Genomic DNA, 57671 nt, shown 5'->3' with positions numbered 1-57671 from the left:
AGGACCTGGAGACGAAGAAGGCGTACGGACAAGAGGTGGAACCGCCGGAGCCGTTCCACCTCTTTCGCACCGAGTTGACGGAGGTCGTACGGACCTACGTCGAGGACGACACGTATCTGGTCGTCCAGGTCTGGAAGCCCGGAGAGCCGGTGCGCACGCTCAAGCGGACCTGACGGGAGTGACTACTCCCACTCGATGGTGCCCGGGGGCTTGCTGGTCACGTCGAGGACGACGCGGTTGACGTCCCGCACCTCGTTGGTGATCCGGGTCGAGATCTTCGCGAGCACGTCGTACGGCAGCCGCGACCAGTCGGCCGTCATGGCGTCCTCGGAGGAGACCGGACGCAGGACGATCGGGTGGCCGTAGGTGCGGCCGTCGCCCTGGACGCCGACGGAGCGGACGTCCGCGAGCAGGACCACCGGGCACTGCCAGATGTCCCGGTCCAGGCCGGCCGCGGTGAGCTCCTCGCGTGCGATGGCGTCGGCCTCGCGCAGCAGGTCCAGGCGGTCCTTGGTGACCTCGCCGACGATACGGATGCCGAGCCCCGGGCCCGGGAACGGCTGGCGCTGGACGATCTCCTCCGGCAGGCCGAGTTCCTGGCCGACCATCCGGACCTCGTCCTTGAACAGCTTGCGCAGCGGCTCGATCAGCTTGAACTCGAGGTCCTCGGGCAGGCCGCCCACGTTGTGGTGGGACTTGATGTTGGCCGTGCCGGTGCCGCCGCCGGACTCGACGACGTCCGGGTACAGGGTGCCCTGGACGAGGAACTCGACGGCCGGACCCTCGTCCGCGATGATCTCGGCCTGGGCCTGCTCGAAGACCCGGATGAACTCACGGCCGATGATCTTCCGCTTCTCCTCGGGGTCGGAGACCCCGGCGAGCGCCTTGAGGAACCGCTCCTCGGCGTCCACGACCTTCAGCTGCACGCCGGTCGCGGCCACGAAGTCCTTCTCGACCTGCTCGGTCTCGCCCTTGCGCATCAGGCCGTGGTCGACGTACACGCAGGTCAGCTGGGAGCCGATGGCCTTCTGGACGAGGGCGGCGGCGACGGCGGAGTCCACGCCGCCGGACAGGCCGCAGATGGCGCGCTTGTCGCCGACCTGCTCGCGGATGGCCGCGACCTGCTCCTCGATGACGTTGCCGGTCGTCCAGTCCGGGGTGAGCCCCGCGCCCCGGTACAGGAAGTGCTCCAGCACCTGCTGCCCGTGCGTGGAGTGCATCACCTCGGGGTGGTACTGGACGCCGTACAGCTTCTTCTCGTCGTTCTCGAAGGCGGCGACCGGGACGACGTCCGTGGAGGCCGTCACGGAGAAGCCTTCGGGGGCGGCGGAGCAGGCGTCACCGTGGGACATCCACACGTGCTGCTCGGCCGGCGTGCCCTCGAAGAGGGTGGAGGACGACTTCGACACGTGCAGATCCGTACGGCCGTATTCACGGGCGCCGGTGTTGTCGACCGTCCCGCCGAGGCTCTGCGCCATCAGCTGGAAGCCGTAGCACATACCGAAGACGGGGACGCCGGCCTCGAAGATCGCGCGGTCGAGGCGGGGGGCGCCCTCCTCGTACACGGACGAGGGGCCGCCGGAGAGGATGATCGCCGCCGGGTTCTTGGCGAGCATCTCGGCGACCGGCATGGTGCTGGGCACGATCTCGCTGTAGACCCGGGCCTCGCGGACGCGACGGGCGATGAGCTGGGCGTACTGCGCACCGAAGTCGACGACCAGGACGGTGTCGGGGGCGGCGGCGGCAGCGGGGGTCGCTGGTGACACGGGAGCCTTCCGGCGGTGGGGCGGGGTCTCTGTGCTGGCCAATTCTACCGGGGCGCTCCGCCGGGTCGGGCGGGCGCGTTTCCCGGGGCCGGGAAGCGGGCCGGCGGGAAGCCGTTGCCGGCCCGTCTCAGGATGCGAACCGGGTTGGACGTCACCGAACGACCCGGCATACTGACCGCATGCTCACGCACCCGACCTTCGTCTTTACCTATGGCATCCGGCCCGCCGGCTGCCATGGTCGTGCTGCTTGAGCAACTGACAAGCGACTTCCCAGGCGCCCCGGGCCGACAATGCCCGGGGCGTCTGCCGTTCTCCGGGTCCTGTCGCTCCGGGGCACCTCCCCATCCACGAGGAGCCCCGAAATGACCGCCATCGACGTGACCGGCGCCCGTACCACCGAGGCCGCGGACGTGATCACCGGTGCCCGTGAACGCATCGACGCCCTGGACGACCGGATCATCGGGCTGATCCAGGAACGCATGGCTGTCTCAGCCGTCATCCAGGAGGCCCGGATCACCTCCGGCGGGCGGCGCGTGAACCTCTCCCGGGAGATGGAGGTCCTCAACCACTACAGCGAGGCGCTGGGCAAGCCCGGCACGACCCTCGCCATGACGCTGCTCGAACTGTGCCGCGGTCGCATCTGAGTTCGGGGCTCCCCTCACCCGTACGGCGCGTGACGCCTCCCGGCCGCCTTCGTTGGTACCGGTGTCCGTGCCAGCCAGGGGCGGGCCCGAAAGAACCACGCGTGGCTCACTGGAGCGATGAGGCGTACGGATCACCCGTGCGCCGTGGGACCTCGCTCCAGGCAAGTGACCGGACGGCAGGGGACAGCAGCCCGGTCACTCAAGAGAAGGTCGGCTCCGGGGACGCCCGGGGCCGACCGGCGGAACGGTAAGAAGACGTGCATAGTGCAAGAAGACGTACAAGGCTGGGTCAAGCGGTTGCGGTGACCGCGGCCATCGAGCACGATGCGTAGAAAGCCCCGGGTCCCGCCGGGCAAGTCCCGCCACAGACAACTGCATTGCCTTCCGCCCCGCGGTGCGCCGCCGCACTGCCAGAGGTCGAGACCGCTCGTGCGCGCCGAGTGCGCCGGGGCGCCGACCCGGGGCACGGAGGGCTCGAAGGCCAGCGGCGCAACCCCCCGGCGCCGCATCCCAGGCACCGACGCTGCCCTGACGTCGGTGCTGACGAAAAGAAGGGCCCCGCGGCCTCCGCCTGCGGGGCCCTTCTCATGTCCGGGCGGCTCACCCGGCGGCTCGGACGCGTGTGTGTGCGGGGTTCCGGACGGCCGGGCGCGAGCGGTGCGGGGCCGGTCGGGTTACGGCCGTCCGGGCGACGTCGGCACGTGCCCCGCGTCAGGTGCGCGTGAGGGTGCCGCAGTCCGGCCCGGTCCCGTCCAGCCCTCTGCTGCGGTCGTACGGATCGACCTCGTCACCGGAAGGCCGGGGGTCGGCGGCCAGGTCGGCCCGGAACCTCGGATGGATGAAGCCGTCACCCGTCCTGCAGGCGTCGTTGCCGATCTCGCTGCTGAGGTCGAACACCCGGATGCGCCCCTCGGTCGCCTGGTACTCGGCGGGGTCGACGGCGTACACCTCGACGGCCCGTCGGACGATCGTGCGGGTGACCTCCTCGCCGCCACCGGCCTTCGCCACCGGGTAGACGAAGGTGTAGTCACCTCGCACGAGGACCCGTCCCCGCTCGTCGCCGTCGGGTTCGACCGTCATGCGGCCGCGCACCTTCACCTCACCCACGAGTTCGACCTCGTCCGGGTCGAAACGGGTGAAGTACCACTTGGGGTCGTTCTCGGCGGAGGGGCGGCGCAGGCCGGACCGCAGCCGGGCGAGGTAGTCCTCCGCCAGCGGGTCGAGGAGTCCCAGCGCGGTCTTCGGTTCGGCGCCGTACAGGACCTCGCGGTCGAGGTTGGAGGCGACGAGGAACCGCTTGGTGAGCCGCAGCGCCGTCCCGATCCGTGCGGCGGAGACCCCGCGGAGAGCCTTGGCCCTGGGCACCTCGATGGCGTCGGCGCCGCCGGCCCAGCGTTCGGCAGGGGAGCCCGCGAAGGGCCGGGCGCGGGTGGGGGTGCCCGGCCCCGCGGAGGGCGGGGCGGTGGGGGCGGCGGTCTCCGCGGCGAGCGGTGACGCGGCCGGGGCCTGCGCTCCGTCCGCGGCGCCGAAGGGGTCGCCTGGGACCAGGGAAGGCCGCACCGCCACCACGGCGACCGCGACGGCGACGGTCACGGCGAGGGCCGCCCACAGTTGCCGGTGCCGGGCGGACCGCCGGCTCGTCTCTCGCCGGTCGGGGCCGGTACGCCACCCGGACGGAAGTTCCCCGCGGGCGTCCTGCCGGCGAAGCCGCTCGGTCACCATCCGCGCTCGCGCGGACGGCTCCTTCGGCGCCGAGGCGCGGATGTCCCGCTCGCTGTCCCGGACGAACTTCTCCCAGACGTCGTCGGGTATCGACGACGCGGACGGCCCCGCCCCTTCCTCGGAAGCGGGCCCGGAGCCTTCTGGCGATCTGTCGGCCACGGTTGTGTACGCCCTCTCTCGGTCTGCTGCAGGGCAGCTGAGCGTACGTCAGGCCTCTGACAGGGCTCCGGCATCCGTAGGGCGCTTTGTGACGTAGGACACATAAGAATTCTGTTAGGCGAGGCACAACCTTTCACAGCGGTCACTGATCAAACCCTGCGAACCAAGGGCCACACCCGCGCCCCACACGCGGAGGCCTCCCTTACGCGTGTTGCGAGTCGCAGCACTCCGGACTTTCTGAGGTCTTCATGAAGCTTCGCCGTGCACTGGCCGCCGCAGCCACGACGGCCGTCATAGCGCCGCTCGCGCTGCTGTCCGCGCCGGCCGCGTTCGCCACGGACGACGAGACGACGGCGCCGACGACGGTGGAAACCACGCCGGCCGACCAGGAGCCGACGGCTCCGGCCGAGGACGAGACCACCGCCCCGGCCGACGAAGAGACGACCACCGCTCCCACCGACGAGGAGACCGTTCCGGGCGACGACACCCCCGGCGACGACGAGACCACTCCCGGGGACGACGAGACCACCGCCCCGGCCGACGACGAGACGACCCCGTCCGAGGAGGAGAGCAGCCCCGCCGCGACGCCGTCGCCGAGCGCGAGCGAGAGCGCCCCCGAGGAGGTCGACTTCTGCGAGGACGCGGACGAGGACTCGGTCGGTCTCAGCGAGGACCTGCGCAGCGGCCTGTCGGGCCTGCCCGAGACGATCGTCGCCGGCAGCGGCTGGACCGGCTTCTCGTTCGACGTCTCCAACTCCGGCGACCAGGACATCAAGGGCATCAAGCCGCTGATCGGCGTCGCCGCCGTCGGCTGGGACGAGAACGACTACTCCGGCCAGATCACGGTCCAGGTCTTCGACAAGGCGTCCGGCTCCTGGCAGACGCTCGCCGACGCCGCCGGTGAGGGCGCGACCTTCACCGCGTTCTCGCTCGACGCCGGTCAGTCGACCTCGTTCAAGCTGCGGCTGAGCGTCAGCGGCAAGGTGCCCGACGCCATCGGCATCACCGGTGGCTTCGCGCAGTACTCGGACGCCGACGGCTGCTGGATGGCCGACGACCCGAACGGCTGGATCTACTTCTTCGACATCCTCGCCGCGGGTTCGGACCCGGGCAACCCGGACGACGCCAAGCCGCAGACCGGTGGCAGCAAGCCGATCTCCGACGTCAACGAGGTCGACGTGGACGGCGAGCTCGCCCACACCGGTTCGGACTCCAACCTGCCGATCATCGCCACCGTCGGCGGGGTCGCCATCGTCGCCGGTGCCGGCGTGATGTTCGCGATGAAGCGTCGTCGCAGCGGTGCCGAGGCGTAAAGCCTCGCCGAAGCTCGACGCGAGACGGAGAAGGACCTGCGCTCGGAGGGGGGCGCAGGTCCTTTTTCCGTGGGTCGTCAGGGCGACAGGGACGCCGCCTACTGCTTCGCCTCCTTCTTCGGTGGCATCGCCGGCATCCCCAGGAACGGCAGCCTGAGCGCGCCGAACGCCTCCGCCGGGACCGCCGGGGACTTCGGCTCGACCGGCTTGAGGCGCTCGTACGCCGCTCCCTGCGCCGGACGCGGATCCGCCTCGCCCTTGTTGGGCCAGTACGCCATGGCCCGCTCGGCCTGCGCGGTGATCGTCAGGGAGGGGTTCACGCCCAGGTTGGCGGAGACCGCCGCCCCGTCGACGACCGAGATGCCGGGGTGGCCGTACAGGCGGTGGTACGGGTCGATGACGCCGGTCTCGGGGGAGGAGCCGATCGGGCAGCCGCCCAGGAAGTGGGCGGTGAGCGGGGTGCCCATCAGCTCACCGACGTTGGAGCCGGCGAAGCCGTTGATCGACTCTGCGATCGCCGACGCGCCCTGCGAGGCCGCCTTGATCTGCTTGGGGTTGGGGGAGCCGTGACCCTGGCGGGCCGTCAGCAAACCCTTGCCGACCCCGTCCGGCTTCAGGTACGTCGTCAGCGAGTTGTCCAGGGACTGCATCACCAGGCCGATGATGGTCCGCTCCGACCAGCGGCGGTTGGACAGGGAGCGCAGGACCAGCAGGGGGTGGCGGGCGGCGTTCGCCAGCCAGGCCCCGGCCCGCGAGCGGCCCTCGGCGTAAGGGACCTGGAGGATCGACAGGCCGCCCATCGAGTTGGAGCCCTTGCCGTAGCGGACCGGCTCGATGTGGGTGTTCTCGTCCGGGTGGATCGAGGACGTGATCGCCACTCCGCGCGTGAAGTCCACCTTCGCCTCGCCGGTCGCCTTGCGGTAACGCCGGTTGTCGGTCTGGGCGCCGACCAGCGCCTCGGAGTTGGTGCGGGTCAGCTCACCCAGCCTCGGCGAGATGTACGGCAGCTGACCGCCCGCCTTCATCCGGTGCAGGAGCGTCTGCGTGCCGTACGTGCCCGCCGCCAGCACCACCCGGCGGGCCTTGAACAGCCGGCCCCTGCCCTTCTTCCCGCGGCCGGTCGGCAGGGTCGCCACGGCGTACCCGCCCTGCGAGTCGTCCGTGACGGAGACGACCGTCGTCAGCGGGTGGACGACCGCACCCGCCTTCTCGGCCAGGTAGAGGTAGTTCTCGTTCAGCGTGTTCTTCGCACCGTGCCGGCAGCCCGTCATGCACTCGCCGCACTCGGAGCACGCCTTGCGCGACGGGCCCGCCCCGCCGAAGTAGGGGTCGGCCACCTCCTCCCCCGGTCTGGCCCTCACCGTCCCCTCGGCGTCCTTTCCGTCGCCGAAGAACACGCCGACCGGCGCCATGTGGAAGGTGTCGCCGACGCCCATCTTCTCGGCGGCCGCCTTCAGGTGGACGTCGGACGGGGTCATCGTCGGGTTGAGCCGTACGCCGAGCATGCGCTGGGCCTGGTCGTAGTACGGCTTCAGCTCCTCCTGCCAGTCGGTGATGTCACGCCACTGCGGGTCCTCGAAGAAGGGCTTCGGCGGTACGTAGAGGGTGTTGGCGTAGTTGAGGGAGCCGCCGCCGACGCCCGCTCCGGCCAGCACCATGACGTTGCCCAGCAGGTGGATGCGCTGGATGCCGTACATGCCGAGCCTGGGGGCCCAGAGGTAGTTCTTCAGGTCCCAGGAGTTCTTCGGGAGGGTCTCGCGGGTCCAGCGGCGGCCGGCTTCCAGGACGCCTACGCGGTAGCCCTTCTCGGACAGGCGGAGTGCGGTGACCGACCCGCCGAACCCCGACCCGACGACGATGACGTCATAGTCGTACCCGGAACCGTCGTCCTGTTCGTGGGCAGAGTTCTCCTGTGACACGTGCTCTCCTCGTCGAAAGCGGTGGTACGGCGGGCTCGGCGGCCGGGCCCTAGCGGAAACGGAACGCCTTCATCACCCGCAGGCTCCGGCTCATGAACTGCGCGTACTTCTCGTCGTCCATGCCCAGCGACGGCGCCATCGGCAGCAGCCTCTGCTGGGCGATCGTCTGGGCCTCCGTGTACTTGAGGATGCCCTCGGAGCCGTGGCGGCGGCCGAGCCCGGAATCCCTCATGCCGCCCATGGGTGACTGGACACTGCCGTACGCCGAGGCGTAGCCCTCGTTGACGTTCACCGTGCCGGTGCGCAGGCGGGCGGCGACCTCGCGGCCACGGCGGCCGTCCTTGGTCCACACGGACGAGTTGAGGCCGTACGGCGTGGAGTTGGCGAGTTCTATCGCCTCGTCATCGGTCTTGAAGCGGTAGAGGGAGACGACGGGACCGAAGGTCTCCTCGGAGCAGACGGCCATCGGCGCCTCGACGCCGTCGAGGATGGTCGGCTCGAAGAAGTACGGGCCGATGTCGGGCCGTGCCGCACCGCCCGCGACGAGCTTGGCGCCCTTCGCCACCGCCTCCTCCACGTGCCGGGTCACGGTCTGCAGTTGGCGTTCGCCCACCAGGGAGCCCATGTCGGCCCCGTAGGCCAGGGACTTGCCCAGCCGCATCGCCTTGGTGCGGGCGGCGAAGCGCTCGACGAAGGCGTCGGCGACGGACTCGTGGACGTACAGCCGCTCTATGGAGATGCACAGCTGGCCCGCGGAGGAGAAGCAGGCGCGGACGGCGCCCGCGGCGGCCTTCTCGATGTCAGCGTCCTCCAGCACCAGCATGGCGTTCTTGCCGCCGAGTTCGAGGGAGACGCCGACCAGGCGGGCGGCGGCGCCCTGGGCGACCTCGCGGCCGGTGCGGGTGGAGCCGGTGAAGGAGACGTAGTCGGCGTGCCGGACGACCTCGGGGCCGATGACCGGGCCCTCGCCGAGGACGACCTGGAAGACGTCGGCGGGCAGACCGGCCTCGATCAGCAGGTCACGGGCCCACAGGGCGGTGAGGCAGGTCTCGGTGTCGGGCTTCATCACGACCGCGTTGCCCGCGACGAACGCCGGGAGCGCGTCGCCGACGGACAGCTCCAGGGGGTAGTTCCAGGGGGCGATCTGGCCGACGACGCCGCGCGGGTGGCGCAGTTCGGTGACGCGGGTGAGCGTGGGCATGGCGCCCGCGTGCCGCTTCGGCCTGAGGTAGGCGGGGGCCTTGCGGCCGTAGTGGCGGGCCGCGACGGCGACGGCCTGCACCTCCTCGTGGGCGTGCAGTCGGGCCTTGCCGGTCTCCAACTGGATGAGGTCGAGGACCTCGGCCTGGCGTTCGAGCACCAGGTCGTGGAAGCGGAGCAGGACCGCGGCACGCTGCCGCACGGGCACCTGCGCCCAGACCGCCTGGGCCGCGCGGGCCGTGTCGAACGCCTTCTGCACGTCCTCCGGCGTGGATTCGGGCAGGTCGGCCAGCTTCTCGCCGGTGAACGGCGTGTGGTTGGCGGTGCGACCGGAGCCGGCCACGTCCTTGGTGAGCTGGGCCACCAGTTCGGGAGTGACCACGTCGGCGGCGGTACGGGCGCCCTCCGGGGCGGGGGCGAGGGGGTTGGTGCCGGTCTTGGCCGGGGCCTGCGCGTCCGTCATGAGGCGCAGGGTATGCCGGAGCGAGGGCTTTGTGTACCCGTCGGTAATAGGGATTCACCGACTGCACACATGCCGCCAGTGTTCACTGGCAACAAACGCGCTGATCAGGGCCTCGCCGAGTCATTCGATCTCGAGTCGGTCACGAGCGCCCTTGAAGACCGCGGTGCCCTTCTGCTCCGAGGGCGTGCCCTTGGGCATGTCGACACGCAGTTCGTACATGCGGTCGTCACCGGTGACCACGAACAACTGCATGACCCGGGTCGGGGACTCCTCCTTGTCGTAGGTGGTGTCCGACAGGACGGCGTCGTAGCCCTTGAAGACGGTGCGGGTGGCCTGGCTGCTGGCGTCGTGGTTGTACTTGTTCCAGGTCTCGTGCGCGTACTGCGCCTGGTCGAGCAGCGGGCGGGGCGACCTGTCCCACTGGGTGAGGCGGACCTGGACGAGGCCGATGTCGTAGACGACGAGCCGGGGCCGGCCGCTCGCGCCGCCCTCCCGTGCGGCCTCCTTGTACTCGGCGGGGAGAGAGAGGACGGCGGCCATGTCCTTGTGCCGGTGCGCGATCCAGGTGCCGGGGGCGGGGGTCGCGGTCCGCTCCGGGGTCGTCGGGGACGAACTGCGGGCGGTCACCGTCTGCTTGGGGGCGTCGCCCTCGCCGAAGGGGAAGCAGGACGCGGTGAACCAGGTGGCGACGGCGAGGAGGACGCCCAGCGCCGCGACGGGAACCGGACGGAGCAGGCGGCGGCCCCCGCGCTCGCGGATCGAGGAGGTGGGGTCGGACGTCGCCCCCCGCGCCGACGCGGACGTCACCTCGGCCTCCGGCTCCGGCTCGCCCTCCCCCTCGGGCGCCGCCGTACCCCGCAGCCGTACCGTCCCCGGATCCTGCGCCGCCTCCCGCGGCTCCGTCGCCTCCGGTGCCCCCGCCCCGGCCGCGCCGCTCACGGGATCCGGCACCGGCCGTCCCTGCGCCACCGGTTCCGGCACCGGCCGTCCCTGCGCCACGGCCTCCAGAACCGCCCCGGTCTCCTCCGGGCCGGGCCGCTCCTGCGGTTCCTTCGCCAGCAGCCGCACGATCAGCGGCCCCAGCGGCCCCGCCTGCTTCGGCTCGGGCGGATGCGCCCCCAGGATCGCGGCGAGCGTGGACTCCAGGGTCGTACGGCGGAACGGGGACCAGCCCTCCACGGCTGCATAGAGCAGCACGCCGAGCGACCACAGGTCGGAGGCGGGGCCGGCGCCGCTGCCGGACATCCGCTCGGGGGCGATGAACTCCAGGGAGCCGACGAACTCGCCGCTGACGGTGAGGGATTCCTCGCCCTGGATGTGCGCGATGCCGAAGTCGGTGAGGACCACGCGGCGGTGGGGGCCGAGCAGGACGTTGGCGGGCTTGACGTCCCGGTGGACGATGCCGACGGCGTGCGCGGCGCGCAGGGCACCGAGGACGGCGAGGCCGATGCGGGCGGCCTCGGTCGCCTCGACCGGGCCGCGCCGCAGGACCTCGTGCAGGGACTCACCGCGGACCAACTCCATGACGATCCACGGCAGTCCGTCCTCGGCGACGACGTCGTGGATGGAGACGGCGGCCGGATGGTCGACGCGGGCGGCGGCGCGGGCCTCGCGGTAGAGCCGGTGGGCGGCCCGCTGATGGGCCTCGTCCTCCGGGTCGCCGGGCAGCCTCGGCTGCTTGACTGCGACCTCGCGCTCCACCAGCTCGTCGATCGCCCGCCAGACGGTGCCCATCCCGCCGGAGCCGATGCGCTCGACCAGCCGGTAACGCCCGCCGATCACCCGGCCGTTGGGGCTGGTGCCGCCACCGTCGTTGCTCATCCCCCATGACTACCTTGCGAGGCCGACCGTTGGCCAGTTCAGAGCTTGTCGATGTCCAGGTTCGCGATGGCTGTCCGCGCCACCTCGCGTCCGCGGTCCGTGAAGTCACCCTCGCCCGGGTAGCTGACGGTGAGCTTGTACATGTCGCCGGCGGAGGTCCTGTAGTAGAACATCCGCATCTCGCGCGGGCGCGGGTCCTGGATGTCGGTCGTCGTGTAGCGGATCAGGTTCTCGGCGGCCTTCCTGCCCTGGTACGTGGTCCCCTCGGGCTCCGTCTTCGGGTTCGCCGGCATGCCGACCTCGGACCTGCCGCTCTGCTTGAAGTCGCCGTCGTCGTCGTACATCTCGGCGGCCGCGGAACCGGCGATGGCGTTGGTGGAGTCCTCGGCCTTCTTCTCCAACTCCAGGTCGAGCCAGATGACGCCGCTCGCGTCGCTGTACCTGACCCAGTGGCCGTCGTCCGTCTCCTCGGGCCGGGTCGGCTTGTAGCCCGCGGGAACCGCGAGCGTCGCACCGAGGGCCTTCTCGTGATGCGTGTCCCAGCCGTCCGGCAGCGGCCCGGCGAACGGGTCGACGATCACCAGGTACGCCGCCACCGCGGCCGCCACGACCGCCGCGCCGAGCCCGAGCAGCGCCTTGCGCCCCAGCCGGACGCCTGCCCTGGCGGCTTCGGGGAGCCGTACGGCCTGGGTGACGGCCGGCGCCGGCGGGTCGGCCGCCTGCTCCAGCAGCGCGCGCGTCCGGGCGGCGTTCGGGCGGCGGGCCGGGTCCTTCTGCAGGAGGCCGTTGATGGCCTCGGCGAGCGGGCCCTGCGCGGAGGCGGGTGGCGCGGGCGTGGCGTTGAGGACGGACTGGAGGGTCGCGGGGGTGTTGCTGCGGCGGAACGGCGAGACGCCCTCCGACGCCGCGTACAGCACGACGCCCAGGGACCACAGGTCGCTCGCCGGGCCGGGCCGCTGGCCCAGGACGCGCTCGGGCGCGATGTACTCGGGCGAGCCGACGAAGCCGCCGGTGTCGGTGAGGTTGGTCTCGCCCTCGATCTGGGCGATGCCGAAGTCGGTGAGGACGACCCGGTCGTGACGGCCGAGGAGGACGTTGTCCGGCTTGACGTCGCGGTGCAGGATGCCGGCCGCGTGGGCGGCCTCCAGGGCGCCCAGCACCTCCAGGCCGATTCTCGCCGCCTCCCGGGCGTCGAGCGTGCCCTCCTGGAGCAGGGCCCCCAGTGAACGGCCCTGCACCAGCTCCATCACGATCCACGGCCGGTCGTCCACGACGGCGACGTCATGCACGTTCACGACCGCCGGATGGTCGAGGCGGGCCGCGGCACGGGCCTCGCGGCGCATCCGCTCGTAGGCGTTGGCACGTTCACGTTCGGGAAGGTGGTCGGGTACGCGGGGCTCCTTGACGGCGACCTCGCGGTCCACCGTCTCGTCCTTGGCCCGCCAGACCGTGCCCATGCCGCCGTGCCCCAGCTTGGCGAGGAGCCGGTAGCGGCCGGCTATCAGGCGTCCGGTGCCGGGGGCCGGGTCGGTGGGACGGGCGGGGGGCATGGCGGGGGGCGCGGAAGGAGGAGCGGAAGGCGCCACCTGCTGCGGTACCGCCCCGGCGGGAGCCGCATACGGGTTGTCCGGATGGGGCACGGGCGGGGACGGGTTCGGCCGCGGCGGTCGCAGTTCAAAACTCGTGGGCTCGTCGGACCGGTAAGGGGCTCCCCCGTTGCTGCTCATGGCTCCATCCATATCGCGGCAAGCGGTCACGCATCCAGCGTGCACGCTTTCCGGTCACAGAGCCGTGACCCCCGTCGCCACTTATTTCCCCTTCATCCAGGGTTGCCGCCGGACGCGGGCGGCGCCGGGCGGGCGGTGCCGGACGGCGGGGAGGCGCCGGGTGTACGGGTCCGACTCGCCGTTGCGGTGGGACCCTTCGTGGCCGTGGGTGTCACGGTGACCGTCGGCCGCACCGTGACCGTGGGCCGCACCGTGACCGTCGGTTTCACCGTGACCGTCGGCTTCACCGTGACCGTGGGCCTCCCTGTGGACGTCGGCCCGCCGGAGGTCCCCGGCGCCGGACCGGTGGGCACCACACCCCCGTCGCCGCCCCCGTTCACCAGCAGCGCCGCCGCCGACACCCCGGCCACGGCCATCGCGGCGACCAGCACCGCGGTGGCCAGCTTGGTGCGCGCGGGGTAGCGCGGCTCCACCCTGCCGAACCGTTTCGGCACCCTGGTGAGTCCCGTCTCCAGGAACTCCCGCAGCATTCGCTCCGCCCCCTCCGCGTCCAACCGCCGCCCGGGGTCCCGCTGCAGCAGCCCGTGGACGACGGGCAGGATCGGCTCCGCCTGCGCGGGCGGACGTATCTCGGCGGACACGACGGCGAGCACGGTGCCGCTCAACGAGTCCCGCCGGAAGGGCGATTCACCGCTCAGCGCCGCGCACAGCAGCGCCCCCACCGACCACAGGTCGGATGCCGGCCCCGTTCTGGCCCCGGACATCCGCTCGGGCGCGGTGTACTCGGGCGAGCCGACGAACGAGCCGGACTCGGTGAGGGTGCTGGTGCCGCGCACCTGGGCGACACCGAAGTCGGTGAGCACGACGCGGTCGGTGCCGTTCTCGATGAGCACGTTGGCCGGTTTGATGTCCCGGTGCAGCACCCCGGCGGCATGTGCCGTGCGCAGCGCGTTCAGCAGATCGGCTCCGATCCGCGCGGCCTCCGGCGCGTCGACGGGCCCGTACGTCGCGATCCGGTCGGCGAGGGAGTCGCCGTCGATCAACTCCATGACGATGTACGGTCGTTCGTCGTCCTCGATGACGTCATGGACGACGATCACATGCGGATGGCTCAGCTGCGCCACCGCCTGGGCCTCGCGCAAGGTGCGCTCACGCTGCCGCCTGGCCTCGGCCGCGGAGAGCGTCTCGTCGAGGGGGAGCTCCTTGACGGCGACTCCCCGTCCCAGCAACTGGTCGGTCGCCCGCCAAACGACGCCCATGCCGCCGCGACCGAGTCGCTCCTCCAGGCGGTAACGCCCCGCGATCACACGGAAGTTGGCCCCCTCGGTCCCCATGCGCCCCATCATGCCGCACCGGACGGATCGACTCCGGGATGCCGATCGGCCAACTATGCAAAGCAGCAAAGGCTGTCAAATACCGCCCGGCCGCCACAAAACTCAGGGGCTGCTCGCCTGCCAGCCCTTCAGCACCGCCGAGAACTGCTCGAGCGTGGCGTCCCAGTCCTCCTCGGGCGAGGACATGTAGATCGCGTACTCCGTCCCGTCCCGGTCGATGTACGCCTGGTCGATGGCCCGGCGAGGCCCGGGGAAGGGGTCGTCCTTCGGCTGCGCGGTCCAGGTGTACTCCCACAGGGAGCCGTCGCGGTCGCGGTACACGTTCCGTTCCAGCGACACCGTCTTGTAGTCGACCAGCCTCTTCAGCTCTTCCGCCAAGTCGCGCATGTGGTCGTAGGCGTTCGCGAAGTCGGGCGAGGTGTCGACGGCGATGCGCACGAAGTGCTCGCCGCCGTCGGGCGAGTAGTCGACCTGCTGGAGGCCCTGGAACTCCTTGCCGACCACCTTCCGCTTCCATCCCTCGGGCAGGTAGAGCCTGAACCCCAGCGGGTCGTCGACGGGCTTCCAGGACGCGGGCACTCCGGCCCCCGGCCCCGGCTCGCCGCTTTCCGTGGGGTCGGGCGAGGACGAGACCGACGTGCCGCCGCCCTCCCGGAGCCCCCACTCGTGCAGCACCACCGCGGTGCCCCCGCCGACGATCGCGGCGAGCGCGACGACGAGCGCGAGCGTACGCAGCCGCCGGCGTCTCGGGGGCCGGGCGGCGGACGGGCCGCGGGTGCCATGGGTGCCGTGGGTGCCGTGGGCAGTGCCGGTGCCCGTGGTGTCGTACGGCGGGCCGGCGGCCGTCGACGCGCTCGGACCGGCCATCGGGGGGTACGGCGTGCCGATCGGGGTCTGTGTGCCGGTGCGCGCGGCGGGCCCCGCGTACGCCGGCCCGGAGCGCGCCGCGGTCCCGGTCTGCGTGGGTCCCGTGCGCCCCTCCGGCTCGTACCGCGTGTGCTGCGTCGGCACGTACGCCTGCGCCGCGTTCGGCTGCCTGCCCTCCGCCGCCTCGGCCAGCATCTGCTCGGCCTCGGCGGCGTCCGGCCGGGTGGCCGGATCCTTGCGCAGCAGGGCGCTGATCACGGGCGTGAGCGGGCCGGCATGCCGGGGCTCGGCGGCTTCCTCCTCGACCACCGCCTGCATGGTGCCCAGCGGCGAGGTACGACGGAAGGGCGAACGGCCCTCCACGGCCGTGTAGAGCGTCGCGCCGAGCGCCCACAGGTCGGAGGCGGGGCCGGGGTCATGGCCCCGGACGCGCTCGGGGGCGAGGTAGTCGACCGAGCCGACGACCTCTCCGGTGCGGGTGATGGTGGTGTCGCCCTCGATCTGGGCGATGCCGAAGTCGGTCAGCAGGACCCGGCCGTCGTCCTCGGAGAGCAGGACGTTGCCGGGCTTGACGTCGCGGTGCAGGACGCCGGCGGTGTGCGCGGCGCGCAGGGCCCGCAGCACCCACAGGCCGATGCGCGCGGCCTCGGTCGGCTCGACGCGACCGCGCTCCTTGACCGCGTCGGCCAGTGAGTGGCCCTCGACCAGCTCCATCACGATCCAGGGCCGGCCGTCGTGCTCCAGCACGTCGTGCACGGTGACGACGGCGGAGTGGTTGATACGCGCCGCGGCCCGCGCCTCGGCACGGGTGCGCGCGAGCAGCCGGTCCAGGTCGCTCTCGGAGACGTAGAGCGCGGCGGTCAGTTCCTTGATCGCCACGGCCCGGTGCAGAACCTCGTCATGCGCACGCCATACACGGCCCATACCGCCGCTGCCGATCGCGTCGGCGAGCCGATAGCGCCCCGACACGAGCTGGCCCTGCATCTGATTCACGTCGCCCCGCAATGTTCTTGACACAGTCAGATTAGGGACCGGCCGACGTGACCGGAACCACGGGGGTGCCAAGGAGACCGCACTGTGATGGTTGTCGCTTTCGCTGCCGCGAAGCAACCATCACGCAGGGTTCGCAGGGAAAACCACTCGGTGACCCGCACTACCGTCGGTAGCCCGTCGGTGACGTCGGTAGGCCGCCGGTGGCGTCGGTGGGCGCTCGACAGTGTCGGTATGCCCTCGGCGGCCTTGGTTTGGAGCGTCAGCCGGTGAACTTGTAGGTCGCCGACGCCTGATCGAACAACCGTGTCACCTCGTCCCGCTCGGCCTCCGGGCCGCGCAGCTGCACGACGTGGTACCGCCCCTCGATCAGGATCGCGAGATTGCGCACGTACAGTTCGCGCCCCTGGTCGTCGGTCCAGGTGAACTGCCCCTCGGCCATGGACCGCTCGCCGACCTTGATGCTCTTCAGCCCGCTGGAGGAGGCCCAACTGGAGTCCCGGTACGGCTGGAGTTCCCGCTCGTGCTCCCGCTGGTAGACCATGGGGTCGCTGCCGTACTGGTCCGCGGTGTCCCGGCCGGGTACGACGATGAGGTCGAAGTCGCCGTGCGCGTACACGACCTGCCCGCGGCCGTTCTGCGCTGTGCGGTTCCATCCGTTGGCCACGGCGACCTGGAAACCGGCCGCGTCGTCGCGCACGGTGAAGCCGTTCGGCACATCGGGGCCGGTGGTCTGCGTCTCCTCCGAACCGGCTTCGTCCGAAGGGCTGTTGCCCGAGCCCGGGGACGTCTGGTCGGGCCGCGGCTCGCTGCTGGCCTCGGGGGTCCGCTCGGGCGCCGTCTGCTCGGGCCGGCCCGCGGCACCGGTGCGGTCGGCGTCGGCCGTGGCGCCGGCGCCCCGGTCGGCCTTGGGCATGAACAGCATGGCGTACGCGATCGCCGCGGCCATGCCGAGCAGGACGAGCAACAGCAGCGTGCGGCCGAGCCGCCTGGGTGAACGCGGCGCCGGCCTGGCCCGCTTGTGCCGTCCGTGGTGCGCGGGCAGCCCGGCCCGGCGGCGGCGCACCAGCTCGCCGCGACGCCTCACGATCGGCAGCCGCTGCGGGTCGGCCGGCGGGACGGCGACCACGTGCGCACCGGCCTCCGGCTCGGGCGCCGACCGCACGAGTGAGCGCAGCCAGCCCCTGAGCTCCTCGAAGTCGGAACGTTCGGTGGGGTCCTGACGCAGCAACGACTCCACCACCGGCCGCAGCGGCCCGCACTCCTCGGCGAACGCGGGCGGCTCCGCGCACACCATCTGCACCAGCTCGGCCGTCGACTCCTCCGGATACGGCGCATGCCCCTGCACGGCCCGGAAGAGCAACGCCCCCAACGCCCACAGGTCGGTCGCGGGCCCGATCGGCGCCGCCAACCGCCAGTTCTCGTGCACCGGACCGGCCTGCTCCGGCGCCCAGCGCTCGGTCACGGGTCCCACCACGGCCATCCGCGCCTGCCGGGCCCGCTCCGCGGCGAGCGCGGTGGTGGGGCCGCGGTGGGCGGGGGTGCCGGCCACGAGGTCGTTCCAGCGGGTCGGGGGGTGGGAGGTGTCGGGGGGAGGAGGCGCGGCGGCGCCCTGCGCCGGGACACCGGCGGTGCCGGGGAACGCGCCGAAGGCGGGCGGCTGCGGGCGCGGCTGCGCCGGGGGCAGTGCCGTGCGGTCACGGTGCTCGTCCCTCGGCGCACCGCCGCGGGGTGCGGCGCCGTGCCAGGACGCGGCCCGCACGCCGTACGGGTCGGCTATCTGGCCGGGGGGCGCGATGCTGCCGCTGCCCGAGGGGTACGGCTGCTGCGCCGAACCGTTGGCCAGGGCGGCCGGGCCGCCTTCCGGCGCCGAGCGGGCCCCGGGCAGTGCCGCCCGTCCGCTCTGCTGCGCCTCCTGCACCCTGGCCGCGGCACGTGCCCCCGCCCGGTACGCGGCGATCGCTCCGGCCCGCGCGGCCCTGATGTCCCCACCGGTTTCCAGCACACCGTTCGCTGCGGCACCGGGCGGCCCGGCCTCACCGTCCGCGTCACCCCCGGGCGCCGGAAGCCCGCCGGTGGCACGCGCCTCGATGGCGGCACGCCTCGCGGCCTCGGGGTCCACGCCCGCGGGTTCGGGACCGCCGATCCCGCCGCCCGCGGCCGGCCCGCCGCCGAACGCCCCGGCCTCATCACCGCCTTCACCGTCCTCGACCGGCACCGGGTCGTACCCGCACAGCGCCTCTTCGGCCGCGCCGACCGCGAGCCCGGTCAGCATCACCCTGCCGTCGTCGCAGACGAGCACCGTGCGTGCCGTGATGTTGCGGTGGACCCAGCCGTGGGCGTGCAGCACCCGCAGCGCCGTGAGGACGTCGGAGGCGACCTCGGCCGCCCGGTACGGCGTCAGCGGCTTCTCGGCGAGCAGCGCGGCCAGCGGACGTGCTGCCACCAACTCGCTCACTATCCACAGCGAACCGCCCTCGGCGAACACGTCGAAGACCTGGTCCAGCCGAGGATGGTCGGGGATCCGCGCCGCGGCCTGCGCGGCCTCGACCGCCCGCCGCACGGCGGGATCGCCGGGCCGGCGGTTACTCGAACGCGCCGAGCCCCGGTGCCCCGCCCCAGGGTCCCGGCCGTCCCGCACGTCCCGGGCGGTGAAACCGTCCGGCAGGCCCTCCGCGTCGAGCACCTCCGCCTCGACGACCTCCGGCAACGGCACCTGCCGGACCAGCACTTCCTGCCCGCTGTAGGTGTCGAAGGCCCGGCTCTCGGTGAGTTCGTACTCGTCCGAGGGCGGCAGCGGCAGGCGGTAGCGGTCGGCCAGCACCCGACCCGCATAGTCGTCCACGTTGCCTCCCCCGGCCGCCCGGTTGGTCAATTCCGCTCGCCTAGCGTCCCGTTCCGGACGCACGACTGAATGCGCACGGTCCGCAAACACTCACGATACGTGCCGGAGGCAACCTGCAAAGAGCGGTTGCCGTATCTCACGGCCCAAACCGTGCCGTCGCGCCCCCGCCCCTGGGCGGACGCTCACTTCACGACTTCGGCTGGAACGATTCCGTCAGCGTCCGCCAGGTGTCCTTGCGCAGGTCGCTGTCCCAGTCGGCGGCCTTCGCCGTGTACATCAGCGCGTAGGCGAGATGGTCGTTCACGACGAAGCCACGGTCGATCGTCCGGTACTTCGTCCCGCCCTCGACATAGGTGAACTCCCAGTCGGCGGCCTTCCAGTCCCGGTAGTCCACCGCCTCTATCCGGATCTTCTTGTACTGCGAGCGCACCATGAACCGCTCCTGGTTCTTCCAGTCCGCCACCGGGTCGCTCTTCGGCGTGGACGTCCAGGGCAGGAGCAGCTTCTGACCGTCGGGCCCCGTGAAACGGTCCCCTGCAGACCCCGAGGACTGGAACTTCCAGCCCTTGGGCAGCCCGATCGAGTACCCCTGGCTGCCCTTGTACGTCGACACGGCCCCGCTGTCACTTCCGGACCCAGCCCCGGCACCGCTCTCGCCGGTCGCGCTCGCCCCGGCACTCGGCTCCTTCCCGGCCTCGCCGGAGCCGGACCCGGCGCCGGCCTTCCCGGACCCGGACTCGGCGCCGTCCGTGTGCGTGCCGCCCTTCTCCTTCTGCTTGGTCTCGGCACTCCCGCTCGCACTGGCGGCAACCTTGCTCCCGCCGTCCTTCCCCGACGCCTGCGAGTCGCCGAAGCCGTTGATGACGAGGGCCAGCACCACACCGATCACGGCGAGCGCCACGACCACCGCGATGATCACCAGCGTCCGCTTCGGCACCACGTCGGTGAGCGGCGCCCTCGGCACGGGCCGCTGCGGCAGGTCCGGCGGCGGCATCACGGGCCACCCCGAACTGCGCGCCGCACCGTCACCGTCGGCCACCGTCTTCGCGTCCCCCTCGCCGGAGCCCGCACCGGCACCAGAACCGACAGCGGCACCGGAGCCGGCAGCCGCATCGCTCTCGGAGGACCGGCCGGAACCGGCGACGCCGGGAGACACCACGGACCCGCCGGTGCCCGTGGACGGTTCACCGGCCGATCCACCGGACGCTCCGTCACGGCCCCGCTCCGCGGCTCCCGGAACAGCCGTCGCGTCCTCGGCCCCGGTACGGCCCGCCGCCGCCCCGGCGGCCCCCGCGCTCACCGCGGCCTTCCGCACGGAACGCAGCGCCCCGCGCAACCGCTCGGCGGCCTCCTCGCCCCGCTTGCTCCCGGCGCCGGCGCCCGAACGGCCCTTGCCTCCCGCCCGGTCGGGCTGCGGCGGCAACGGCACGACCCTCGTCGCGTCCATCGCCGACTCCGGCTCGTCCTTGGGGGCGGGCGCGTGGATGACGGCGTTGAGCATCGCCCGCGCACCGGCGTCGTCGAGCCGCTTGGCAGGATCCTTGGTCAGCAGGCCGTAGATGACGTCCCTCAGCGGCCCCGCGTTCTTCGGCTCCTCCAGCGGCTCGGTCATCACCGCCGTGAGTGTGGCGATCGCGGAACCCTTGTCGTACGGCGGCACTCCCTCGACCGACGCGTACAACAGCCCGCCCAGCGACCACAGGTCGGCCGCCGGGCCCGGCTTGTGGCCGCGGGCCCGCTCGGGGGAGATGTAGGAGGGGGCACCGACGAGCATGCCGGTCGAGGTGATGGACGGGTCGCCCTCGACCTGGGCGATGCCGAAGTCGGTGAGCACGACCCGGTCGGTGTCGGACTCCAGCAGGACGTTCGACGGCTTCACGTCGCGGTGCAGGATGCCCTCGCGATGGGCGGACCGCAGCACGTCGAGGATGGCCAGACCGACCTGGGCCGCCCGCTTGGGCTCCAGCAGGCCGTCCTCCCGGATGACCTCGGCGAGCGACTTGCCCTCGACGAGCTCCATCACGATCCACGGCCGGTCGTCCTCCTCGACCACGTCGTAGACCGTGACGGCGCTGTTGTTGCGGATCCGCGCGATCGCCTTGGCCTCCCGCAGGGTGCGCGTGATCAGCCGCCGCTTCTCCTCCTCGTCGATGTTCGACGGGAACCGCAGCTCCTTGACGGCGACCGTCCGCCCAAGGGTCTCGTCCTCGGCCCGCCACACCGTGCCCATGCCGCCCCGGCCGAGCACACCGCCCAGCCGGTACCGATCCGCGAGGAGACGCTCACGGTCGTCCTGACGAGTGTCCTGACGAGATGTCCCCGCCCGCTCCGCCTCCGACATGCGTCCCCTCATACAACCCGCCCTGACAGAGCCTCCATTGTCTCTCACCCGACAAGTGCCCGACGCCCAGGGTGCCCGACGCCCCACCACACCACCGCACGGCCCGGGCCTCCCGGCCGCGACACGCCCGAACCCCGCTGAATCATCGATTCCGGTACCGGGCATGATGAGCGCGGCCAAGGAAGGGACGCGCATGGCACGACCGGCGACGCCGCTGTTTCGCACGCTCCTGGGCATACCTGTGTCTGTGTCCCTTCTCGGTCTGCTCTCGGTGGCGCTCCTCGTCGTGGCCCCGGCGGCCTCGCCGCTGCCGCCGGCACGACCGACGGGTGCGCTGGTTCCGCTGCTCGTCACCCGGGGCAAGGCCCCCGCCGCGGCCCTGCTGGCCCGTGACGAGTCCGGCACCCGCTATGCCCAGGACGGCCAGGGCCTCGCGGCTGACCACCACTTCCGGGCCGGCAGCATGACGAAGACCTTCATAGCGACGGTCGTTCTGCAACTGGCCGCCGAACGACGGCTCTCCCTCTCCGACACGGTGGAGCACCATCTGCCGGGCCTGGTACGCGGGGCGGGCAACGACGGGCGCGCGCTGACCCTTCGTTCCCTGCTGACCCACACCAGCGGGCTGTACGACTTCACCGCCCGGACCCGGGGCACCGTCCCCTTGACGCCGATTCAGGCCCTGCGCATCTCACTCACCCACCCCCCTGCCGCCCCGGGCGACTATTCCTACTCGAACACCAACTACGTCCTGCTCGGGCTGATCGTCGAACGGGTCACCGGCCGTTCCTACGCCGCCGAGGCCGAGCGCCGCGTCATCGCTCCACTGGGGCTGACCGGGACCTCCTTTCCCGGCTCCCGCACTTCGCTCCCCCTCCCGCACGGCCGTGCCTACGCCACCGACGGGACCGACGTCACCGAACTCGACCCGCGAGTGGCCGGCGCGGCCGGTGAACTGGTGACCACGCTCGCCGACCTCGACCGCTTCTACGCCGCACTGCTCGGCGGCCGGCTGCTGCCCCCGCGCTGGCAGCGCGAGATGCTCGACACCCGTGCCGCGCATGGCTCGTACGGCATGGGAGTCTTCCCCTCGAAGTTGCCGTGCGGCACCGTCGTATGGGGGCACAACGGGCGCATCTCCGGCAGCTACGTGCGCTCCGCGGCCACCGTCGGCGGTCGCCATGTCCTTACTTTCCGGGTGAACACGACGGCGATCGCAGATCCCGGCCTCGAACCCCGGCTGCTCGCCGCCGAGTTCTGCCCTCGCACCTCGTAGAACGGTCGAGGTCCGAGAGGTGCTCCCGTCACCCGCCACTCGTTCGGGTGACGTTCCCGCCGGGCCGGGGCCGCTGCTGCCCCACCGACGCGGCACGCCCGGCGCACGACGGCACCGCCTACAACGGAACGATGTCCGGCGCTCCCAGCCGCGCCGCGTCCGCCGTCAGGTCGTCGGGCTGTCGCTGCGACTCCCGCTCGGCCTCCACCCGCTTCTGGTAGTGCTCGACCTCGCGCTCGATGTGGTCCGTGTCCCAGCCCAGCACCGGCGCCATCAGTTCGGCCGCCTCGCGGGCGCACCGGGTGCCCCGGTCGAAGGTCTCGATGGAGATGCGGGTCCGCCGTGTCAGCACGTCGTCCAGGTGCCGCGCCCCCTCGTGCGAGGCGGCGTAGACGATCTCGGCACGCAGGTAGTCGTCGGCGGACTGCACGGGCTCGCCGAGCGCGGGATGCGCGGCGATGAGTTCGAGCACCTCCTCCGCCAGCGATCCGTACCGGTTCAACAGGTGCTCCACGCGGACCACATGAAGACCCGTCCGCGCCGCGATCCGCGCCCGCGCGTTCCACAACGCCCGGTACCCCTCCGCGCCCAGCAGCGGGATGTCCTCCGTCACGCACTCGGCGACCCGCATGTCGAGACCGTGCACGGCCGCGTCCACCGCGTCCTTGGCCATCACCCGGTACGTCGTGTACTTGCCGCCGGCCACGACGACGAGCCCGGGCACGGGGTGGGCCACGGTGTGCTCGCGCGAGAGCTTGCTGGTGGCGTCCGACTCGCCGGCCAGCAGGGGCCGCAGTCCCGCGTACACACCCTCCACGTCGTCCCTGGTGAGCGGTACCGCGAGCACCGAGTTCACGTGCTCCAGCAGGTAGTCGATGTCCGCGCTGGACGCGGCCGGGTGGGCCTTGTCGAGGTCCCAGTCGGTGTCGGTGGTGCCGACGATCCAGTGCCGACCCCAGGGGATGACGAACAGCACGGACTTCTCGGTGCGCAGGATGAGCCCGGTCGTGGAGTGGATGCGGTCCTTGGGCACGACCAGGTGGATGCCCTTGGAGGCGCGTACGTGGAACTGCCCGCGCTCCCCCACCATCGACTGGGTGTCGTCGGTCCACACACCCGTGGCGTTGACGATCTGCTGGGCGCGGATCTCGTACTCCCCGCCCCCCTCGACGTCCTGCACCCGCGCCCCGACGACCCGCTCGCCCTCGCGCAGGAACCCGGTCACGCGCGCGCGGTTGGCGACCTTCGCGCCGTAGGCCGCCGCGGTGCGCACGAGGGTGGCCACATAGCGGGCGTCGTCCATCTGCGCGTCGTAGTACTGCAACGCGCCGACCAGGGCGTCCTTCTTCAGGGCAGGGGCCACGCGCAGGGCGCGACCGCGGCTCAGGTGGCGGTGCATGGGCAGGCCGCGGCCGTGGCCCCGGGCCATCGACATGGCGTCGTAGAGCGCGACACCCGAACCGGCGTACCAGCGCTCCCAGCCCTTGTGCTGCAACGGGTAGAGGAACGGCACCGGCTTCACCAGGTGCGGGGCGAGCCGCTCCAGCAGCAGACCGCGCTCCTTCAGCGCCTCGCGGACGAGGGCGAAGTCGAGCATCTCCAGATAGCGCAGGCCGCCGTGGATCAGTTTGCTGGACCTGCTGGACGTGCCCGACGCCCAGTCACGGGCCTCGACCAGGCCGGTGGACAGTCCGCGGGTCACCGCGTCGAGGGCGGTGCCCGCACCCACGACACCGCCGCCCACGACCAACAGGTCCAGCTCGCGCTCGGCCATTGCTGCGAGTGACTCGGCGCGTTCCGCCGGTCCCAGTGTCGCTGTCCTCACGCTGCCTCCCGCTCATCGGTCGCGTAGGCCGCACCCGTCGGGCGAAGCCCGGTTCCTACCTCCCCTGCCCAGAATTCTGACCGGGTTGCCCGACTTCAGCCACTACTCGCCCTCAGCCTGTGGACAACACTCCGGGAAACGCGATCATCCAATCCCGCAAATCGGTCATATTTACTCCTAGTCTGACATTGCGCTCCCTCGTTCTGTCCACAGGGCTTGCGCACCTGCTCCACTTCGGTTACTGGGAAGGACGGCCCACGCCATGCCCGCAGATCTCGCCGTCATCGGACTGGGCCCGTACGGCCTGCCCCTGGCCAAGGCCGCCGTCGCCGCCGGCATCCCCACGCTCGGTTACCGGACGGGACCCGAGGTGGGCTCCCTCAGCCCGGCCGAACTGCGCCGCATGCATTCGGGGGGCTTCCGGCACGCCACCAGCCCCGCGGAACTCGGCCGGGTCCGCACCGCCGTCATCTGCCCGCCGACCCCGCGCGGCGCCGACGGCGGACTCGACCTCGGCCAGGTCGAGGCGGCCGCCCACGCCCTGGCCGGGCGGCTGCGCCCGCACACCACCGTCATCCTGGAGTCCCCGGTGCCTCCGGGCACCACCGAGAACGTCCTGCTCCCGCTCCTCGAAGAGGGCTCGGGCCTGCGCGCCGGACGCGACTTCCACCTCGCCTACTCCCCCAGCCGCGTCGACCCCGGCAACCGCGACTTCAGCCCCACGAACACCCCCAAGGTGATCGGCGGTCTCACCCCGGCCTGCACCGAGTCCGCCGCCGCCTTCTACGGACGGCTCACCGACAAGGTGGTACGCGCGCGTGGCCTGCGCGAGGCGGAGACCGTGCAGGTGCTGGAGACCAACTTCCGGCACGTCAACATCGCCCTCGTCAACGAAATGGCCGTCCTCTGCCATGACTTGGGCGTCGACCTGTGGGACGTCATCCGCTGCGCGGAGACCAAGCCCTTCGGCTTCCACGCCTTCCGCCCCGGACCCGGCGTCGGCGGCCACGCCGTCCCCCAGGACCTCACCGGCCCCGCCGGCCGCACCCTGCGCATGGTGGAGCTGGCCCAACAGGTCAACAACCAGATGCCCCGCTACGTCATCCAGCGCGCCGCCGCCCTCCTCAACGAGCACGGCAAGTCCGCGCGCGGCGCCCGCGTCCTCCTTCTCGGCGTCACCTACAAACCCGATCTCGCCGACCAGCAGTCCACGCCCGCCGAGGAGGTCGCCGTACGCCTGTTGCAGCTGGGCGCGTCCATCAGCTACCACGACCCCTACGTCCCCTCCTGGAGCGTCCTGGACCGGCCGGTACCGCGCGCGGACGCCCTGTACGAGGCGGTCGCGGACGCCGACCTGACGATCCTGCTCCAGCAGCACCGGACGTACGACCTGCAAGGGCTGTCGGTGAAGGCCCAGCTGTTGCTGGACACGCGGGGGGCCGCGCCCACGGGGGCGGCGCATCGGTTGTGAAGAGGGGCGCGTGGGCGGACGGGCACCCGGGGCTGGTGGCACGCGGGTCGCGGCGCGGGTACCTTACGGAGACAGGTGGAGCCCACCGCAGAGGGCACTGCGGCAGGCTCCTGGATGGATCACGGAGTGTCCGCCCCTAGTTGCTCTGGGGGCGGACACTCACCATCCGAAGAGACGCAAGACCCACCTCCTGCGGCACTTCACCATCCGCAGACGGATCCGGTCCCAGCGGGTGGGCTTGCGGTGGCGGCCCATCGGCGCCCCCCTCCACGGCACCGCCCAGTAGCCCGGTGGACGGTCCGTCGGAATCGGGCCGGGCCCCGAGGAGCGGGGTCCGGACCAGGTCCTTGGAAGGGGGCGCTCCAGCAACCTGGGCCGCCGATACGGACGTTATCGCCGCCGGCCCGGCTGACCAGGCCGTATCCGTGTCGAACGCAACCACGCGCCCCCGCGCCGCGCCACACGCCCCGCGGGGCGCCCACGGCATGCGAAAGGGCCGGTCGCCTCACCGGCGACCGGCCCTCGGCACGTCGTACGGACTACCGCTGGTGCTGCGAGTCCGCCACCGTCACCTCGACCCGCTGGAACTCCTTCAGCTCGCTGTAGCCGGTCGTGGCCATGGCCCGGCGCAGGGCACCGAAGAAGTTCATCGAACCGTCGGGGGTGTGCGACGGGCCCGTCAGCACCTCCTCGATCGTGCCGACCGTGCCGAGGTCGACCTTCTTGCCGCGCGGCAGCTCCTCGTTCACGGCCTCCATGCCCCAGTGGTTGCCCTGGCCCGGCGCGTCGGTGGCGCGCGCGAGCGGGGAGCCCATCATCACCGCGTCGGCGCCGCACGCGATGGCCTTGGGCAGGTCGCCGGACCAGCCGACACCGCCGTCCGCGATCACGTGCACGTACCGGCCGCCGGACTCGTCCATGTAGTCCCGGCGGGCCGCCGCCACGTCCGCGACCGCCGTGGCCATCGGAACGCGGATGCCGAGGACGTTGCGCGTGGTGTGCGCGGCGCCGCCGCCGAAGCCGACCAGGACGCCCGCCGCGCCGGTGCGCATCAGGTGCAGGGCCGCGGTGTAGGTGGCGCAGCCGCCGACGATCACCGGGACGTCGAGCTCGTAGATGAACTGCTTCAGGTTCAGCGGCTCGTGCGAGGACGAGACGTGCTCCGCGGAGACCGTCGTGCCGCGGATGACGAAGATGTCCACGCCCGCGTCGACGACGGCCTTGGAGAACTGGGCCGTGCGCTGCGGGGAGAGCGCCGCGGCGGTGACCACGCCCGAGTCGCGCACCTCCTTGATGCGCTGCCCGATCAGCTCCTCCTTGATGGGAGCGGCGTAGATCTCCTGGAGGCGACGGGTCGCCGTCTCGGCGTCCAGGCCGACGATCTCGTCGAGGAGCGGCTGCGGGTCCTCGTAGCGCGTCCATAGACCCTCGAGGTTCAGCACGCCCAGACCGCCGAGCTCGCCGATGCGGATGGCGGTGGCCGGGGAGACGACCGAGTCCATGGGGGCCGCCAGGAAGGGCAGCTCGAAGCGGTAGGCGTCGATCTGCCAGGCGATCGAGACCTCCTTCGGGTCCCGCGTACGACGGCTCGGGACGACGGCGATGTCGTCGAAGGCGTACGCCCGGCGGCCGCGCTTGCCGCGCCCGATCTCGATCTCAGTCACGTCTGTGGCCTTTCCCTGATGCGTTTCAGCGTCTTCCAGTATCGCCGACGGGCACGACAAGGGCGGCCCCGGAGGTTCCGGGGCCGCCCTCGGGAAGCCTGGCGACTACTTACGGCTGTAGTTCGGCGCCTCGACCGTCATCTGGATGTCGTGCGGGTGGCTCTCCTTGAGGCCCGCGGAGGTGATCCGCACGAAGCGGCCCTTGGTCTCCATCTCCCCGATGGTCGCCGCGCCCACATAGCCCATGGTCTGGCGCAGACCGCCGACGAGCTGGTGCAGCACGTTGGCCAGCGGACCGCGGTAGGGCACCTGGCCCTCGATGCCCTCGGGCACGAGCTTGTCGTCGGCGGCGACCTCGGCCTGGAAGTAGCGGTCCTTCGAGTACGACCGGCCCTGGCCACGGGACTGCATGGCGCCCAGCGAGCCCATGCCGCGGTACGACTTGAACTGCTTGCCGTTGATGAACTGCAGCTCGCCCGGGGATTCCTCGCAGCCCGCGAGGAGGCTGCCCAGCATCACGGTGTCGGCGCCGGCGGCCAGCGCCTTGCCGATGTCGCCGGAGTACTGCAGGCCGCCGTCGCCGATCAGCGGGACACCCGCCGGACGGGCCGCGAGGGACGCCTCGTAGATGGCCGTGACCTGCGGGACGCCGATACCGGCGACGACCCGGGTGGTGCAGATCGAGCCGGGGCCGACGCCCACCTTGATGCCGTCGACACCGGCGTCGATCAGCGCCTGGGCGCCGTCGCGGGTGGCGACGTTGCCGCCGATCACGTCGACGCCGACAGCCGACTTGATCTTCGACATCCAGCTGAGGGCGTTGCTGTTGTGGCCGTGCGAGGTGTCGACGACCAGGAAGTCCACCCCGGCCTCGGCGAGCGCCTGGGCCCGCTCCAGGGCCTCGGGGCTGGCGCCCACGGCGGCACCGACGATCAGGCGGCCCTCCGCGTCCTTGGCGGCGTTGGGGTACTGCTCGGCCTTGACGAAGTCCTTGACGGTGATGAGGCCCTTGAGGATGCCCGCGTCGTCGACCAGAGGAAGCTTCTCGATCTTGTGGCGGCGCAGCAGCTCCATGGCTTCGACACCGGAGATCCCGACGCGCCCGGTGACCAGCGGCATCGGGGTCATGACCTCGCGCACCCGGCGGGTCCGGTCGTTCTCGAAGGCCATGTCGCGGTTGGTGACGATGCCGAGCAGCTTCTTGTCGCCGTCGGTGACCGGTACACCGCTGATGCGGAACTTGGCGCACAGCGCGTCGGCCTCGGCCAGGGTGGCGTCCGGGTTCACGGTGATCGGGTCGGTGACCATGCCGGACTCGGAGCGCTTGACCAGGTCGACCTGGTTGACCTGGTCCTCGACGGAGAGGTTGCGGTGCAGCACGCCGACGCCGCCCTGACGGGCCATGGCGATCGCCATGCGGGACTCGGTCACCTTGTCCATCGCGGCCGAGAGCAGGGGGATGTTCACCCGGACGTTGCGGGAGATGCGGGACGAGGTGTCGACCGCGTTGGGGAGCACCTCGGATGCGCCCGGCAGCAGCAGCACGTCGTCGTAGGTCAGCCCGAGTGTCGCGAATTTCTCGGGCACTCCGTCGACGTTGGCAGTCATGACACCTTCCCCAAATGGCCTTGATCGGTGCGGATGTCCATGCTAACGGGAAGCACGGCTGTCTCATTCCACGGTTCTGGGTCGCTCCAGGCTTCGTATGTTCGTACGGAACCCGGGGTGCGCCTGTTCAGATGAGACCGGCGGACGGGGAGCCGTGGCGGATGCCCGGACCCCCCCGTGGCGCCGGTGTACACCGCCTTGACGGCCTGTCGCCGTCGCGTTCCACGGAGAGCTCCGTCGCGACGGAAAGATCGTCTTCTACTGCTCGGCCAGGGCGCGCAGGCGGCTGAGCGCCCTGTGCTGTGCAACCCGGACCGCACCGGGTGACATTCCCAACATCTGGCCCGTCTCTTCGGCGGTCAGTCCCACCGCGATCCTCAGCAGGAGCAGCTCCCGCTGGTTCTCAGGCAGGTTGGCCAGCAGTTTCTTGGCCCATTCGGCGTCGCTGCTCAGCAGCGCGCGCTCCTCCGGGCCCAGGGAGTCGTCCGGCCGCTCGGGCATCTCGTCCGAGGGGACCGCCGTGGAACCCGGGTGCCGCATCGCCGCCCGCTGCAGGTCCGCGACCTTGTGCGCGGCGATGGCGAAGACGAACGCCTCGAAGGGGCGGCCGGTGTCCTTGTAGCGCGGCAGCGCGAGCAGGACGGCGACACAGACCTCCTGGGCGAGGTCCTCGACGAAGTGGCGGGCGTCACCCGGGAGGCGCGACAGCCGGGTACGGCAGTACCGCAGCGCCAGAGGGTGGACATGCGCGAGCAGATCGTGCGTGGCCTGCTCGTCCCCGTCCACGGCGCGGTGGACGAGTGCACCGATCGCTCCTGCGGCTTGGGCCGCCTCGTCGTCGCGCATCGGTCCATGGTGCCTTGCGGCCGTACGGTCCGTGGCATCGCGCCCGATGTTGTGCACCGAAGCGTTATGAGCAGGTGCGCCGGAACTCATCCCCTGCGCCCTCCCCTTCCGCTCGACCGACTCGTCCCCGAGAGACTCCACATCTCAAGGATGCGGCATCGGCGCCGAAACGAGCAGCGGGCACCCGGCGGGCCGCTCCGTCGCCCCCGCCCACCTCGCGGTGAACGCGCCGGACCGCCCCGCGAAAAGCAGCCCCGCCCACCACACGGCGGGCGGGGATCCCCGTGCCCCCGCTGAGGCCCACCTACCGGACCAGGCCCCACCGGAAGCCGAGCGCCACCGCGTGCGCGCGGTCCGAGGCGCCGAGCTTCTTGAACAGGCGTCGGGCGTGCGTCTTGACGGTGTCCTCGGAGAGGAACAGCTCGCGGCCGATCTCGGCGTTGGAGCGTCCGTGGCTCATGCCCTCCAGCACCTGGATCTCACGTGCCGTGAGCGTCGGCGCGGCACCCATCTCGGCGGACCGCAGCCGGCGCGGGGCGAGCCGCCAGGTGGGGTCGGCGAGGGCCTGCGTGACGGTGGCGCGCAGCTCGGCGCGCGAGGCGTCCTTGTGCAGATAGCCGCGGGCACCGGCGGCGACCGCGAGGGCCACGCCGTCCAGGTCCTCGGCGACGGTGAGCATGATGATGCGCGCACCGGGGTCGGCGGACAGCAGCCGCCGTACGGTCTCGACGCCGCCCAGACCGGGCATGCGTACGTCCATCAGAATCAGGTCCGAGCGGTCGGCGCCCCAGCGGCGGAGGACTTCCTCGCCGTTGGCCGCCGTCGTCACGCGCTCGACGCCGGGCACGGTCGCGACCGCGCGGCGGAGCGCCTCTCGGGCAAGCGGGGAGTCGTCGCAGACGAGGACGGATGTCATGGCCGCCCTCCGCAGCTGATGCACGTCACCTTGAGCCTCCAGGCTGGTACGAAATCGTCACCTGTGCGGTCGACCGTCTCGGACGCCTGCCCGAGCGCTTGTTGCTTCAACCGCCTCGCCCTCTCAACGACGGTCACTCGAAAGAGTTACGGGGCCGTGTGCCATCTTCGGCACTCTACGTGAGGGGGCGGATACGGGGCAGACATGCGCGGCGGACCCACAACGTTTCATCACAACCCATGCCCCATTCAGCCCTTTTTCTTCCCGTTTGTTGGCGTTTGGAGCTAGATTCGCAATGAGTCATATTTTCATCTCCTTAGATCGTAGATGTACGGTCGTGAACACCGTATCCGCCCAGAACGGCTACAAGGGGTCACGCAATGGCAGATTTCTCCCGCCTTCCCGGACCGAACGCGGACCTGTGGGACTGGCAGTTGCTCGCCGCCTGTCGCGGGGTGGACAGCTCGCTCTTCTTCCATCCGGAGGGCGAGCGCGGGGCGGCTCGGAGCGCTCGTGAGAACTCGGCCAAAGAGGTCTGCATGAGGTGCCCGGTACGCGCGCAGTGCGCGGCGCATGCGCTGGCGGTACGCGAGCCGTACGGCGTCTGGGGCGGCTTGACCGAGGACGAGCGCGAGGAGCTCATGGGACGGGCCCGCAACCGGCTGGTCTCGGCGTCGACGACCAGCGGAGAGACCGCCTCGCACAATTGAAGGAACGTTTCTGCAACAGGGGCACGCACACGCGTGCCCTTTCTTGTCGCTACCGGGCCGCGGCGTGCGCCAGCTGCTCGAGCGTCGCCGTCACCGCGGGCACCTGCGCCAGATCGGGCAGGGTGAGGGCGACGATCTCCCGCCGCACCGCCGGCTCCAGCGTCACCGTGCGTGCACCTCGGGGCCGTACCGACTCGACCGCGAGCTGGGGCAGGACGGCCACCCCCAGTTCGGCGCCGACCAGGCCGACGACCGCCGGGTAGTCGTCGGTGGCGAAGTCGATGCGGGGCGTGAAGCCGGCGCCCTCGCACACCTCGATCAACTGGCCGCGGCAGCGGGGGCACCCGGCGATCCAAGGCTCGGCCGCGAGGTCCTCGATGGCGACGGCACGCGCGCGTGCCAGCCGGTGCCGCTCGGGCACGAGGGCGACGAGCCGGTCGGTCAGCAGCGGGCGTACGACGAGGTCGTCCCACTCACCTGCCGGTGCGCCCGCGGCACCTTCGTAGCGGAAGGCGAGGGCCACGTCGCAGTCACCCTCGCGCAGCATCTCGACGGACTTCGGCGGCTCGGCCTCCTCCAGGGAGACGCGGGTGCCCGGGTGCGCGGCACGCAGGGCGGCGAGGGCGGTCGGGACGAGGGTGGAGCTGCCGCTGGGGAAGGAGACGAGGCGCACGCGGCCCGCCCGCAGGCCCGCGATGGCGGCGACCTCCTCCTCGGCCGCGGTGAGCCCCGCAAGGATCCCGGCGGCGTGCCGCACCAGCGCCTCGCCGGCCTGGGTCAGCCGCATCTCACGCCCGCTGCGGACCAGCAGCGGCGTACCCACGGACGCCTCCAGGGCCTTCATCTGCTGACTGACCGCGGGCTGGGTGCAGCCCAGTTCGCGCCCCGCCGCGGAGAAGGAACCGGTGGCGGCGACGGCGCGCAGCACACGGAGATGACGAGCCTCGATCACCCGCCAAGCATAAGTGAGCCTTGGGCGTCGCAGCGAATAACGCATGGACGCTTTGACTACGGGTCGCCTACCGTGCCGCCATGAAGCTTCTGTCTGTGAACCTCGGCCGCCGGACGCACGTGCCGTACACCGATCACCCGGAGGGCCTGACCGGCATCGACAAGCGGCCGGCGCAGGGGCCGGTACGGGTGGCGGCGCCCGGCCCCAAGGGGGTCGGGGCCAGCGGAGTGGCCGGGGACGACGTGTGCAGCACGCGCTACCACGGCGGCGACGACCAAGCCGTGTACGCGGTCGCGCGCGAGGACCTCGACGACTGGGAGCGCGAGCTGGGGCGGCCTTTGGCCAACGGCCAGTTCGGCGAGAACCTCACCACGGAGGGCCTGGACGTCTCGGGTGCGCTGATCGGCGAGCGCTGGCGGATCGGGCCCGACGTGGTGCTGGAGGTCACCTCCGGGCGGATTCCCTGCGCCACCTTCCAGGGCCACCTGGGTGAGAGGCAGTGGGTGAAGCGGTTCACGGCGAAGGGCGCGCCGGGTGCGTACCTGCGCGTGATCGAGCCGGGCGAGGTCCGGGCGGGCGACGCGATAGAGGTCGTCCATCGCCCTCGCCACGAGGTGACGGTGGCGCTGCAGTTCCGGGCGGTGACCACGGAGCGGGCCTTGCTGCCGCGGCTGCTGGAGGCGGGTGAGGCGCTGCATCCCGAGTGGGCGGAGGCGGCGCGCAAGTACGTGGCGAAGTACGGGGGCTGACGGTACGTCCGCCGGGGAGCGCGCCGCGGCCGCCGTGCGGATACGGGCGGGTGAGCGAGTGATGCTGCGCAGCATCGCCGGTGCGCTGCGGCCCTCGCCCGGCTTCCCCGGCTTACTGGGCGAGTTGGAGCCACCCGACGGCGTCGGCGCGGTGCGGGGCGGGCACCGGGCGGCGGGTCGCGGCTGTGCCGTCGGCCCACACGGGCCACGGGCCGGGCTGAGAGCCGACAGGGGAGCGGAGGTGGGCAGTCCGGGGTCACTAACCTTGCGCCATGACAACGGCACTGATTACGGGTTCGACCGCGGGCATCGGCGCCGCGTTCGCGAGGCGGCTGGCGGCCGACGGGCATGACCTCGTCCTGGTGGCCCGGGACACCAAGCGGCTGCGGGAGCAGGCGACGGAGCTGCACGACCGGCACGGCATCGAGGCGGAGGTGCTCACGGCCGACCTGGCGGAGGACGACGGCATCGAGGCCGTCGCCGCACGCCTCGGGGATCGCAGGAACCCCGTCGACCTGCTGATCAACAACGCCGGCTTCGGCAACAAGGGACGCTTCCTCGATGTCTCCATGGCCGACGAGCTGAAGATGCTCAAGGTGCACTGCGAGGCGGTACTGCGTCTGACGTCGGCGGCGACGGAGGCGATGCGGGAGCGGGGGCGCGGGGGTGTCGTCAACGTCGCCTCGGTCGCGGCCTTCGTGCCGCGGGGGACGTACGGCGCGTCCAAGGCGTGGGTCGTGCAGTTCACGCAGGGCGTGGCGCGGGATCTGGCGGGCAGCGGGGTGCGGCTGATGGCGCTGTGCCCGGGGTTCGTGCGGACCGAGTTCCATGAGCGGGCCGGCATGGGGACGGACAACATCCCGGGCTGGATGTGGCTGGACGCGGACAAGCTCGTGGCGGCCGCGCTCGGCGATCTGGCGAGGGGGAAGTCGTTGTCGATCCCGGATCCCCGGTACAAGGCGTTGATGGGACTGGTGAAGGTGGTGCCGCGCGGGGTGCTCGGGGGGATCACTTCCCGGACGGGGCGCAAGTACGGGCCGCAGTAGCGAAAGCCGGCGGGCGCCGACCGGTGCGCGCGGTGTGCGCGAGCCGGCCGTGTCCGGCGGGGCACGGCGCGAAGAGGCGCCTTGCCGTCGCAGTGGCGAGAATGGTGCTGTCCAGCCGCACCCAGGCACCCGGGAGGCGATGACGACATGACCTTCGTGCAGCTCATCGACTGCAGGACCAGCCGCTTCGACGAGATGAACCGGCTGATGGACAGGTGGGTCGAACAGACCCAGGGGAAGCGGACGGCGACGCACGACATCATCGGCAAGGACCGGTCCGATTCCTCGCACTTCATCGAGATCGTGGAGTTTCCGTCGTACGAGGAGGCGATGCGGAACTCCCACCTGCCCGAGACGGACCGGATCTTCCAGGACATGGTCGCGCTCTGCGACGAGGCACCCACGTTCACCGATCTGGACGTGGTGCGCGACGAGCAGCTGAACGTCCGGGCCGCGCGGGCCTTCTTCGAGGCGATGGGCAGGATGGCGCCGGACCGGATCGGGGAGCACCTGACCGACGACTACGTGGACAACGATCCGTCCTACCCGCAGCCCGTGCGGGGGGTGGCCGGGGTGCGCGAGCAGTACGCGGGGTGGCGTACCGCCTTCGACTTCACCTTCCGGATCGACGACCAGATGGCCCAGGACGACCAGGTGTGCACCCGCTGGACCTGGGTCGCCCGGCACAAGGGCGAGTTCCTGGGGATCCCGGCGACCGGGCAGGACGTGAGCATGCAGGGCATGACCTGGCAGCGGTTCCGGGACGGCAGGATCTGCGAGAGCCACTGGGTCTACGACCGGGCGGGTCTGCTGGAGCAGCTGGGGGTACTCGGTGGGTGACGCCCGCGAAGGGAGAAGCCCCCGCTGCCACGGCAGCGGGGGCTTCTTCGAGTGGTGCGTGCCTCAGTGGGCGTGGCCGTGGCCCGCGGCGGCCGGCTCCTCCTCTTCCTTCTTCTCGACGACCAGGGTCTCGGTCGTGAGGAGGAGGGAGGCGATGGAGGCGGCGTTCTCCAGGGCGGAGCGGGTGACCTTGACCGGGTCGATGACGCCGGCCTTGACCAGGTCGCCGTACTCGCCGGTGGCGGCGTTGTAGCCGTTGCCCTTCTCCAGCTCGGCGACCTTGGAGACGATGACGTAGCCCTCCAGGCCGGCGTTCTCGGCGATCCAGCGCAGCGGCTCGACGGCGGCGCGGCGGACGACCGCGACACCCGTGGCCTCGTCGCCGGTCTTGTCGAGGTTGCCCTCCAGGACCTTCACGGCGTGGACCAGAGCGGAGCCACCACCGGAGACGATGCCCTCCTCGACCGCGGCGCGGGTCGCGGAGATGGCGTCCTCCAGACGGTGCTTCTTCTCCTTCAGCTCCACCTCGGTGGCGGCGCCGACCTTGATCACGCACACGCCGCCGGCCAGCTTCGCGAGGCGCTCCTGGAGCTTCTCGCGGTCCCAGTCGGAGTCCGTGTTCTCGATCTCGGCCTTGATCTGGGCGACGCGGCCCGTGACGTCCTCGGACTTGCCGGCGCCGTCGACGATGGTCGTGTCGTCCTTGGTGACCGTGACGCGGCGGGCGGAGCCCAGCACGTCCAGGCCGGCCTGGTCGAGCTTGAGGCCGACCTCCTCGGAGATGACCGTGGCGCCGGTGAGGACCGCCATGTCCTGCAGCATCGCCTTGCGGCGGTCACCGAAGCCGGGGGCCTTGACCGCGACCGCGTTGAAGGTGCCGCGGATCTTGTTGACGACCAGGGTCGACAGGGCCTCGCCCTCGACGTCCTCGGCGATGATCAGCAGCGGCTTGGAGGAGCCGGCCTGGATGACCTTCTCCAGCAGCGGCAGCAGGTCGGCGATGGAGGAGATCTTGCCCTGGTTGATGAGGATGTACGGGTCCTCCAGGACGGCCTCCATGCGCTCCTGGTCCGTCACGAAGTACGGCGACAGGTAGCCCTTGTCGAAGGCCATGCCCTCGGTGAAGTCCAGCTCCAGACCGAAGGTGTTGGACTCCTCGACGGTGATGACACCGTCCTTGCCGACCTTGTCCATCGCCTCGGCGATGAGCTCGCCGACCTGCTGGTCCTGGGCGGACAGCGCGGCGACGGCGGCGATGTCGGACTTCTCGTCGATCGGGCGGGCCGAGGCGAGCAGGTCCTCGGAGACGGCCTTGACGGCGGCGTCGATGCCCTTCTTCAGGGCGGCCGGGGAGGCACCGGCGGCGACGTTCTTCAGGCCCTCGCGCACCAGCGCCTGGGCGAGCACGGTGGCGGTGGTCGTACCGTCACCCGCGATGTCGTTGGTCTTGGTCGCCACCTCCTTCACCAGCTGGGCGCCGAGGTTCTCGTACGGGTCCTCGACCTCGACCTCACGGGCGATGGTGACACCGTCGTTGGTGATGGTGGGCGCGCCGAACTTCTTGTCGATGACGACGTTGCGACCCTTGGGGCCGATCGTCACCTTGACCGTGTCGGCCAGCTTGTTGACGCCGCGCTCGAGGGCGCGACGGGCGTCCTCGTCGAACTTCAGGATCTTCGCCATGACAGCGGGAGCCCTCTCGGAAATCTGTGGGTGAAAAAGGCACTGCGCCCCAGGGCGCCCGGCTTCTCAAGTGGTCGCGGGGGCCAGGGGCGCAGCGTCGAGCAATGTGCTGAGGTGACTTACTTCTCGATGATCGCGAGCACGTCGCGAGCCGAGAGGACGAGGTACTCCTCGCCGTTGTACTTCACCTCGGTGCCGCCGTACTTGCTGTACAGCACGATGTCGCCGGTCTTGACGTCGAGCGGCAGGCGCTCGCCGTTCTCGAAGCGGCCCGGGCCCACGGCCAGGACGACGCCCTCCTGGGGCTTCTCCTTGGCGGTGTCCGGGATGACCAGGCCAGAGGCGGTGGTCTGCTCGGCGTCGAGCGGCTGGACCACGATGCGGTCCTCAAGCGGCTTGATGGCAACCTTGGAGCTGGTGGTCGTCACGATCCGACCTCCCCCTTCGGAGATCTCACGGGGTTAACTGTCTGAGGTGGCGACCAGGTGGATCCGTCGTCGCGGGTGCCGGACCTGCCCGTCGCGTAGTTGGCACTCTCCAGGGGGGAGTGCCAGAGCCGAGACTATGACCGCGATTAGCACTCGGTCAAGCGGACTGCTAATTGCCCGCGGCGCGGCGCCGAGTTTGCCGTGCGCCGTTCGCCTGTGCGGGCGCACGGCGGCGTCAGAGGTAGTCCTCCAGCCGCCCGACCGTCAGCCCTCGTCCCTGGATCGCACGCAGCAGCCGCGTCGTCCGCTCCCTCAGCGTCATTCCGGTCGGCTCCCCGGACGGGACGGACACGATGTCACCGGCGCGCAGACGGCCGGGGCCCTCGGCGTACGTCAGTTCGCCGTCGCCCTCCATCGCCGCCCGCCACAGCACGACCGCCCGCACCCCGCAGCCGGCCGCCGCGCGCAGCGTGGTGGTGTCGTACGTGCCGTAGGGCGGCCGGAAGAGGTGGGGGCGGATGCCGAAGCGGGCGCGGAGCTTGTTCTGCTGGCCGCAGATCTCGGCGCGCTGGCCGGCGTACGGCAGACCGCGCAGGGCCGCGTGGTCGAGGGTGTGGTTCTGCATCGACGCGCCCACCGAGCGCAGGCGCGCGAAGTGGCCGTAGCCGGGGCCGACCACGCTGTCGGTGAGGAACATGCTGACCGGCAGCCGTAGTTCGCGGACCATGTCCACGAAGCGGGGGTCCTTCTCGGCGCCGTCGTCGTAGGTGAGGAACACGACCCTGTCGCGGGTGGCGACGCGGTCCACGACGGGCAGCGGGTCACGCCCGGGCGGCTGCTGCCGGGCGGGCGGGGACGGCGGCGCGGGCAGCGGGGCGGTGAGGCCCCAGCGGCGGTACGGCTGCGCCGTGGGCGTCGGGCCCTTGGCCGAGCGCGCCTCCTGCGCCGCCTTGTGGCCCGGCACTCCGCCGGGTCCCACCGTCGCGGTCGGCCGGTCGCAGCCGGTGAGCAGGACGGCCGCCACGGCCACCGCCGTCAGCGCCCGCAGTCCCGCCCGTCGCCTCGGCGCCCGCCCGGACCTCACAGGTAGTCCTCCAGCCGGGCCACCGCATACCCCTCGGCCGTCACCTTGTTCAGGAATCGGCGGATCATGTCGGGCATTGTGCCCTTCCAGTCGTCCCGTCCCCGGAAGTGCGTGAGGACGATGTCACCCGGCCGGATCCTGCGGTCCCACTCGCGGTAGTCCCAACGGTCCACGAAGACCTCCTCGTTCCACAGGGGGACGTACTCGATCCCGCATCGCTTCGCGGCGCGCAGCGTGTCGCGGTCGTAGTTGCCGAAGGGGGGCCGGAAGAGCACCGGCCGCTTGCCGTAGCGCCGCTCGATCACCTCCTGCATGCCGCAGATCTCACGCTTCTGGCGGAGGTAGGACAGGGCCGGGAGGTAGGGGTGGTGCAGGGTGTGGTTGTTCAGGACCACGCCTGCGTCCTGCATCCGTTCGAAGTAGCCGTAGTCCTCCTTGATCAGGTAGTCGCTGAGGAAGGCGGTGTACGGCACCTGGAGGTCGGTCATCATCCGCAGGAACGCCGGGTCCTTCTCGGCACCGTCGTCGATGGTGAGGAAGACGACCTTCTGCTTGGTGGGGACGGTGGTGAAGACGGGTGGAAGGCCGAGCTCCTCGTGTCCCGTCACCTCGAAGCCGTCGCGGGTGGTGATCCTCGGCTTCTTGGCGGGCGGCGGCGGAGCCGTCAGCGGCACCCGCGCCAGGCGCCAGCGTCTCGCGGCGGCGACCCGGGCGGCGTGGGCGGCCTGGGCGGACGGGAACTTCCCGGGGGGCGCGGCCTCGGCGTGGGGGTGCTCGGAGCGCGGGTGGGGGCTGCCGACCGGGGGTGGCGCCTTGAGCGGCCGGCCGCTCGGGCCCGCGCCGGCGCCGGACGGCCCGGCGCTTCGCCCCTCGACCGGGGCGCAGCCCGAGGCGACGGCGGCGACCGCGAGGGCCGTGATGCCGCCGCGGATGCGCGAGCGCCGAACCGCCCGGCGGCGGTGTGCCGCAAGCGCCCCATTCGAGCGACTTTTGTCATTTTGTAGTACTACTCGCATGGTGCGGGATCTTCGCAGGCACCCGCCCCGAACCCCGGCCGACACCGCCGCGGGAGGCGATCCGTCAACCAAGTGGCCGACAATGACCCGGTGAACGACCTCGCCTCCTTCTCCTGCCTCCTCACCCCCGAGGGCCACGCCCTCCTCGATGCCGTGCGCGACACCGACCCCGCCGACGAACTCGCTGTCGCCACCCGGCTGCGCCGCGAGCACCCGGCCGAGCTGGTGTCGGCGGCGCTCGGGCAGGCCCGGCTGCGGCAGCGGGCGGTGGCCAAGTTCGGGGCGGCGGACGCCGGGCGGATGTTCTTCACCCCCAACGGGGTCGAGCAGTCGACGCGGGCGAGCGTGGCGGCCTACCGGGCCGGACGGATGAAGGAGCTGGGGGTCGGCTCGGTCGCCGATCTGTGCTGCGGGATCGGGGGTGACGCACTCGCCCTGGCCCGGGCCGGGATCCGGGTGCTGGCCGTGGACCGGGATCCGGTGACCGCCGCGGTGGCGCGGGCGAACGTGGCGTCCCTCGGTCTCGCCGGACTGGTCGAGGTGCGCGAGGCGGATGTCACCGAGGTGGACACGACCGGCTACGACGCCGTGTTCGTCGACCCTGCGCGGCGGGGCGGCCGGGGCAGGGTCTTCGACCCGGAGGCGTACTCACCGCCGCTGTCCTGGGCCGTGGAGGCGGCCCGGAAGGCCCCGCGGGCCGCGCTGAAGATCGCGCCGGGCATTCCGCACGAGGCGGTCCCCGGCGAGGCCGAGGCCGAGTGGATCTCGGACGGCGGGGACGTGAAGGAGGCGGTGCTGTGGTTCGGGACGCAGCCCGGTGCCGTGCGGGCCACCCTGCTGCCGGGGCCGCGGTCGCTGCTCTCCCGGGGGCTTCCCGACCCCCGGGTCCGGCCGGTCGGGAGGTACCTGTACGAACCCGACGGCGCCGTCATCCGGGCGCATCTGGTCGCCGAGGTCGCCGACCAGCTGGACGGCGGCCTCGTCGACGCGACCATCGCCTACGTCACGGCGGACGAGCTGCGCCCGACGGCGTACGCGACGGCGTACGAGATCACCGACCAACTGCCCTTCAACCTGAAGAAGTTGAAAGCGCTGCTGCGCGAACGCGAGGTCGGGACGCTGACCGTGAAGAAGCGGGGGTCGGCCGTCGAGCCGGAGGAACTGCGCAGGAAGGTCAAGCCGCAGGGGCCGAACTCGGCGACCGTCTTCCTGACCCGGGTCGCCGGGGCACCGACCGTGCTGGTGGGCCGGCCCGCCTGACACAGGACCGCAGCGCGGCCCGGCGCAGCAGCGGGCGCCCGCTCCCGCTCGACGCGCGCCGGTTCCGCCGCCCGCGTGGACCGCGCCCGCGCCCGCTCCGTGCGGCCGAGGCGGTCCGGAGGTCGCCGCGCGCACCCGGCGGCACATGGTGGTCCCGCCGGGCGGGTGCGGCGGCGATCGCGTCGACGATCTCCGGAGACGGTCGCAGCCCCTCGGCCATCGGCCCCGGCGTTCGTGCGGCGCCCGGAACCGTCAGCCCACCTCGGACCCGAACCCGGACCTCGCGTAGGGCGCCCCGACCGCCCGGCCCCCGAACACCAGTGCCGCGTCCGTCACGATGCCCGCCGGCCTCCCCCGCAGCAGCCACACCGCCCCGTTGTCGGTGTCCTCGCCCTTCGCCGCGGCGGCGAGGTCCGCGTAGCCGTTGCCGTTGATGTCGAGGATCCGGACGGCGTTGCCGAACGTGTCCCCGGGTTCCGCGGTGCCCGGCACTCCGGCGGTGTTCTGGGTGAACGCCTGGGCGCCCGTCCCCGTCAGCCCGGTGCGGCTGCCGCGCAGGACGTCGACGACGCCCGCGGCACCGGCCTCGCCGAGCCCCTCGCCGGGTGCCCCGACCGCCACGTCGTCGATGCCGTCGCCGGTGATGTCACCGACGGCGAGGGCGGAACCGAAGTGGTCACCGCTCTCCGACGTGCCCGGGACGCCCGGGGTGTCCTGGCTGTACGACATCCAGGTGCCGGAGGGCGTGAGACCGGACGGCGAGCCGTACGCGACCTCGATCTTCTCCGCGTGGCGGAAGCCGACCAGCAGGTCGTCGCAGCCGTCGCCGTTGACGTCGCCCAGGGCCACGTCGCCCTCCCCGTCGGGGGCGGTGGCAGGGGTGAGCCCGGCGGCCGAGGACAGGTAGAACTTGGTGCAGTCGAAGACGCCGTCGCCGCAGTAGGCGCGCAGCGCGAGGTCGTCGCGTCCGTCGCCGTCGACGTCACCGACCGCGCCGTCCTTGACGTCGACGTACCGGAGGTGCTCGGGGTCCAGGGGCGCGGTGCGGGCGGGAGTGCCCGTGCGGGTGAACGGCCCCGTCCAGACGCCGGCCGTGGTGCCGACGGGGTCGTCGCCCGGTGCCTGGCCGGTGCGGAAGACGGCCAGGTCCAGCTTGCCGTCGCCGTCGAAGTCGCCGGTCGTGGTCCGGTTGGCGTCGATCGCGGCGCTGCCGGCACCGGTCAGGCCCTGCGGTCCGCCCCAGACGATCACCGCGTCGCCGGGCCCGGAGACGAACCCGATGACCAGGTCGGCATAGCGGTCGCCGTTCAGGTCGCCCTTGGCGAGCTGTGCCCCGAACTCCTGGTTCTTGACCGGGCTGCCCGGCACACCGCTCGTGGCACGGCTGATGACGGTGCTCCGGCCGGCCGACAGTCCGTGCGGGCCGCCGTACATCACGGTGACGAAGCCCGCTCCGGGCTGTCCGCCGACGGTCCCGTGCAGGGCTCCGACGGCGAGGTCCTGGTAGCCGTCCTGGTTGAAGTCGTCGCGTACAGGCGGTGCGGTCGCGGCCTCGGCGTGGCCTGCGTAACCGGCAGACAGTCCACCGAGGGCGAGCACGCCCGCGACGGCCGGAACTGCCCAACGGATGGACGACTTCAGCAAGAACACCGGGAGACCCCCTGGTCACGTCGACACGGTCGACGCAACAGACTCACCACCGCCCTCAGAAGTTGTACCGGCGGCTCGACGGAACCCCTCTTCAGAGCATCACCGGCACATCGTCGAAACTTTCGACTCGACAACCGATTGGCTTCGGCGCACTCGCGGGGCCGGAGAACGCCCGGCCGTGGAGTGCGCCCGTCCCCCCTCAGGCCGCCGGTGGGGCTCCCGTGCTGCTGCGCACCACCAGGCTCGTCGCCAGCTCCACCCGCGTGTTCGTCGGCGTCCCGTCCTCCCGCGCGAGGGTCAGCACCAGCTTCGCCGCCGCCTCCGCCATCTCCGTCAGCGGCTGCCGTACGGTCGTCAGCGGCGGCCCCATCCAGCGCGCGACCGGCAGGTCGTCGAAGCCGACCACGCTCAGGTCCTGCGGGATCCGCAGCCCCAGCTCGCGGGCGGCCTCGTACAGCCCGAGCGCCTGAAGGTCGTTGCCGGCGAAGACGGCGGTCGGCCGGTCCGGGCGGCGCAGCAGCTCCAGGCCCTGCCGGTAGCCGGTCTCGTGGTGGAAGTCGCCGGGCCGGACCAGGTCCTGCTCGACCGGGAGCCCGGCCGTCTCCAGGGCGGCCCGGTAGCCGTCGACGCGGGCGCGGCTGCACATCATCCGGGACGGTCCGGTGATCGCGCCGATCCTGCGGTGCCCCAGCTCGACCAGGTGCCGGGTGGCGGCGAGCCCGCCCTGCCAGTTGGTCGCCCCGATCGACGCCACGTCGGCGCCCGGGTCGCCCGCCGGGTCCATCACCACGAACGGGATCGACCGGCTGGTGAGCAGGGCGCGCTGGGACTCGTCGAGGCCGGAGAGCACGAGGACCACGCCGTGCGGGCGGCGGGCGGCGACCTGGTCGGCCCAGGTCCGGCCGGGTGTGAGCCGCCCGGCGCTCTCGCTCAGCACCACGCTCAGCCCGGCGTCGCGGGCCACGTTCTCCACCCCCCGGATGACCTCCATCGCCCACGCGCTCTCCAGTTCGTGGAAGACCAGGTCGATCAGGGGCGAGCGGCCGGCCTCGGCGCGGCGGCGCCGGTAGCCGTGGGCGCGCAGGAGTTCCTCGACCCGGCTGCGGGTGGCCGGGGCGACGTCGGCGCGGCCGTTGAGGACCTTCGAAACAGTCGGCGCGGAGACGCCGGCCTCGCGGGCGATCTCGGCGAGCGTCGCGGTCTGCGCGGACCGGCCGGTCGCGGGCGCCGTCGTCGTGGTCGTCCGGGTTTGCGACCTTGTCGTCCGGGTTTCCGACGGTGTCGTCCGGCTTTCAGCGGGCTCACGGGCTGTCATGGCGGCGATCGTATCCCTGCGTGCCCCCTTGACGAACCCTTCTCGCCGCACCTAGGTTCCCGGAACATTCGAGGTGAACAACGAAACATTCGCGAGGCCCCTTCGCCCCGACAGGAGTTTCATGACCCCCGCCCCCTGGCGCGACCCCGCCCTGTCCGCCGCCGACCGCGTCGACGCCCTCCTCTCCCGGATGACCCTGGAGGAGAAGACCGCCCAGCTGTACGGCGTGTGGGTGGGCGCCGCCACGGACGGCGAGGGTGTCGCCCCGCACCAGCACGACATGACCGCCGCCTCCGCCGACGAGTACGACGAGCTGATCACCCACGGCCTCGGGCAGCTCACCCGCTCCTTCGGCACCGCCCCCGTGGACCCGGCGCTGGGCGCGCAGGCACTGGCCCGCGCCCAGCGCCGTATCGCCGAGGCCGGCCGCTTCGGCATCCCGGCGGTGGCCCACGAGGAGTGCCTGGCGGGCTTCACGGCCTGGCGGGCCACCGCCTACCCGGTACCGCTGGCGTGGGGGGCCACCTTCGACCCCCCGCTCGTGGAGGTGATGGCCCGGCGCATCGGCCGGGACCTGCGCTCGGTGGGCGTCCACCAGGGCCTCGCGCCGGTCCTGGACGTCGTACGCGATCCGCGCTGGGGGCGGGTGGAGGAGACCATCGGCGAGGACCCCTACCTGACCGGCACGATCGGCGCGGCCTACGTCCGGGGCCTGGAGTCGGCCGGCGTCGTCGCCACGCTCAAGCACTTCGCCGGGTACGCGTCCTCGGCGGGCGCCCGCAACCTCGCACCCGTACGGGCGGGCGTCCGGGAGTTCGCGGACATCACCCTGCCCCCGTTCGAGATGGCGCTGCGCGAGGGCGGGGCGCGCTCGGTGATGGCGGCGTACAACGAGACGGACGGCGTGCCGGCCTCCGCGGACCCGTCGCTGCTGACCGAACTCCTCCGTGAACAGTGGGGTTTCACCGGCACGGTCGTGGCCGACTACTTCGGCATCGGCTTCCTGGAGACGCTGCACCGCGTGGCGGGCGACCCCGCCGAGGCGGCCCACGCGGCGCTGGCAGCCGGCATCGACGTCGAGCTTCCCACCCTGAAGTGCTACGGCACCCCCCTGGTGGAGGCCGTCCGGGCCGGCGAGATCCCGGAGGAGCTGGTGGACCGGGCGGCCCGCCGGGTGCTGCTGCAGAAGTGCGAGCTGGGCCTCCTCGACGAGGACTGGACCCCGGAGCCCACCGGCCCGGTCGACCTCGACTCCCCCGCGAACCGGGCGGTCGCCAGAAGGCTGGCCGAGGAGTCCGTGGTGCTGCTCGACAACCCCGACGGTGTGCTGCCGCTTGCCCCCGACACGAGGATCGCGGTCGTGGGCCCGCGCGCGGCCGACGCCCTGGCGATGCTGGGCTGCTACTCCTTCCCGTCGCATGTGCTCACGCACCACCCGGACGTCCCGACGGGCATCGAGATCCCCACCGTCCTCGAGGCACTGCGCGCCGAACTGCCCGACGCCAAGGTGACGTTCACGGAGGGCTGCGGGGTCTCCGACGCGGACACGGCGGGCTTCGAGGAGGCGGTGGCCCGGGCGTCGGAGGCGGATGTGTGCCTGGCGGTACTGGGCGACCGGGCGGGACTGTTCGGCCGTGGCACGTCGGGCGAGGGCTGCGACGCGACGGACCTGCGGCTGCCCGGCGTGCAGGGCGAGTTGCTGGACGCCCTGGTGGCGACCGGTGTCCCGGTGGTCCTGGTCCTCCTCACCGGCCGCCCCTACGCACTGGGGCGCTGGCAGGGGCGGCTGGCAGCCGTCGTCCAGGCGTTCTTCCCGGGTGAGGAGGGCGGCCCGGCCGTGGCCGGGGTGCTGTCGGGCCGGGTCAGCCCGTCGGGCCGCCTGCCGGTGAGCGTGCCGCGCGAACCCGGCGGCCAGCCGTGGACGTACCTGCAGCCGCCGCTGGGGCTCGCGGGCGAGGTCAGCAACCTGGACCCGACGCCGTTGTACGCGTTCGGACACGGGCGGTCGTACACGAAGTTCACGTGGGACGCGTTCCAGGGGACCGCCACGGAGATCACCACCGAGGGCACCCATGACCTCTCACTCACCGTCCGCAACACCGGTGACCGCGAGGGTGCCGAGGTGGTCCAGCTGTACCTGCACGACCCGGTGGCGTCGGTCACCCGGCCGGACGTACGCCTGATCGGCTACCAGCGGGTTCAGTTGGCGCCGGGCGAGGCGGCCCGGGTGGCCTTCCGCTTCCACGCCGATCTGTCGTCGTTCACCGACCGTTCGGGGCGAAGGGTGGTCGAACCGGGCGTCCTGGAACTGCGGTTGGCGGCGTCCAGCACGGACGTACGGCACACCACGCGGCTGAACCTCACGGGGCCGGTACGGCAGGTGGGGGCGGACCGGCGGCTGCGGTGCCCGGCCGAGGTGACGGCGCGGGCCTGAGCCGCGCGTGGCGGACGGGGCCGGATGGTCGGGCACGCCACCGCGCAAGCCGTGGCCGGCCGGGCAGCAGGCCGCGGGCGCTCCCGGTCAGGTCCCGTCCACCGATTCGAACCGCCACCGGTGCACCGCCCGTGTGACCAACTCGGCGTCCGGTTCGGGCAGTTCGGGAAGGTCGGCGTCGAGCTCCGCGTCCCACCAGGTGATGACGAGCACCCGGTCCTGCGGTGCCCGGAGGGTCTCCCGGCGCAGGGGCCGTGCGGCCAGCTCCTGCGCCCGCGCCCAGGCCAGCAGTGCCTCCCCCTGGCCGGGCACCGCACGCGCCTCCCACATCAGGGCGACCGTCATGAGTAGAGGTTCTCCTTGCTGACCTCGTGCACATGGTCGTGACCGTGGTGGCCGTGACCGTGGCCCCGGTCCCCGAAGTCGCCCGGCACATGGGGATCCGTCACCGGCAGCGACGAGTCCGCCGAGAGGTCCCAGCTGGAGGCCGGCCGGCCCCGCGCGACCATCTCCGCGCCGAGCGCGGCCACCATCGCGCCGTTGTCCGTGCACAGCTTGGGCCGGGGCACCCGCAGCCGGATACCGGCCGCCTCGCAGCGCTCCTGGGCCAGCGCCCGCAGCCGGGAGTTGGCCGCCACGCCGCCACCGATCATCAGGTGGTCGACGCCCTCGTCCTTGCAGGCCCGCACGGCCTTGCGGGTCAGCACGTCCACGACCGCCTCCTGGAAGGAGGCCGCGACGTCCCGCACCGGAACCTCCTCGCCCGCGGCCCGCTTGGCCTCGATCCAGCGGGCGACGGCCGTCTTGAGACCGGAGAAGGAGAAGTCGTACGCCGGGTCGCGCGGTCCGGTCAGACCCCGCGGGAACGCGATCGCCTCGGGGTCGCCCTCGCGGGCGTACCGGTCGATGACCGGACCGCCGGGGAAGCCCAGGTTCAGCACCCGGGCGATCTTGTCGAAGGCCTCGCCGGCCGCGTCGTCGATGGTCGCGCCCATCGGGCGGACGTCGGAGGTGATGTCCGAGGAGAGCAGGAGGGAGGAGTGGCCGCCGCTCACCAGCAGCGCCATCGTCGGTTCCGGCAGCGCGCCGTGCTCCAGCTGGTCCACGCAGATGTGGGAGGCGAGGTGGTTGACGCCGTAGAGCGGCTTGCCCAGCGCGTAGGCGTACGCCTTCGCCGCCGAGACGCCCACCAGCAGCGCGCCCGCGAGGCCCGGACCCGCGGTCACCGCGATGCCGTCCAGGTCGCGGGCGGAGACACCCGCCTCCTTCAGGGCGCGGTCGATGGTCGGGACCATCGCCTCCAGGTGCGCCCGGGAGGCGACCTCCGGCACGACACCGCCGAAGCGGGCGTGCTCGTCGACGCTGGAGGCGACGGCGTCGGCGAGCAGGGTGGTGCCGCGCACGATCCCGACACCGGTCTCGTCGCAGGAGGTCTCGATGCCGAGTACGAGAGGCTCGTCGCGTGAGTCAGCCATTGATCTCGGTTCCTTGTGCGGGTGTTCCTGGTACGGAAGTGGATGGGTCGGTCAGTCGCATCACCAGGGCGTCCACGTTCCCCGGCTGGTAGTAGCCCCGCCGGAAGCCGATGGCCTCGAAGCCGAAGCGCTCGTACAGCTTCTGCGCGCGGACGTTGTCCACCCGGCACTCCAGCATCACTTCGGCGCAGTCGAAGTCGGTCGCCGCCCGCAGCAGTTCGGTGAGCAGACGGCTGCCGAGCCCCGTGCCCTGGTGGTCGCGGGCGACGGCGATGGTCTGGATGTCGGCGAGGTCGCCGGAGGAGGCGAGCCCGGCGTACCCCACGAGCCGCCCGCCGTCCTCGGCGACGAGATAGCGCCGGGTCGCGCCGGGGCCGCGGGAGTGGGCCAGTTCGGACCAGAACATGCCCCGGGACCAGGCGTCCTCGGGGAAGAGGTCCTTCTCCAGCTCCAGCACGGCGTCGATGTCCCACCAGCGCATCTCGCGCAGCGCAGGAGTCAGGGGCGGCCCGGTCTCCGGTCCGGTCGGCTGTCCTGTCACTTGGGGGTGACCACCTTGTAGTTCTTGGGGACCTGGGCGTCGGGCCGGCGCAGGTACAGCGGCCGGGGCGCGGGAAGCTCCTCGCCCGCCGCGAGCCGCTCGGCGGCCAGTGCCGCGAGGGCCGCCGCCGACACGTGCTCGGGCTCGTGGGCGCCGGGGAAGGTGTCGGGGTACAGCAGCGCGCCCGCGCCGACGGCCGGCAGTCCGGCGACCTGGTCGGCGATGTCGGCGGGCCGGTCGACGGCCGGGTCGGTCAGGCGGGTGCGGGAGTCGGCGTACCGCGCCCAGTACACCTCCTTGCGCCGGGCGTCGGTCGCGACGACGAAGGGGCCCTTCTCGATGTCGGCGGCGTAGGCGAGGCCGTCGAGGGTGCACACGCCGTGCACGGGGACGCCCAGGGCGAGGGCGAAGGTGTCGGCGGTCATCAGACCGACGCGCAGACCGGTGTACGGGCCGGGCCCGATGCCTACGACGATGCCGGTGACGGCGTCGAGCTTCACACCGGCTTCGGCGAGGACGCGGTCGACGGCCGGCAGCAGCAGTTCGCCGTGCCGGCGTGCGTCGACCTGGCTGGAGGAGGCGATGACGTCCGTGCCGTCGTGCAGGGCGACGGTGACGGCGGGGGTGGCGGTATCCAGAGCGAGCAAGAGCACGCAAACAGCCTACGGCGCCCGCGCCCCGGGAAGCGCCGCCCCGGTCGGGCCCTTGACGACTGCTACGGTCGGCTCGATCACGACGTACGACACGAACGCTGAGGTGGGCGACGGTGGCAGGCAGCAGCTCGGGATTCGTGGCGGCGCTCACCGCGGCGGCTCTCGCGGCCGTCGGCTTCCTCACCTACCAGGCCTCCGCCACCGTGCCGGGCCCGCTGGGCGAGCCCCGTGCGAGCAGCTCACCCGACGCGGCTGTCTCCGCCGGCCGCTCCCGCGACCGCGACGACCGCGCCCTGCCGGCCGGGTCCGGCACGGGTGTGCGGGTCGTGTACTCGGTGGGCGGCGGGCGGGTGTGGCTGGTCGGCGAGGGTGAGCAGGTCAGGCGCACGTTCCGGGTCACCCCCGGATCGGTCGACCCGGCGCCGGGCGTCTACGTGGTCACGTCCCGCTCGGGCACGGTCACCGGCTCCGACGGCGCCCTCGTCGAGCACGTCGTGCGCTTCACCACCGTGGAAGGCGTCACCGTCGGCTTCAGCGCGGCCGTCGACGGCTCGACGCACGCGCCGGCCCCGGCCATGAAGACGGGCGGCATCCGCGAGTCACGGGAGGACGGCGCCGCGATGTGGGAGTTCGCGACGATCGGCCGAACGGTGGCCGTGATCCCCTGAGCGGCCCTGGGCCCTCGGCGGTCCGCGGAGCACCGGCCGGCGAAGCTTCCTACGCGGCTTCGCGGTGCCCGTGCCGGGCGGGCGGACGGGCCGTCTCCGGATCGGTCAGGCGCGGCGGGGTGGAGATGAGGTCGGCGGCGGCACCGGCCGCGAGCAGGTCACGCATGGACACCCCGGCGACCGGCGGGTACGAGTGTGGGTGCGGCCGCACCTCGTCGGGAGTCGTGTTCTCCGATGCCGTCATGGACGCCTCCTGGGGCCGGGGGCGGACCGTGGTTAGGCACACCTAACTACGGACTGGATACCATGTGACCACGCACAAGACCACGAACGCAATATGTTGCCGACGTCTTGTCGGAATGTTCATCCGGTCCGCACCGTCCCGCCCCGCTCAGGCGGACAGCACGCTCAGGTCCACCGCGGTCCAGCGCTCCCCGAGCCCGGTCACCGTCACATGGCGTACCTCGTCCGTGGTGTCGCCGACGGCCCGGTGGATGACGACCTGGAGCCGGTCCTCGGTCAGTTCCTCGACCTTGCCCTCGCCCCACTCCACGACGATCACCGACTCCGGCAGCGAGACGTCGAGGTCGAGGTCCTCCATCTCGTCCAGGCCGCCGGACAGCCGGTAGGCGTCGACGTGGACCAGCGGGGGGCCGTCGACGAGGGAGGGGTGGACACGGGCGATGACGAAGGTGGGGGACGTGACCGCTCCCCTGACCCCCATGCCTTCGCCGAGCCCCCGGGTCAGCGTCGTCTTGCCCGCGCCGAGCTCCCCGCTGAGCATCAGCAGGTCGCCCGCGCGCAGCAGCTTGGCCAGGCGGCGGCCGAGTTCCCGCATCTGGTCGGGAGAAGTGACGGTGAGCTCGATGTCACCCGCGTTGTGCGGTGCTGCTGGTGCTTCCATAGCCACTTACGGTAGCCCCTGCGGGCACGGCACCCGCCCGGGTGAGCAGGTCGGCCAGCCGGTCGGTGACCACCTCCGGGTGTTCCAGCATCACCAGGTGCCCGGCGTCCGGGACCAGGACCAGTTCGGCCTCCGGCAGCAGATCGGCGATCGCCTCGCTGTGCTCGCTGGGTGTGACCAGGTCCCCCACCCCGGCCAGGACCAGCACCGGCATGTCCGTGAAGAGGGCGAGCGCCTCGGTCTTGTCGTGGTCGGTGAAGGCCGGGTAGAACTCCGCGACCACGTCGATCGGCGTCCCCTCGATCATGCGCTCGGCGAACCGGGCGACGGCCGGGTCGACGTCCCGGGACGAGAAGGAGTACCGCTTGATGATCCCGGCGAACAGGTCGGCGGTGGCCCGGCGCCCCTTCTCCACCAGCTCCGCGCGCTGCCCCAGCGCCCTGAGGACGCCCGGCAGGATCCGCCGCACCGCGTTCACCCCGGCGACGGGCAGCCCGAAGTTGACCTCGCCCAGCCGACCGGACGAGGTACCCACGAACGCGGTGGCGACGACCCGGTCCCGGATCAGCTCGGGGAACTGGTCGGCCAGCGCCATCACCGTCATCCCGCCCATGGAGTGGCCGACCAGCACGAGCGGCCCCTCGGGCGCGGCCGCGTCGATGACGGCCTTCAGGTCACGCCCGAGCTGTTCGATGTCGACGTGCGCGCCCTGCTGCGTCTGGGCGACGCCCCGCCCGGAGCGGCCGTGGCTGCGCTGGTCCCAGTGCACGGTGCGCACGACGCCCCTGAGCGCCGCGCGCTGGAAGTGCCAGGAGTCCTGGCTGAGGCAGTAGCCGTGGCTGAAGACGACGGTGACGGGGGCGGGGGCCTTGCGTCCGAAGAGGCGCCGGCGGCGCGGGCTCAGGGCGGGGGCCGCCTCCGGGTCGAGGTCGTCGACCTCGTAGTACAGCTCGGTGCCGTCGTCGGCGTACGCCTTCCCGGGCTGACCGCGCAGCGAGCCGTACGGCCCGGCCGAGTCCAGGGCGAGGCGGGCCTTCGCCCGCATGCCGCGGCCCACCGTCATCCGCTCTATGGCGACGCCGGCCGCCGCGCCCGCCGCGAGCACGCCTATCGCCGCACCGGCGAACCCGGTCGCCCTGCGCCAGTTCGCGGCCGCCCCCGTGGCGGAGGCGACGGCCGCGACGACCTCCGCGCTGCTCTCGCTCACGTACCGCTCCTCTTCGCTGGGTGTGCCCGGTGTGGCTGAGGTGATCGATGGTGCCGGTGTTCCGTTGCAGTGGTCGGTTACGGGTTACCCGTCTCGTTCCTCATTCACAGAGACACATGCCCTCACACACCCGCACTCGGCCGCATGCACGCGCATGGACGCCTCTGGAGGGCCCCATCTACACGGACTCGTTCACATAGACGCGCGGAACGCGCGTTCCGATCCGGGTGACGATCTCGTACGCGATGGTCCCGGCCGCCTGCGCCCAGTCCTCGGCAGTGGGCTCGCCGCGGTCACCGGGCCCGAACAGCACGGCCTCGGCACCCGGCTCGGGCTCGTCGCCGCCCAGGTCGACGACGAACTGGTCCATCGCGATCCGCCCCGCGACGCTCCGCCATTTACCGCCGACCAGGACGGGACCGGCGCCGGACGCGTGCCGGGGGATGCCGTCGGCGTAGCCGAGGGGGACGAGGCCGAGGGTGGTGTCGCCCGGGGTGACGTAGCCGTGCCCGTAACTGACGCCGTGGCCGCCCGGCACGTGCTTCACCAGCGCGACGGACGCCGTCAGGGTCATCACGGGCCGCAAGCCGAAGTCCGCGGGGCTGCCGAGCGCGGGGCTGGGCGAGATGCCGTACGTCGCGATGCCGGTGCGCACCAGGTCGAAATGGCTGTCCGGCAGGGTGAGCGTGGCCGGCGAGTTGGCGATGTGCCGCACCTCGGGTCGCGCGCCCTGCTCCTCGGCGTACGCGACCATCTCGCGGAAGCGGGTGAGCTGGGCGGCGATGGAGGGGTGGCCCGGCTCGTCGGCGCAGGCGAGGTGCGACCAGAGCCCGGTGATCCGGATCAGGCCGTCGGCCTCGGCCCGCAGGGCCGCCCGCACCAGCTCGGTCCAGTCCTCGCCCGGCTGGCAGCCGCCCCGCCCGAGCCCGGTGTCGGCCTTGAGCTGCACGCGGGCGGGAGCGCCGGCACGGCGGGCCGCCTCGGTGACCTCCCGCAGGGCCCACATGCCGCTCACCGAGACGTCGACGTCCGCCTCGATGGCCTCCCGCCAGGGCCCGCCCGGCGTCCACAGCCAGCACAGGATCCGTACGCCGTCCACGCCGGCGGCCCTCAGCACGAGGGCCTCCTCGGGCGTGGCGGTGCCGAGCCAGCCGGCCCCGGCCTCGACGGCTGCGCGGGCACAGCGCAACGCCCCGTGGCCGTAGGCGTCCGACTTGACGACGGCCATCAGGGCCGCGCCGGGCGCGAGGGCGCGCAGGGTCCGCACGTTGGCCCGCAGAGCGGCCAGATCGATCTCGGCGCGGGCTCGCAGGGGCGCGGTCCGCAGAGCTGCTGTTTTTGTCATGGCGCCCCCAGTGTCTCAGAGGGGTCCGACAGCGCCGCCGAGACGGGACCCGGAGACCTGCTCCGCCGTGTCTACTCCTCGGTCCTGTGACCCCACACGTACACCCGGTCGTTCTTCTTCAGCACGCGCCACAGCGCGCGGGCGTCGTCCAGGCGCAGATTGACGCAGCCCATGGACCCGACCGGAGTGAAGAGGCTGCCGTAGACGCCGTGGAAGGCCTGGCCGCCGTTGAAGAACTGGGAGTAGGGCATCGGGCTGTTGTACAGGGACGAGACGTGGTTCTTGTGCCGCCAGTAGATCCGGTGCCAGCCGGCGCGCGTCCCGTACCCCGCCCGCCCGCTGCGGATGTGCACGGGCCCGAACACGACCCTCCTGCCGTTCTGCACCCAGGCCAGCTGCCGGTCCAGATCGACGCAGGCGACCCGCTGCGCCCGCACCGGGCACTTCTTGCCGGCGTTGGGGTTCTTGCGAGCGGCGACCAGCTGCATGGTGGCCCAGGTCACCGGTCCGGCGAAGCCCATCGCGGGCTTGATCCGGTGCTTCTTCTGGAAGGCGCGCACGGCCCGGCAGTCGGCGGCCGACTGCTCCCCGTCCACCTTCAGCTTCAGGTACTTCTCGACCTGCCGCTGGTGGGGGCCCGTCTCCTCGCTGCACTTCACGTTCTCGAGGGCGTCCATGGGAGGCACGTACTCCACGAGGTCGTCCGCCTCGGCCGGCGCGTCCCGCGGCTCGACGGCGTCCTCCTCGGGGCTGGGCTTGTACACCCTCGGCGGCAGCGCCTGGTCGGGCGTGTCGGTCTGCCAGAGCTGGAGGACGTTCAGGGGGACGCCGGGCACGAGGTCGGACTCAGGGGGTGACTCAGGTCCGGAGGCCGGCGGCACCGGGTCGGTCTCCGCCCCGGAAGCCGGCGCCACCGGGTCGGTCTCCGCCCCGGAAGCCGGCGCCACCGCGTCGGCCTCCGCCCCGGAAGCCGGCGACACCCGGTCGGCCTCCGCCCCCGAAACCGGGGGCACGGGGTCGGCCGAGGCACTGCCGACGGGCAGCAGGGAGGCCGCGACGAGCACCACGGCGATGCTCCGGCATGCGATACGTCCGCTGATCATGCGCTCAGAAAAGCGTGCGGGGGTACCGGGCGCCGGGTGCCGCGCTGGGGGGTCACCCTATCGAGGCCCATAGGGTGCTGGGCATGAGCATCATCGGGGTCGGAATCGACGTGGCCGAGATCGACAGGTTCGAGGCCGCACTCAGGCGCACACCCGGGATGGCCGAACGGCTCTTCCTGGAGAGCGAGTTGATGCTGCCCAGCGGCGAACGCCGGGGCATGGCCTCGCTCGCGGCCCGTTTCGCGGCGAAGGAGGCCCTCGCCAAGGCGCTGGGGGCGCCCCCGGGTCTGCTGTGGACGGACGCCGAGGTCTGCGTCGAGGACAGTGGCCGGCCGCTGCTGCGGGTGACGGGGACGGTGGCGGCCCGGGCGGCCGAACTGGGCGTGCGGTCCTGGCATGTGTCGTTGAGCCATGACGCCGGGGTGGCGTCGGCGGTGGTGGTGGCGGAGGGCTGAGCCTGCGCCACCGGTCCTGCGTCACCGGTCCTGTTCCTGCGTCACCGGTCGTCCCCCACCGTTCGGGCCAGCCTTCAGCAGATGGACCGGCTGGTGTTCATGACCGTCACCAACTCCGCCATCAGGGAGAGCTTTTGCGGTTCTCGATCAGGACCGAGTCGTTGCCGGTGCTGGAGAGGGTCACCTTGTCGATGACCGCCCCGCCGCTCTCGGAGACGCAGAACACCCCATGTCCGCCGCCGCGCGCGATCACCTCGCCCACCCGCATGTCGGTCGGGTAGGAACTGCCCACCCGCCCGTTGCGGTTGGCCATGCGGAAGGCGGCGTAACCGGTGCCGGTCCCGGCGTTCTCGGCGTCCGCCTGGCGCCGGCGGCGGCGCGGAGTGTGACCCTCCGGGGCGGGTGAGTTTGGCAAAGCCACGGCAAAGCGTCAACGGATGCGCCGTGCTTCGCCGGGTACGGGAGAGACTCGGTCGCATGCGGACTGCGTACGACGTGGAGACGGTAAGGGCGGCCGAGCGGGAGCTGATGGCACGGCTCCCGGACGGGGCGCTGATGCAGCGGGCGGCGGCCGGACTCGCCGCGGCCTGCGCGGATCTGCTGGGCCGGGTGTACGGCAGCCGGGTCGTCCTGCTGGTCGGCAGCGGCGACAACGGCGGCGACGCCCTGTACGCCGGGGCCCGGCTGGCCAGGCGCGGAGCGGGGGTGACGGCGGTTCTGCTGACGCCCGGGCGAGCGCATGCGGGCGGCCTCGCGGCGCTGCGGCGGGCAGGCGGCCGGGCCGTCGGGACGGACGCCGCCGAGGAGCTGATCGAACGGGCGGACCTGGTCGTGGACGGCATCGTCGGCATCGGCGGCAAGGGCGGCCTGCGGCCGGAGGCGGCACCGCTGGCCGCCGCCGCCGAGCGGTCCCGGGCCGCCGTGGTCGCGGTGGACCTGCCGAGCGGCGTGGACGTGGACACCGGCGAGGTACGGGGCACGGCGATGCGGGCCGACCTCACCGTCACCTTCGGCACGCACAAGCCGGGGCTGCTGATCGATCCGGCGCGGGAGTACGCCGGCGTGGTGCGGCTGGTGGACATCGGGCTCGACCTGCCGCCCGGGGCGGAACTGGAGGCGCTTCAACACGCTGACGTGGCACGCCTGTTGCCGGTTCCGGCGGCGGAGTCGGACAAGTACCGGCGCGGGGTCGTGGGCATCGCTGCGGGCTCGGCCCGCTACCCGGGCGCCGCGGTGCTCGCGGTCGCGGGGGCGTTGCGCGGCGGCGCGGGGGCCGTGCGGTACGTCGGTCCGGCCGGCGACGCGGTGATCGCCCGGTTCCCCGAGACGCTGGTGTCGGACCGGGGGCCGAAGAAGGCGGGGCGCGTGCAGGCGTGGGTGGTCGGCCCGGGCGCCGGGGACGACGCGGCGACGGTGGCGGAGGTGCTGGCGACGGACGTACCGGTGCTGATCGACGCGGACGGGCTGCGGCTGGCGGACGCGGCGGCGGTACGGGGGCGGACGGGGCCGACGCTGATGACCCCGCACGCCGGGGAGGCGGCGGCGCTGCTCGGGGTCTCCCGCGAGGAGGTCGAGGGGGCCCGGCTGGCGTCGGTACGGGAGTTGGCGGGGCGGTACGCGGCGACGGTGCTGCTGAAGGGCTCGACGACGTTGGTGGCGGACGCCGGGGGCGAAGGCGCGGTCCGGGTGAATCCGACGGGGACGTCCTGGCTGGCCACGGCGGGCAGCGGGGACGTGCTGTCAGGACTGGCCGGCTCGCTGCTGGCGGCGGGGCTCGCTCCGCTGGACGCGGGGAGCGCCGCGGCGTACCTGCACGGCCTGTCGGCACGGCTCGTGGCGGACGGGGCGCCGGTGGGGGCGCACGATGTGGCTGAGGGGATTCCGGGGGCTTGGCGGGAGGTGCGGGCGTGAGGGGTCCGGGTGGGGCGAGGGCAGCCCCACGGGGTCACCCGGCTGGGGGTCAGCCGTCGACGAACAGGTCCTCCGCGCTGCGCGCATGAAGCGCCCGCTCGAACCATGCGTCGAGCCGGTCGAGGTCGGAACAGGCCTCCACGCGCTCGCGGACCCAGCCCGGGACCGGGATGCCGCGCAGGTCGAGGAGTTGAAGGACCTTCGCGGCGCGTTCCTTCTCCATGCCCTGCTCGATGCCCTGCTCGATGCCCTCTTCGCGCACCTGCTGCGCCAGCGGGTGCCGCCAGAAGTAGTTGATCGCCGTCATCAGGTCCCTCCAGATCTGTTGCGCCTGGGGATCGGCCAGGCAGGAGTCGACGAACTGCACGAAGGCCGCGGCACTGTCGGCATCGACGGTCCGCAGGGCGGCTGCCAGCGGTTCCAGTATGGCGGCCGCGCGCGGCCCCCGGCCGTGTGTCATCGCCGAGAGCACCGCAAGGGAAACGTCCCGCGCGGCCTCACGCTCGTCCGCGATCACCGGTACGTTGTCCGGGCCGAGCACGAGCGGTCGGACTGACAGCGAGTGACACCCGGGCAGGCCGAGGTAGATGGGCTCCGCGGCCCAACGCGCCGTCGCCCTGTTCTGCGTGATGACGATGAGGACCGGCTCACAACGGTACTTCTCGTAGAGGTACGAGAGGTAGTACGGCCAGCTTCCACGCTTCCTGTCGTCCGGCTTCCCCTGCGATTCGACGACCAGGAGGTACGCGCCCTCGTCCGTGTCCGCCCGCAGCAGTGTGTCCACGCGCCGCTCGACGGGCTCGATCTCCGTCAGGTCCACATTCATGCCGGCGATTTCTCGCGGCTCGGGGAACGGGACACGCAACACGCGCTGAAGCGCCCGTGTCAGCAGCGCCGGGTCCTTCTGGAAGATCCGGTGCAGTGCCTCGTGCGACGAGCTGACCATCAGCTCTCCTTTCGGTACGACGTGATCAACGCGTCACGCCGCGACGAGGTCACACCACTCGTACTTGGCCCAGCTGCCGCGTGTGAGGCAGCCCATGGGCAACTGGCGCAAGTCGTCCTACTCAGGCGAAGGCGACGGCAACAACTGCGTTGAGATCGCGACCTCCCCCACCCACACCGCCATCCGCGACTCAAAGACCCCGGCCAGGGCAACCCTCACCTTCCCGGCCGGAGCCTTCTCCGCCTTCGTCGACGCTGTGAAAGCCGACTACTCCACCGTCACCGACTTCGCCAGGTTCCGAGGCTGATCCACGTCGTTCCCCCGGGCGGTGGCCAGCTCACAGGCGAACACCTGCAACGGCACCGTCGCCACCAGCGGTTGCAGCAAGGTGGGCGTGGCCGGGATCCGGATCAGGTGGTCCGCGTACGGCACGACCGCCTCGTCCCCCTCCTCCGCGATCACGATCGTACGCGCACCCCGAGCCCTGATCTCCTGGATGTTGGACACGATCTTGTCGTGCAGGACCGAGCGCCCCCGTGGCGAGGGCACGACCACGACCACCGGCAGGTCGTCCTCGAT

The 57671-nt window shown here is 72.2% G+C and carries 48 protein-coding genes and 1 pseudogene (2 of these 49 cut by a window edge); 15 read left to right on the top strand and 34 right to left on the bottom strand.

Annotated features, from left to right (window positions below; translation table 11 throughout):
* Positions 1-173 carry the end of a pyridoxamine 5'-phosphate oxidase family protein gene (locus tag ACWCPI_RS06850; protein WP_451037067.1) on the top strand. 301 nt of this gene lie to the left of the window's left edge, so the window shows 173 of its 474 coding nt (coding positions 302-474); its start codon lies beyond the left edge, outside the window; it ends in the stop codon at positions 171-173.
* Positions 174-182: 9 nt separating this feature from the next.
* On the opposite strand, the gene guaA is transcribed toward ACWCPI_RS06850, so the two are convergent.
* Positions 183-1766: a glutamine-hydrolyzing GMP synthase gene (gene guaA, locus ACWCPI_RS06845; protein WP_388809470.1), complete on the bottom strand. Its 1584-nt coding sequence runs from the start codon at positions 1764-1766 to the stop codon at positions 183-185.
* A gap of 290 nt (positions 1767-2056) precedes the next feature.
* On the opposite strand from guaA, the gene ACWCPI_RS06840 reads away from it, so the two are divergent.
* Entirely contained in the window at positions 2057-2410 is a 354-nt protein-coding gene (locus tag ACWCPI_RS06840; RefSeq protein WP_451037066.1) for a chorismate mutase, read from the top strand.
* Between the two features lie 711 nt (positions 2411-3121).
* Here the strand turns inward: ACWCPI_RS06840 and ACWCPI_RS06835 are convergent.
* A complete protein-coding gene (locus ACWCPI_RS06835) occupies positions 3122-4291 on the bottom strand; it encodes a hypothetical protein (protein WP_451037065.1) in 1170 nt (389 codons plus the stop codon).
* 248 nt (positions 4292-4539) lie between these two features.
* Between ACWCPI_RS06835 and ACWCPI_RS06830 the strand changes: the two genes are divergently transcribed.
* On the top strand, positions 4540-5604 hold the full coding sequence (locus tag ACWCPI_RS06830) for an LPXTG cell wall anchor domain-containing protein (protein WP_451037064.1): 1065 nt from the start codon (positions 4540-4542) through the stop codon (positions 5602-5604).
* Positions 5605-5702: 98 nt separating this feature from the next.
* On the opposite strand, the gene ACWCPI_RS06825 is transcribed toward ACWCPI_RS06830, so the two are convergent.
* From ACWCPI_RS06825 to ACWCPI_RS06790, 8 genes are all read right to left on the bottom strand, one after another.
* On the bottom strand, positions 5703-7523 hold the full coding sequence (locus tag ACWCPI_RS06825) for a GMC oxidoreductase (protein ID WP_451037063.1): 1821 nt from the start codon (positions 7521-7523) through the stop codon (positions 5703-5705).
* 49 nt (positions 7524-7572) lie between these two features.
* The gene (locus ACWCPI_RS06820) at positions 7573-9186 is read right to left on the bottom strand and encodes a succinic semialdehyde dehydrogenase (protein WP_451037062.1); all 1614 of its coding nucleotides are present in this window, start codon (positions 9184-9186) and stop codon (positions 7573-7575) included.
* Between the two features lie 120 nt (positions 9187-9306).
* The gene (locus ACWCPI_RS06815; RefSeq protein WP_451037061.1) at positions 9307-11007 is read right to left on the bottom strand and encodes a protein kinase domain-containing protein; all 1701 of its coding nucleotides are present in this window, start codon (positions 11005-11007) and stop codon (positions 9307-9309) included.
* 38 nt (positions 11008-11045) lie between these two features.
* Positions 11046-12734: a serine/threonine-protein kinase gene (locus tag ACWCPI_RS06810; protein WP_451037060.1), complete on the bottom strand. Its 1689-nt coding sequence runs from the start codon at positions 12732-12734 to the stop codon at positions 11046-11048.
* Positions 12735-12826: 92 nt separating this feature from the next.
* Positions 12827-14077: a serine/threonine-protein kinase gene (locus tag ACWCPI_RS06805; RefSeq protein WP_451037059.1), complete on the bottom strand. Its 1251-nt coding sequence runs from the start codon at positions 14075-14077 to the stop codon at positions 12827-12829.
* 93 nt (positions 14078-14170) lie between these two features.
* Positions 14171-15919: a serine/threonine-protein kinase gene (locus tag ACWCPI_RS06800; RefSeq protein ID WP_451037201.1), complete on the bottom strand. Its 1749-nt coding sequence runs from the start codon at positions 15917-15919 to the stop codon at positions 14171-14173.
* Positions 15920-16187: 268 nt separating this feature from the next.
* Entirely contained in the window at positions 16188-18770 is a 2583-nt protein-coding gene (locus tag ACWCPI_RS06795) for a protein kinase (RefSeq protein WP_451037058.1), read from the bottom strand.
* Positions 18771-18957: 187 nt separating this feature from the next.
* On the bottom strand, positions 18958-21111 hold the full coding sequence (locus ACWCPI_RS06790) for a serine/threonine-protein kinase (RefSeq protein WP_451037057.1): 2154 nt from the start codon (positions 21109-21111) through the stop codon (positions 18958-18960).
* A 193-nt stretch (positions 21112-21304) separates the two neighbouring features.
* Here ACWCPI_RS06790 and ACWCPI_RS06785 point away from each other — a divergent pair, with 193 nt between their 5' ends.
* Positions 21305-22387 carry a serine hydrolase domain-containing protein gene (locus ACWCPI_RS06785; protein WP_451037056.1) on the top strand — a complete coding sequence of 361 codons (1083 nt, stop codon included), beginning with the start codon at positions 21305-21307 and terminating at the stop codon, positions 22385-22387.
* A gap of 118 nt (positions 22388-22505) precedes the next feature.
* On the opposite strand, the gene ACWCPI_RS06780 is transcribed toward ACWCPI_RS06785, so the two are convergent.
* Positions 22506-24212, bottom strand: coding sequence for a glycerol-3-phosphate dehydrogenase/oxidase (locus ACWCPI_RS06780; RefSeq protein ID WP_388809492.1), 1707 nt, complete (start codon positions 24210-24212; stop codon positions 22506-22508).
* A 262-nt stretch (positions 24213-24474) separates the two neighbouring features.
* Here ACWCPI_RS06780 and ACWCPI_RS06775 point away from each other — a divergent pair, with 262 nt between their 5' ends.
* A complete protein-coding gene (locus ACWCPI_RS06775; protein WP_451037055.1) occupies positions 24475-25683 on the top strand; it encodes a nucleotide sugar dehydrogenase in 1209 nt (402 codons plus the stop codon).
* 539 nt (positions 25684-26222) lie between these two features.
* On the opposite strand, the gene ACWCPI_RS06770 is transcribed toward ACWCPI_RS06775, so the two are convergent.
* From ACWCPI_RS06770 to ACWCPI_RS06755, 4 genes are all read right to left on the bottom strand, one after another.
* The gene (locus ACWCPI_RS06770) at positions 26223-27347 is read right to left on the bottom strand and encodes a GuaB3 family IMP dehydrogenase-related protein (protein ID WP_019754799.1); all 1125 of its coding nucleotides are present in this window, start codon (positions 27345-27347) and stop codon (positions 26223-26225) included.
* A 105-nt stretch (positions 27348-27452) separates the two neighbouring features.
* Complete coding sequence (guaB, locus tag ACWCPI_RS06765) at positions 27453-28955, bottom strand: IMP dehydrogenase (protein ID WP_451037054.1); 1503 nt, start codon at positions 28953-28955, stop codon at positions 27453-27455.
* 258 nt (positions 28956-29213) lie between these two features.
* Positions 29214-29801 carry a sigma-70 family RNA polymerase sigma factor gene (locus ACWCPI_RS06760; RefSeq protein ID WP_003998749.1) on the bottom strand — a complete coding sequence of 196 codons (588 nt, stop codon included), beginning with the start codon at positions 29799-29801 and terminating at the stop codon, positions 29214-29216.
* Between the two features lie 304 nt (positions 29802-30105).
* The gene (locus ACWCPI_RS06755; RefSeq protein WP_003948568.1) at positions 30106-30717 is read right to left on the bottom strand and encodes a response regulator transcription factor; all 612 of its coding nucleotides are present in this window, start codon (positions 30715-30717) and stop codon (positions 30106-30108) included.
* Positions 30718-31097: 380 nt separating this feature from the next.
* On the opposite strand from ACWCPI_RS06755, the gene ACWCPI_RS06750 reads away from it, so the two are divergent.
* Positions 31098-31427, top strand: coding sequence for a WhiB family transcriptional regulator (locus ACWCPI_RS06750; RefSeq protein ID WP_451037053.1), 330 nt, complete (start codon positions 31098-31100; stop codon positions 31425-31427).
* 49 nt (positions 31428-31476) lie between these two features.
* On the opposite strand, the gene ACWCPI_RS06745 is transcribed toward ACWCPI_RS06750, so the two are convergent.
* Positions 31477-32379 (bottom strand): LysR family transcriptional regulator, encoded by a 903-nt coding sequence (locus ACWCPI_RS06745; protein ID WP_451037052.1) that lies wholly within the window; start codon positions 32377-32379, stop codon positions 31477-31479.
* Between the two features lie 80 nt (positions 32380-32459).
* Here ACWCPI_RS06745 and ACWCPI_RS06740 point away from each other — a divergent pair, with 80 nt between their 5' ends.
* The 3 genes from ACWCPI_RS06740 to ACWCPI_RS06730 all read left to right on the top strand — a co-directional run bounded on the left by ACWCPI_RS06740 (position 32460) and on the right by ACWCPI_RS06730 (position 35014).
* Entirely contained in the window at positions 32460-33128 is a 669-nt protein-coding gene (locus ACWCPI_RS06740) for an MOSC domain-containing protein (protein ID WP_451037051.1), read from the top strand.
* 272 nt (positions 33129-33400) lie between these two features.
* Positions 33401-34174, top strand: coding sequence for an SDR family NAD(P)-dependent oxidoreductase (locus tag ACWCPI_RS06735; protein WP_451037050.1), 774 nt, complete (start codon positions 33401-33403; stop codon positions 34172-34174).
* Between the two features lie 147 nt (positions 34175-34321).
* Entirely contained in the window at positions 34322-35014 is a 693-nt protein-coding gene (locus tag ACWCPI_RS06730) for an ester cyclase (RefSeq protein WP_451037049.1), read from the top strand.
* A gap of 63 nt (positions 35015-35077) precedes the next feature.
* On the opposite strand, the gene groL is transcribed toward ACWCPI_RS06730, so the two are convergent.
* From groL to ACWCPI_RS06710, 4 genes are all read right to left on the bottom strand, one after another.
* Positions 35078-36697: a chaperonin GroEL gene (gene groL / locus ACWCPI_RS06725; RefSeq protein WP_451037048.1), complete on the bottom strand. Its 1620-nt coding sequence runs from the start codon at positions 36695-36697 to the stop codon at positions 35078-35080.
* 119 nt (positions 36698-36816) lie between these two features.
* Positions 36817-37125: a co-chaperone GroES gene (gene groES, locus ACWCPI_RS06720; RefSeq protein WP_003998759.1), complete on the bottom strand. Its 309-nt coding sequence runs from the start codon at positions 37123-37125 to the stop codon at positions 36817-36819.
* Positions 37126-37360: 235 nt separating this feature from the next.
* Positions 37361-38209 carry a polysaccharide deacetylase family protein gene (locus ACWCPI_RS06715; RefSeq protein ID WP_451037047.1) on the bottom strand — a complete coding sequence of 283 codons (849 nt, stop codon included), beginning with the start codon at positions 38207-38209 and terminating at the stop codon, positions 37361-37363.
* Positions 38206-39225 (bottom strand): polysaccharide deacetylase family protein, encoded by a 1020-nt coding sequence (locus ACWCPI_RS06710; protein WP_451037046.1) that lies wholly within the window; start codon positions 39223-39225, stop codon positions 38206-38208. The genes ACWCPI_RS06715 and ACWCPI_RS06710 overlap by 4 nt, the downstream gene beginning before the upstream one ends.
* Before the next feature lie 90 nt (positions 39226-39315).
* On the opposite strand from ACWCPI_RS06710, the gene ACWCPI_RS06705 reads away from it, so the two are divergent.
* Positions 39316-40485, top strand: a complete 1170-nt coding sequence (locus tag ACWCPI_RS06705) for a class I SAM-dependent methyltransferase (protein ID WP_451037045.1) — start codon at positions 39316-39318, stop codon at positions 40483-40485.
* Between the two features lie 252 nt (positions 40486-40737).
* Here the strand turns inward: ACWCPI_RS06705 and ACWCPI_RS06700 are convergent, their stop codons facing one another.
* Together ACWCPI_RS06700 and ACWCPI_RS06695 are read right to left on the bottom strand one after the other, a co-directional pair.
* Positions 40738-42135 (bottom strand): FG-GAP and VCBS repeat-containing protein, encoded by a 1398-nt coding sequence (locus ACWCPI_RS06700; protein ID WP_451037044.1) that lies wholly within the window; start codon positions 42133-42135, stop codon positions 40738-40740.
* Positions 42136-42334: 199 nt separating this feature from the next.
* Positions 42335-43450, bottom strand: coding sequence for a LacI family DNA-binding transcriptional regulator (locus tag ACWCPI_RS06695; protein WP_451037043.1), 1116 nt, complete (start codon positions 43448-43450; stop codon positions 42335-42337).
* A 121-nt stretch (positions 43451-43571) separates the two neighbouring features.
* On the opposite strand from ACWCPI_RS06695, the gene ACWCPI_RS06690 reads away from it, so the two are divergent.
* Positions 43572-45884: a beta-xylosidase/alpha-l-arabinosidase gene (locus ACWCPI_RS06690; RefSeq protein ID WP_451037042.1), complete on the top strand. Its 2313-nt coding sequence runs from the start codon at positions 43572-43574 to the stop codon at positions 45882-45884.
* An 87-nt stretch (positions 45885-45971) separates the two neighbouring features.
* Here ACWCPI_RS06690 and ACWCPI_RS06685 read toward each other — a convergent pair whose 3' ends face one another.
* Genes ACWCPI_RS06685 through tsaB form a run of 4 tightly spaced genes read right to left on the bottom strand, consistent with a single transcriptional unit; the run spans position 45972 to position 48553 of the window.
* On the bottom strand, positions 45972-46229 hold the full coding sequence (locus ACWCPI_RS06685; protein WP_451037041.1) for a hypothetical protein: 258 nt from the start codon (positions 46227-46229) through the stop codon (positions 45972-45974).
* Positions 46226-47359, bottom strand: a complete 1134-nt coding sequence (gene tsaD / locus ACWCPI_RS06680) for a tRNA (adenosine(37)-N6)-threonylcarbamoyltransferase complex transferase subunit TsaD (protein ID WP_451037040.1) — start codon at positions 47357-47359, stop codon at positions 46226-46228. Before tsaD ends, ACWCPI_RS06685 begins: the two co-directional genes overlap by 4 nt.
* A complete protein-coding gene (gene rimI, locus ACWCPI_RS06675; protein WP_451037200.1) occupies positions 47352-47840 on the bottom strand; it encodes a ribosomal protein S18-alanine N-acetyltransferase in 489 nt (162 codons plus the stop codon). Before rimI ends, tsaD begins: the two co-directional genes overlap by 8 nt.
* 56 nt (positions 47841-47896) lie before the next feature.
* Positions 47897-48553: a tRNA (adenosine(37)-N6)-threonylcarbamoyltransferase complex dimerization subunit type 1 TsaB gene (gene tsaB / locus ACWCPI_RS06670; RefSeq protein WP_451037039.1), complete on the bottom strand. Its 657-nt coding sequence runs from the start codon at positions 48551-48553 to the stop codon at positions 47897-47899.
* Between the two features lie 113 nt (positions 48554-48666).
* Here tsaB and ACWCPI_RS06665 point away from each other — a divergent pair, with 113 nt between their 5' ends.
* Positions 48667-49221, top strand: a complete 555-nt coding sequence (locus ACWCPI_RS06665; protein ID WP_451037038.1) for a hypothetical protein — start codon at positions 48667-48669, stop codon at positions 49219-49221.
* A 49-nt stretch (positions 49222-49270) separates the two neighbouring features.
* Here ACWCPI_RS06665 and ACWCPI_RS06660 read toward each other — a convergent pair whose 3' ends face one another.
* From ACWCPI_RS06660 to ACWCPI_RS06640, 5 genes are all read right to left on the bottom strand, one after another.
* Complete coding sequence (locus tag ACWCPI_RS06660) at positions 49271-49465, bottom strand: hypothetical protein (RefSeq protein ID WP_451037037.1); 195 nt, start codon at positions 49463-49465, stop codon at positions 49271-49273.
* Positions 49466-49612: 147 nt separating this feature from the next.
* The gene (gene tsaE, locus ACWCPI_RS06655) at positions 49613-50125 is read right to left on the bottom strand and encodes a tRNA (adenosine(37)-N6)-threonylcarbamoyltransferase complex ATPase subunit type 1 TsaE (protein WP_451037036.1); all 513 of its coding nucleotides are present in this window, start codon (positions 50123-50125) and stop codon (positions 49613-49615) included.
* Entirely contained in the window at positions 50091-51332 is a 1242-nt protein-coding gene (locus ACWCPI_RS06650; protein WP_451037035.1) for an alpha/beta fold hydrolase, read from the bottom strand. The genes tsaE and ACWCPI_RS06650 overlap by 35 nt, the downstream gene beginning before the upstream one ends.
* Before the next feature lie 178 nt (positions 51333-51510).
* Entirely contained in the window at positions 51511-52677 is a 1167-nt protein-coding gene (gene alr, locus ACWCPI_RS06645; protein WP_451037034.1) for an alanine racemase, read from the bottom strand.
* A 71-nt stretch (positions 52678-52748) separates the two neighbouring features.
* The gene (locus tag ACWCPI_RS06640) at positions 52749-53780 is read right to left on the bottom strand and encodes a L,D-transpeptidase family protein (protein ID WP_451037033.1); all 1032 of its coding nucleotides are present in this window, start codon (positions 53778-53780) and stop codon (positions 52749-52751) included.
* An 83-nt stretch (positions 53781-53863) separates the two neighbouring features.
* Between ACWCPI_RS06640 and ACWCPI_RS06635 the strand changes: the two genes are divergently transcribed.
* Positions 53864-54235, top strand: a complete 372-nt coding sequence (locus tag ACWCPI_RS06635; RefSeq protein WP_451037032.1) for a holo-ACP synthase — start codon at positions 53864-53866, stop codon at positions 54233-54235.
* Positions 54236-54374: 139 nt separating this feature from the next.
* Here ACWCPI_RS06635 and ACWCPI_RS06630 read toward each other — a convergent pair.
* Positions 54375-54599: pseudogene (locus tag ACWCPI_RS06630) on the bottom strand (hypothetical protein); the annotation flags it as partial.
* Positions 54600-54712: 113 nt separating this feature from the next.
* Here ACWCPI_RS06630 and ACWCPI_RS06625 point away from each other — a divergent pair.
* Complete coding sequence (locus ACWCPI_RS06625) at positions 54713-56146, top strand: NAD(P)H-hydrate dehydratase (RefSeq protein ID WP_451037031.1); 1434 nt, start codon at positions 54713-54715, stop codon at positions 56144-56146.
* A gap of 49 nt (positions 56147-56195) precedes the next feature.
* On the opposite strand, the gene ACWCPI_RS06620 is transcribed toward ACWCPI_RS06625, so the two are convergent.
* On the bottom strand, positions 56196-57092 hold the full coding sequence (locus tag ACWCPI_RS06620; protein ID WP_451037030.1) for a hypothetical protein: 897 nt from the start codon (positions 57090-57092) through the stop codon (positions 56196-56198).
* Positions 57093-57186: 94 nt separating this feature from the next.
* Between ACWCPI_RS06620 and ACWCPI_RS06615 the strand changes: the two genes are divergently transcribed.
* Positions 57187-57399, top strand: coding sequence for a DUF397 domain-containing protein (locus ACWCPI_RS06615; RefSeq protein ID WP_451037029.1), 213 nt, complete (start codon positions 57187-57189; stop codon positions 57397-57399).
* Here ACWCPI_RS06615 and glmS read toward each other — a convergent pair.
* Positions 57360-57671: the 3' end of a glutamine--fructose-6-phosphate transaminase (isomerizing) gene (glmS, locus tag ACWCPI_RS06610; protein WP_451037028.1), read on the bottom strand. Its footprint extends 1536 nt past the window's final position; only the last 312 of its 1848 coding nucleotides appear in the window; its start codon lies beyond the right edge, outside the window; its stop codon occupies positions 57360-57362. The genes ACWCPI_RS06615 and glmS overlap by 40 nt on opposite strands.

Source organism: Streptomyces sp. NPDC001920, assembly GCF_053594495.1.
The sequence above is the reverse complement of the archived record's forward strand: the minus strand, read 5'-3'. Positions and strand labels throughout refer to the sequence as shown.

Bases quoted from the DNA above. Each gene is read 5' to 3' on its own strand.
- ACWCPI_RS06840 (WP_451037066.1), top strand. From the start codon at position 2,057: ATGCCCGGGGCGTCTGCCGTTCTCCGGGTCCTGTCGCTCCGGGGCACC.
- ACWCPI_RS06830 (WP_451037064.1), top strand. From the start codon at position 4,540: ATGAAGCTTCGCCGTGCACTGGCCGCCGCAGCCACGACGGCCGTCATA.
- ACWCPI_RS06820 (WP_451037062.1), bottom strand. From the start codon at position 9,186: ATGACGGACGCGCAGGCCCCGGCCAAGACCGGCACCAACCCCCTCGCC.
- ACWCPI_RS06815 (WP_451037061.1), bottom strand. From the start codon at position 11,007: ATGAGCAACGACGGTGGCGGCACCAGCCCCAACGGCCGGGTGATCGGC.
- ACWCPI_RS06810 (WP_451037060.1), bottom strand. From the start codon at position 12,734: ATGAGCAGCAACGGGGGAGCCCCTTACCGGTCCGACGAGCCCACGAGT.
- ACWCPI_RS06805 (WP_451037059.1), bottom strand. From the start codon at position 14,077: ATGGGGCGCATGGGGACCGAGGGGGCCAACTTCCGTGTGATCGCGGGG.
- ACWCPI_RS06800 (WP_451037201.1), bottom strand. From the start codon at position 15,919: ATGCAGGGCCAGCTCGTGTCGGGGCGCTATCGGCTCGCCGACGCGATC.
- ACWCPI_RS06790 (WP_451037057.1), bottom strand. From the start codon at position 21,111: ATGTCGGAGGCGGAGCGGGCGGGGACATCTCGTCAGGACACTCGTCAG.
- ACWCPI_RS06785 (WP_451037056.1), top strand. From the start codon at position 21,305: ATGGCACGACCGGCGACGCCGCTGTTTCGCACGCTCCTGGGCATACCT.
- ACWCPI_RS06775 (WP_451037055.1), top strand. From the start codon at position 24,475: ATGCCCGCAGATCTCGCCGTCATCGGACTGGGCCCGTACGGCCTGCCC.
- guaB (WP_451037054.1), bottom strand. From the start codon at position 28,955: ATGACTGCCAACGTCGACGGAGTGCCCGAGAAATTCGCGACACTCGGG.
- ACWCPI_RS06760 (WP_003998749.1), bottom strand. From the start codon at position 29,801: ATGCGCGACGACGAGGCGGCCCAAGCCGCAGGAGCGATCGGTGCACTC.
- ACWCPI_RS06755 (WP_003948568.1), bottom strand. From the start codon at position 30,717: ATGACATCCGTCCTCGTCTGCGACGACTCCCCGCTTGCCCGAGAGGCG.
- ACWCPI_RS06750 (WP_451037053.1), top strand. From the start codon at position 31,098: ATGGCAGATTTCTCCCGCCTTCCCGGACCGAACGCGGACCTGTGGGAC.
- ACWCPI_RS06740 (WP_451037051.1), top strand. From the start codon at position 32,460: ATGAAGCTTCTGTCTGTGAACCTCGGCCGCCGGACGCACGTGCCGTAC.
- ACWCPI_RS06735 (WP_451037050.1), top strand. From the start codon at position 33,401: ATGACAACGGCACTGATTACGGGTTCGACCGCGGGCATCGGCGCCGCG.
- ACWCPI_RS06730 (WP_451037049.1), top strand. From the start codon at position 34,322: ATGACCTTCGTGCAGCTCATCGACTGCAGGACCAGCCGCTTCGACGAG.
- groL (WP_451037048.1), bottom strand. From the start codon at position 36,697: ATGGCGAAGATCCTGAAGTTCGACGAGGACGCCCGTCGCGCCCTCGAG.
- ACWCPI_RS06710 (WP_451037046.1), bottom strand. From the start codon at position 39,225: ATGCGAGTAGTACTACAAAATGACAAAAGTCGCTCGAATGGGGCGCTT.
- ACWCPI_RS06695 (WP_451037043.1), bottom strand. From the start codon at position 43,450: ATGACAGCCCGTGAGCCCGCTGAAAGCCGGACGACACCGTCGGAAACC.
- ACWCPI_RS06690 (WP_451037042.1), top strand. From the start codon at position 43,572: ATGACCCCCGCCCCCTGGCGCGACCCCGCCCTGTCCGCCGCCGACCGC.
- ACWCPI_RS06685 (WP_451037041.1), bottom strand. From the start codon at position 46,229: ATGACGGTCGCCCTGATGTGGGAGGCGCGTGCGGTGCCCGGCCAGGGG.
- tsaD (WP_451037040.1), bottom strand. From the start codon at position 47,359: ATGGCTGACTCACGCGACGAGCCTCTCGTACTCGGCATCGAGACCTCC.
- rimI (WP_451037200.1), bottom strand. From the start codon at position 47,840: ATGCGCTGGTGGGACATCGACGCCGTGCTGGAGCTGGAGAAGGACCTC.
- ACWCPI_RS06660 (WP_451037037.1), bottom strand. From the start codon at position 49,465: ATGACGGCATCGGAGAACACGACTCCCGACGAGGTGCGGCCGCACCCA.
- tsaE (WP_451037036.1), bottom strand. From the start codon at position 50,125: ATGGAAGCACCAGCAGCACCGCACAACGCGGGTGACATCGAGCTCACC.
- alr (WP_451037034.1), bottom strand. From the start codon at position 52,677: ATGACAAAAACAGCAGCTCTGCGGACCGCGCCCCTGCGAGCCCGCGCC.
- ACWCPI_RS06640 (WP_451037033.1), bottom strand. From the start codon at position 53,780: ATGATCAGCGGACGTATCGCATGCCGGAGCATCGCCGTGGTGCTCGTC.
- ACWCPI_RS06635 (WP_451037032.1), top strand. From the start codon at position 53,864: ATGAGCATCATCGGGGTCGGAATCGACGTGGCCGAGATCGACAGGTTC.
- ACWCPI_RS06625 (WP_451037031.1), top strand. From the start codon at position 54,713: ATGCGGACTGCGTACGACGTGGAGACGGTAAGGGCGGCCGAGCGGGAG.
- ACWCPI_RS06620 (WP_451037030.1), bottom strand. From the start codon at position 57,092: ATGGTCAGCTCGTCGCACGAGGCACTGCACCGGATCTTCCAGAAGGAC.
- ACWCPI_RS06615 (WP_451037029.1), top strand. From the start codon at position 57,187: ATGGGCAACTGGCGCAAGTCGTCCTACTCAGGCGAAGGCGACGGCAAC.